The organism is Skermanella stibiiresistens SB22, from assembly GCF_000576635.1.
Classification (GTDB): Bacteria; Pseudomonadota; Alphaproteobacteria; order Azospirillales; family Azospirillaceae; genus Skermanella; species Skermanella stibiiresistens.
Map to the genome: position 1 here is coordinate 115,344 of NZ_AVFL01000012.1, position 56,050 is coordinate 171,393.

The following is a 56,050-nucleotide window of genomic DNA, read 5'->3' on the forward strand; positions in this document are numbered from 1 at the left end:
GCATTCCGGACGCCATTATCCGGGGTAGGTCGTTCCGCCGTTGGACCGACACTGTCTCGTGCGTCTGGCGCTCCGCCATTGGATCGCCGCGCCGCACGGCTTCTACCTAGCAAGCCTCGTGCCACACCTTAGCTGGTGCGGAAAAGCCAGTAGTGTCGCGGAGTCGCTGGCCCGGGAGGCAAAGTGTGATGGATCGATCAGCCTAAATCCAAATCAGGGCTGCTTCTGAAAAAGGCAATCACCGTGAATACGGTTTTTTTGCATAGGAAACGAGCACTTAGCAAATATCAATTGGATTGTTTATCAATGCCTTAGAGAAAATCGTCCTCACCCTTTGAACAGCTGCGCCAGTGACAGGATGTTCTCCGCGATCTCGGCGAGTCGCTTATTTTGGTCCATCGCGAGCTTTCTGAGGAAGCGGTATGCCTCTTCCTCGGTCACTCCCTTGTGCGCCATCAGCAGGCCCTTGGCCCGCTCGACCACCTTGCGGTCGGCCAAGGCGGTCTTGGATTTGTCCAGTTCCTCCTCGAGCTTCCGGAACTTGGCGAACTGGACGATGGCGATCTGGAGGATGGATTTGACCATCTTCGGGCTGAGCCCGTCGGTGACATAAATGCTGACGCCGGTCTCGATCGCCTCGCTGATCAGCGTGGTGTCCTCTTGGGCCACGAACATAGCGATGGGACGCGGGTTCTCGCGGTTTATGGTGATCAGGTTTTCCAGGTAGTCGCGATAGGGCGATTCCAGGTCGATGATGATCAGGTCGGGCTGATGCGTCTTGATGCCCTGGCGCAGATCGTCATCCTTGCTGATGGTCGCGACGACGTCATACCCGGCTTCCTTGAGGCCGGATAGGACGACATCGGACCTCTCGGGATTCTCATCGACGACGAGCAGGCGCAATTCCGGCTTTCCCCTTGGCTGACTTCCTTACCGCGGTGCGGGATGAGCGAAGCAAAGCCTGGGCCACGGAAATCGCTAGGCGCCGCTCAGGTAGCGCAGGATCAGGGCGCCACCGCTCGTGATCAAAAGCGTGTTGACGATCATCAGGAACCGCTCCCTGGTCAGGCCCAGGGTCAGGCGGCGACCGATATGCACGCCCGCGAACATCGCTGGCAACAGCAGCGCCGCGTAAGCCAGCATCGTCAGGTCGGCGTAGATGCCGGCGATCAGGAACAGGATGATGCGGGTCAGCGTGCTGAAGCCGATGATGGTGCTCTGGCTGGCGCGGAAGCCTTCCTTGGCCGTGATGCGGTTGCTCAGATACAGGGCATAGATGAAGCCGCCGCTGCCGAACATGGCGCTGAACACGCCACCGACCAAGCCCACCGGCACCGCCCAACCGCGGGAGATCGCCGCAGTCGGCTTGAAGCGGGACAGGGCGTAAAGGCCGTAAGCCACGGCGAACAGTCCCAGCAACAACAACAGCAGCCGCGGCATGATGGTCATGAGCAGCCAGGCGCCGACGAGGCTGCCCGCCATCATGAAGGGGATCAGCAGCCGCAATTCGCGGTATTCCGCGTGCCGCCTGTCCTTGATGACGTTGGTGACGGCGGCGATGAAGTCGAGCAGCGCCAGGATCGGTATCAGCCTGCCGATAGGCACCATATGGGCCAGCAGGGGCGCCGAGATCAGTGCGGTCCCGAAGCCGGCGATGCCGAACACCACGTAGGCAGCCACGATGACGACCTGGGAGATGACGATCGTTTCCCAGGACAACGTGAATTCCATCGTGACCTGCGGGGCGGACGGTGGCGGGACGTGGGCCCACGCTATACCCGAAGGTGTCGAAGTTGCAAAACGCCGCTTTGTCGCAAGGCTGGGCCAGTGTGTCCACTCCGTTAACAACCCGGTAAACCCGCACCTTTAAGGTCACCTTCAATGAAGCATTCATCTGATGTTTCCAGTGGTCATAAAACTGTATTACCAAGTAAATCTCAATTCCGACTGCGGGTACTGAAATGAAAATTGCACGCTTTTTAGATAATGAAAGCAAAATAAATCTCTATGCAACCAGGTTTTGCATGTATTATCGAAACTTATATTTGCTAACAATTATATATTTTCTGTGTTTTGTCTTAAGTTTTTTAGGTTTTTCTAGGTTTTTCCCTGGTTATCCTCATCCTATAGCGGCCATGACGTTCTCCATGGCTTTGACTTTTCTTTTTTCAACCTTGGTTTTGCCCCTTGCGCCAACCAGATTGGCACCGTCGAGCCGGCGCGATCTATTGGCCGCCATGCTGATCATCGCCGCCGCCGCGACGGCCCTGTATGCCGTCGTGGCCCCAGGAAGCGCCTTGCCCGGGCATGATCCCATCATCGTTCCCACGCTGGCTCAGGCGCTTCTCGCTCATGGGACGACGCTGGACGTCTATAGGCTTGGCGATCCTGGATTCACTTACCCTCCAGGATACCCGATACTGTTCTCACTGGCGGCGCTGATCGTGTCACCATTCACGACGCTTGGTGTGTTCAAGATATCGACGGTCGTCGTTCTCGTGATGATCCCAGCGGGGTGGGCGTGGATGGCCGCGCGCGTCTTCCGCATCCGATTGCCCTACACGATGCTTCTCGTGCTTGCCATGTTGGCGGTCTTCGGGCTCGAGCGAACGGTGACCTACTCTCTTCAACATGGCAAAAATTCACAGATGCTCGCTGGCGCTCTTTTTCCAGCCATCATCGCGATCCTGTTCGCTTCATCACGCCGATTCGTCGGAATGCCTCTGGCGGTGATCACGCTGACAGCTGGAATTCTGGTCCACTATTCGATCCTTTACATGGCGGCGACTTTTTTCTTCGCTTGGCACATCGTTCACTTTCCGCGTGACCGGAACGAATGGATGGCGCTCGCGCGTTTGGGCGGCAGCGGATTGTTGTCGGTCGGCTTGTTCGCCTTGATGCTGCCGGAAGCCTTCAACGACCCACGCGTCGGATCCTTCGGATTGCCCGCGATCGGTGAGGGAGCGGCTCGGCTGGCCGGCGTCTTTTTCGCCCGTCATGACGAGTTGCTATTCATCTTCAACTGGGATGTCGCTGGCAACCTCAAATCGCCTTATCGTGGGCTGGCGTTGATTGGTTGCGTCGTCGCCGCCATTGTCGTCGGCCACTCATCGCGGCATCGGCGTGATGATGCCTATCAACCGGCGCGGATGGCCGGCGTATTCGGGATCATGGTGCTCATCGGAATCGCCTTCGCGACCGGAACGTTGCCGGCGGGCATCACCCCGGACTTCGTTCGCTGGTACCTGATCTTCCCCCAGATCGGAGTCGTCTTGGCTGCGCTCTCGGCCGTCGCTCTCCATCTGGATCAATCGGGCAAAGGCGCCAAGGCCGCATTCGGTTTGCTGACCGGCATCTTGGCTGCGGGGACGATGGTCGCCGCGACCGATTTCGTCCCTCGCGTCGGCGTGGCGCTCGCCCACAGGATAGACGGCGCCGAACTCGCCAGAATGCGCGACACCTTGGCAACCCTCTCCGGAGGGAGGCCCTGCTATCTGATCACCGAAAGTGTCACGATCGCCGACGGCCTACACACTGTTCAGTCGCATCGGCCCTTCGAATACGCCGAACTCCTGACGGGCTGCCGCATCCTCAATGGCTCATTCGTGCAGCGCGGCGTTCGGGGGGGCAGGAACGTCCTGGGCAAGCCGGATCAAACCGCCCTGGCAAACCTGCCGGTGGGGGCTTCGGTGTATCTGGTGGTATCGGAGGAAGCGGAATTGGCCTATCGGCAAGTCATGCCAGAGTGGAGATTTCAACGATCACCGTTGACCTTGGGGCCATATCCAATCTGGACGCTATCGGATCCGGTAACTCCACCACCCACCTGAGGCAACTGGTGGTCTGAATGGAATCATGGCGTGGGCCCGAAAGCCCACGCCATGAGGAGTGCTTACGCCGCCGCCGAGACGTCGGCTTCGGCGCCGGTCGGGACGGAGGAGATCGTCTTCAGGATCTGCGAGGCGATCTGGTACGGGTCGCCCTGCGAGTTCGGGCGGCGGTCTTCCAGGTAGCCGCGGTAGTCGTTCTTCACGAAGCTGTGCGGAACGCGGATCGACGCGCCGCGGTCGGCGACGCCATAGCTGAAGGTGTGGATCGACTGGGTCTCGTGCTTGCCGGTCAGCCGCAGGTGGTTGTCCGGGCCGTAGACGGCGATGTGATCCTCACGATTGGCCTCGAAGGCGGCCATCAGCTTCTCGAAGTACTCCTTGCCGCCCTTCTCGCGCATGAAGGTGGTCGAGAAGTTGGCGTGCATGCCCGAGCCGTTCCAGTCGGTGTCGCCCAGCGGCTTGCAGTGATACTCGATGTCGATGCCGTACTTCTCGGTCAGGCGCTCCAGCAGGTAGCGCGCGACCCACATCTCGTCGGCGGCCTTTTTGGAGCCCTTGCCGAAGATCTGGAATTCCCACTGGCCCTTCGCCACCTCGGCGTTGATGCCCTCATGGTTGATGCCGGCGGCGAGGCAGATGTCGAGGTGCTCCTCGACGATCTTGCGCGCGATGTCACCGACCTTGCTGTAGCCGACGCCCGTGTAATAGGGGCCTTGGGGAGCGGGGTAGCCAGCCTCGGGGAAGCCCAGCGGACGGCCATTCTTGTAGAAGAAGTATTCCTGCTCGAACCCGAACCAGGCGCCTTCGTCGTCCAGGATCGTCGCCCGCTTGTTGGACGGGTGCGGCGTCTCACCATCCGGCATCATGACTTCGCACATCACGATGGCGCCGTTGACGCGCTGATTGTCTGGGAAAATGCGGACCGGCTTCAGGACGCAATCGGAGCTTCTTCCCTCCGCCTGCATGGTCGAGCTTCCGTCGAAGCCCCACAGGGGGAGTTGCTCGAGCGTCGGGAAACCGTCGTATTCCTTAATCTGCGTCTTGCCACGCAGATTAGGTACTGGAGTGTACCCGTCAAGCCATACGTACTCTAGTTTATACTTTGTCATTGCGGGTCTCTCGTAAGCTGATGAGGCAAGTGTAGAGGATCTTCGGCACGGTCCCGATTGCCAGCGGCTTGTGTGGCCGCCAACGGCTGCGAATTCCCAAGCATTTAATATGCCAATTGGTGGGATCCCCCCGAATCCGGGGAAGGGCGAAAGCGGCCTTATCGAATGACCCGTTTCGGAGAGGCCCACCGAAGGCCGCGGGCCGCGCGGCGCCGGGATCGCCGCCGATTCCCGACACTGATTGCTGGATACTCGAACGGATGAGGTGACGATTTGGGCTCTCTTGGCGGAAGATCGGCTAAAAATTAGCCAGATGATCTTTTTTGCATCAATTCGGCGCTCCAGATGCTGCGCCGCCAACAAAACCGGAGGCTCAGAAGTTTGCTGTTTAAAGATGCAAATGAAAATATGCAATTATTATAGGCATATGAGGTTTGTTTATAGCTGCCACTGCATAAAGACATGAGAAAATCGGTGTGGAGACATTATATCTGTTAAGCTAACCGGCTACATGAAGAGGAGTATCGAACAATGACTGCCAACTTCCAGAGGGCTTCCGCTAAAATCTATCAGTTTCCTGTGAAACATCGTGCGGTGACCAGCGGCTATCTTGAAGAGGCCAAATCCGACATGGATGCCTCGTCATCCCGTTTCGCCGATGCCGCCTTCGGCGGTGGTTGGTACCACGACGCGGCGGTCCAGGAGGAAGAGCGGACTCGCAAGCACTAACGCCGTGGCTGGTGCGAATGTTGCCGCACCGTGAGTTTTGGTGAACCTAGTGTCTTGTTCCGGAGGCCACTGCCTCGCACCGGAGGGATGTGATCAGAATGAGTTTCCCTGTTCCGCTTTCGATTTCCCACGATGACGTATGACCTACGTCGCGGTCCCACCACCTTCGCGTCGAACATGACGCCTGTGAGGGTGGTGGGCCGTAGGGAAGTTCGAGGGGAGCACGGATGATTAGGATATTGCCTTACGAATAAACCGGATACGGTGCATCAGCGGTCTGCTCGACCCAGTTCCTCCAAAGTGCGCAGATAAGAGATTAGCGCGTCGCGCCCCTCCCGGATTGCTTCTTCCGGTGTTTCGCCGTCAGCCACGCAGCCAGGATATTCGGGAAACTCGATCCGATACCCACCACCTTCATCGGCTGCCAGAGGCCTGATCTCAAACCTTGGCGGATTTTGGTTTTCACGCGCCATCCTCCAGATCCTCAATCCTCCGCGGTATTTTCAAGATTAGTGGGATATTGGCCGATTTGATCGGTTTGTGAAATGGAACGGTGATTGGTGGCGGACCTCGATACCGAAGGTCACATGGCTCTTTCCAATTTGTAGCCAGTCGATTTCGACGAGCCCAGCCAAGGCCATCGCCACATCTGACCTTGCTCTTGAAGAAAGGGAGCGCGGGTGGCGGTATCCATACCGCGCCGCGCTCCCACCTCCCAGATCCCCATCACACCGAGAAGTACTTCGCCCTCGGGTGATGGACGACGATGGCGCTGGTGCTTTGCTCAGGGTGGAGCTGCGACTCGTCGCTCAACTCTATGCCGATCTGCTTGGCGTCCAGCAGCTTGAGCAGCTGGTCCTGGTCCTCCAGCTTCGGGCAGGCCGGATAGCCGAAGCTGTAGCGGCTGCCGTGATATCCCTGCTGGAGCATCTTCTCCATGTCGCGGTCATCCTCGGACGAGAAGCCCAGTTCGACGCGGATGCGCTTGTGGACGTATTCCGCCATCGCCTCGGCCATCTCGACGCCCAGGCCGTGCAAGTACAGGTAGTCCTGGTACCGGTTCTCTGCGAACCACTCGCGGGCGATGTCGCTCGCTTTCTGGCCCATGGTCACGACTTGCAAACCGATCACGTCGCGGTCGGCCGGCCCGTGCGACACGTCGCGGAAGAAGTCGGCGATGCATTCGCCATCCTCTTTCCGCTGGCGGGGCAGGGTGAAGCGGGCGACCTCCGACTTGCCGTCCTCCTGGTACAGGATGACGTCGTTGCCGTCGGCGGCGCACTTCCAATAGCCATAGACCGCCTGCGGGGTCAGGATCTCCTGCTCCGCCGCCGTCGTCAGCATGCGGTTGAGGATGGGGCGAAGCTCCTTCTTCGACCACTCCTTGAACTGGTCGAGCGACTTGCCGTCCTTCCGGTAGCCCCACTGGAGCTGATACAGCATCCGCTCGTTCAGGTAGGGCACCAGGGTCTTGAGCGGCACCCGCCCGATCACCTGCGGACCCCAGAACGGCGGCGTCGGCACCGCGACGCCCTCGCCCAGCCGATCGCGCCGCGCCCGCACCGCCTCGACATCGACGACGCCGGTATCGACCTCCACCGGCTGGCCCAGCTTCCGCCGCTGGTTGGTGGCCCGGCCCTGCCGCTTGGCGTGGTTGGAGGCCAGGAAGGTGTCGAACTGGCCGTTGACCACCTTGTCCATCAGCGACAGCCCGTCGAACGCGTCGCGGGCGTAGGCGACGCGGCCGCCGGCATAGGCCTTGACGCAATCCTCCTCGACATAGCCGCGCGTCAGGGCGGCCCCACCCAGCAGGACCGGCACCTCGACGCCGCCCCGGCTCAATTCCTCCAGGTTCTCGCGCATCACCACCGTGGACTTGACCAGCAGGCCCGACATGCCGATGGCATCGGCCTTGTGCTCCTTGGCCGCGTTCAGGATGTTGGTGATCGGCTGCTTGATGCCTAGGTTGACCACGCGGTAGCCGTTGTTGGTCAGGATGATGTCGACCAGGTTCTTGCCGATGTCGTGGACGTCGCCCTTGACCGTGGCGAGAACGATGGTGCCCTTCTCCTGGCCGTCGATCTTCTCCATGTGCGGCTCGAGATAGGCCACCGCCGCCTTCATCGTCTCGGCCGACTGGAGCACGAAGGGCAGCTGCATCTTGCCCGATCCGAACAGCTCGCCGACCACCTTCATGCCGTCCAGCAGGAAGGTGTTGATGATCTCCAGCGGCGGATAGCTCTCCATCGCCTTCGCCAGATCGACGTCGAGGTCGGTCCGGTCGCCGTCGATGATGCGCTGCTTCAGCCGCTCGTCGATGTTGGCCGGGCGCTCCTTCTTGACGGCGGACGCGGCCTTCCGGCCCTCGAACAGCGCGATGAAGGCGTGCAGCGGGTCATAGCCCTCCGCCCGGCGGTCGAAGATCAGGTCCTCGGCCGCCTTGACCTCCGCCTCGGGGATCTTGTGCAGCGGCATGATCTTGGAGACGTGGACGATGGCGCCGGTCATGCCGCGCTTGACCGCGTGATCCAGGAAGACCGAGTTGAGCACGTGCCGGGCGGCGGGATTGAGACCGAACGAGATGTTCGACAGGCCCAGGATGATCTGGCAGTCCGGCATCTCGCGGCTGATCGCCTCGATGCCCTCCAGCGTCCATTGGCCCAGCTTGCGGTCGTCCTCGCTGCCGGTCGCGACGGTGAAGGTCAGCGGGTCGAACAGCAGGTCCTCGGGCCGCAGCCCGTGCTGGTTGACCGCGAAGTCGTAGAGCCGCTTGGCGATCTCCAGCTTCTTCTCCGCCGTCTTCGCCATGCCCTCCTCGTCGATCGTCAGGGCGATCACGGCGGCGCCGAACTTCTTGGCCAGCTTCAGCCGCAGGGCGGCCGGCTCCTCGCCGTCCTCGAAGTTGATCGAGTTGATGATCGGCTTGCCGCCATGACGGGCCAGCGCCTGTTCCAGCACGGTGTATTCGGTGGAGTCGATCACCAGCGGCGCCGTCACCGAACCGGTGAAGCGGGTGATCACCTCGTTCATCTCGGCGACCTCGTCACGGCCGACGAAGGCGGTGCAGACGTCGAGCGTGTGGCTGCCCTCCTTGACCTGATCGCGGGCCATCTCGACGCAGCCGTCCCAATCGTGCTTTTCCTGAAGCTCGCGCCACTTCTTGGAGCCGTTGGCGTTGCAGCGCTCGCCGATCGACAGATAGGCGTTCTCCTGGCGCAGCGAGACCTGGCTATAGAGCGACGCCACCGACGGGATCCAATGATGGGTGCGCGGCTTGACCGAGGGGCGGATCTGCCCGGCGCCCGCCAACTTCCGCAGCATGGCGTCGGTCGCCTGGATGTGCGGGATGTTGGTGCCGCAGCAGCCGCCGACCAGGTTCAGCCCGTCGTCGCGGACGAAGCGCTCCAGCCAGCCGGCCAGCTCCTCGGCCATCAGGGGATAGCGGGTGGCGCCGTTGACCAGTTCCGGCAGGCCGGCGTTCGGCTGGACCGAGATCAGGCCCGGCCAGTTCTCCGCCAGCCACTTGACGTGCTCCGACATCTCGGCCGGGCCGGTGGCGCAGTTGAGGCCGATCAGCGGCACGTCGAGCGCGTGGATGACCGTGGCCGCCGCCGCGATGTCGCTGCCGACCAGCAGGGTGCCGGTGGTCTCGACCGTGACCTGGACGAAGATCGGGGTGTCGGCGCCGGCTTCCCTCCTGGCGACCTTGACCGCGTTGACCGCCGCCTTGATCTGCAGCGGGTCCTGGCAGGTCTCGATCAGGATGGCGTCGACGCCGCCGGCGATCAGCCCGCGCGCCTGGACGGCGAGGGCGTCCTCCAGCGGCTGGTAGGCGACATGGCCGAGGCTGGGCAGCCGGGTTCCCGGACCGACCGAGCCGAGCACGAAGCGCTGACGGCCGTCCTTGAAGCTCTCCGCCGCCTCGCGCGCCAGTTCGCCCGCCCGCTGGTTGATCTCGAACGCCTTGTCCGAGATGTCGAACTCGCCCAGCGTGATCGGCGACGCGCCGAAGGTGTTGGTCTCCACCATGTCGGCGCCGGCCTCGAAGTAGCCGCGGTGGATCTCGCGCACCAGATCGGGCCGGGACAGGACCAGCACGTCGGTGCAGTTCTCCATGCCCCAGTAGTCCCGCTCGACATCCAGGTCGAGCATCTGAACCCTGCTGCCCATGCCGCCGTCGCACAGCAGCACGCGTTCTTTGAGAAGGTCGAGGAGATGGGCCATGGTTCTTCTTCTGTCTCGGTACTGGTGTGTCAGGAAGCGGTGGCGGGCGCCGGCGCGGTCGCCAGCTCCCTGGGACGGACGCCCAGCATGTGGCAGATGCCCACCGTCAGCTCGGCGCGGTTGAGGGTGTAGAAATGGAAGTTCTGGATGCCCTCGGCGTGGAGTTGGCGGCACTGCTCCACCGCGACCGTCGCGGCGACCAATTGGCGCGTCTCGGGATCGTTGTCCAGTCCCGCGAACAGATCCGCCATCCACGGCGGGATCGCGGCGCCGCAGCTTCCGGCGAACTCGATGGCGCGGGTGAAGTTGGTGATCGGCAGGATGCCCGGCACGATCGGCACCGTGATGCCGGCCGCCGCCGCCCGCTCGACGAAGCGCAGATAGGCGGTGACGTCGAAGAAGAACTGGGTGATCGCCCGCGTGGCGCCGGCGTCGATCTTGCGCTTCAGGTTGTCCAGGTCGTCGGCAGGGCTGGTCGCCTGCGGATGGCTCTCCGGATAGGCCGCGACGCTGATCTCGAAATCGGCGGCGCGCTTCAAGCCCGCGACCAGATCGGCGGCATAGGCGTAGCCGCCGGGATGCGGCTCGTAGGCGGTGCCGACGCCGGTCGGCGGATCGCCGCGCAGCGCCACGATATGGCGGATGCCGCTATCCCAGTAGGTCTTGGCGATCGTGTCGATCTCCTCCCGGGTGGCGCCGACGCAGGTCAGGTGGGCGGCCGCCTGGATGCCGGTCTCCTTCTGCAGTCGGCAGACCGTGGCGTGGGTGCGCTCGCGGGTCGTGCCGCCGGCGCCATAGGTCACCGAGACGAATTCCGGCTGGAGCGGAGCCAGCTTGTGAACGGCCTGCCACAGCGTCTGCTCCATCTTCTCGGTCTTGGGCGGGAAGAACTCGAAGCTGACCGCCAGATTGGCGGGCAGGGGGGTGTCCAGCCGCAGACCCGTGAGGGCGATGGAACCGGCATGCCTTTCAAGGCTATTGGGGGCCAGGCTCATTCAATTAACTCCGAAGGTCGAAAGGGCGGGTGCGGCGGTGCTGGGCGCGGTGAGGTGATCGCTCCCATCGCGCTTGGCGGGCCACAAATTGACGGTCAGCGGGTCGCCGGGCAAGTGGACGACGGGCTCGGGGGTCATGCCGGCGGCATGTAGCCAGCCGGTGACCTCGTCGTCGCCGAAGCCAAGCCGGCGGTGGGCGTGTTCGATCCGCAGCGATTCGAGGTCGTGGCGGGCGAAATCGACGATGACCAGCCTGCCGCCCGGGCGCAGCACGCGCGCGGCCTCGGCCAGCACGTCGGCGGGCTCCTCGGCGTAGTGGAGCACCTGGTGGACGATGACGGCATCGAACGAGGACGACGGCAGCGGCAGTTGGTACATGTCGGACTGCCGCACCTGGCAGTTCCGCAGACCGGCGCGTTCCAGGTTGGAGCGGGCGACCGCCAGCATCTCGCGCGATAGATCGACGCCCAGCGCGCGCTCGACGCGGGGTGCCAGCAATTCCAGCATGCGGCCGGTGCCGGTGCCAAGGTCCAGCAGGTCCTGGATGCCCGATGACGGCAGCAGCCGCAGCAGCGCCGCCTCCACGTCACGCTCGGGCACGTGCAGCGAGCGCATCTCGTGCCAGCGGGCGGCGTTCTCTCGAAAATAATCGGCGGCCGCCTCCGCCCGGGCGCGCTTGATCGCGGCCAAGCGTTCGACATCCAGCGCCAGCGTGGCGTCGTTGGCCGGAACGGCGTCGATCAGCGTGCGGGCGAGGTCGGCGAAGGCGCCCCGCTCGGCCAGCCGGTAGAACGCCCAGGTGCCTTCGCGGAAGCGGTCGAGCAGACCGGCATCGCACAGCAGCTTGAGATGGCGGGACACGCGGGGCTGGCTCTGGCCAAGGATCTGGGTAAGCTCGGTCACCGTCAGTTCGCCCTGGGCGCACAACGCCATCAGACGCAACCGTGTCGGTTCCGCCGCCGCCTTGAGTGCCGTGAGCAGGGAATCCATGCGCCGTGCCTGTCCTCGAATGCCGTTGGTTGGTTATCCTCGATCGATATATAAACATATCTTTATGCGAGGTAAACGTCTTTTCGCGGAAAAGCTTGGCTGGACCCGAATGAGCGCGCGTTTCGGCCCTGGGAGCGGGTGCCACCCCGCCGCGGGTGCGTGATCCGACCACCGGCCGGCTGGTCAAATACATTTCCATATGTTACGTCAGTTTAACTTGCGTCTTCCGCGACGATGGACCGTGGCGGCTGTGACCCCTGATTTTCCTGTCTGGATGAGCGACTTATCCATGAACTTCCCTGGGAACCTCCCTGGCTTCTCCCGCTTCCGCGGTCCTGTCGCCGCCGTCGCCCTGCTGGCCTTCGGCGGCTCGCTGTCCGGGTGCGTCATGCCGCCGAGCGATGATCCGGTGGCCCTGGCCGCCTACAAGGAAGCCAATGATCCGCTTGAAGGATTCAACCGCGCGATCTTCGGCTTCAACGAGGGCACGGACATCCTGCTGTTCCGGCCGGCGGCCGAGATCTATCGCGGAGTCGTGCCCAATCCGATTCGGAACGGCATCCGCAACTTCCTCCGTAACCTGCGCAGCCCGCTGACCATCGCCAACGAGCTGCTGCAGGCGGACTGGGACGGCGCCGAGGTCGCGACCAAGCGGTTCCTGATCAACACGACCGTCGGCATCGGCGGCGTGCTCGATGTCGCGGCGGACCACGACCTGCCCTACAAGGCGGAGGATTTCGGCCAGACGCTCGCCGTGTGGGGCGTGCCGGAAGGTCCGTATCTGGTGCTACCGCTGCTGGGTCCGTCCAACTTCCGCGACACCACCGGCATCGCCGCCGAGGCGTTCGGCGACCCGGTCAACCTGTGGGCCGCCAACACCGACCGCGACGCCATCCCGATCGGCCGGGCGGTCGCCGGCGCGCTCGACGCGCGCGCCAGCCTGATCGAGCCGATCGACGACATGCGCCGCAACTCGCTCGACTATTACGCGTCGCTGCGCAGCCTGTACCGTCAGAACCGGATCAGCGAGATCAACGACGGCCAAGCTGGGACCAGTGCTTCTCCGGAGTTCCCCGAATTCCCTGAATTTCCCGAGGACGACGCTCCCCCGGTTGAAAATCCCGGCGGCGTCTCCAAGTCCAGCACGCCATGATCAGACGCCGTTTCCTTATCGCCTGCGCCGCGCTGCTCGCCTTTGCGGGTACCGCCGCGCTTCCCTCCGCTGGCCACGCCGACGCGCGTTCGGAAGCCGCCGCCAAATTCATCCAGGACCTGGGCGCTCGCGCCATCGATGTGCTGGTCAAGCCCAGCCTGGGCCGCGAGGAATCCATGAAGCGGTTCCGCGTGCTGCTGAACGAGGGCTTCGACGTTCCGTATATCAGCCGCTTCGTGCTGGGCGCCAACTGGCGTACGGCCACGCCACAGCAGCAGCAGGAATACGGGACACTGTTCGAGCGCCTGATCGTCCAGGTCTACGCCGACCGGTTCTCGCAGTATTCCGGTCAGAACCTCGACGTCAACGAGACGTTGAAGATCACTGGACATCGCCCTGAAGGCGACAGCGACGCGATCGTCAACTCGCAGATCATCCGGCCCGACGCGCCTCCCGTGGCCGTCGACTGGCGTGTCCGCCAGCGCGGCGACACCATGAAGGTGATCGACGTCGCGGTCGAGGGTGTCAGCATGAGCGTCACCCAGCGGTCGGAATTCTCCTCCGTCATCCAGCGTGGCGGTGGGCAGATCGAGAGCCTGCTGCAAACACTCCGGCAGCGTGTCGGCACCGCCGGCTGACCTTTCCGAGAACCGCCAAACCCGATCCATCGGAAAAGCCGCTCAATTCGAGCGGCTTTTTTGTCGCGAGCGGCAGGACCCCGCGACGCGTGGAGCCCGCCGCGTGCATTAGGGGTAAGTTAAGAGGACGGAGATATGCTTCGGCCCGCCCACCCTATCCCGATGCCGTCTTGAGTGGTCAGAAGCGCAAAGATGACCGTACCCGAGTTGCTTGATCTCACCGAACTCGATTACCTGAGCATGGAGGAGGCCCTGTCCTCGTCGGCGCGGGGCCGCGCCTTCCTCCGGATGCGGGACCGCAGGACGCGGGTGGTTTCGGTCGATGATTGGCGCCGGCTGGCGGGCAAGCTGGAGCGTCAGGTCGATCGGCTGAGCGGGATGGAAGGCACGACCGTCGTCGCCTCCCAGCCGATGGAGATGATGGTGGACATGGGTGGGACCGGGGGCGCCGGTGCTCCCGACCGCTCGACCCACCTGCGCATCCTGCGCCAGGAACTGCAGGAGATGAGCAGCTACATCCAGCAGACCCGAAGCGAGATCGCGGCCTTGCGGCCAGCCGACGCGGGCGCCAATCGGATCATGGCGGCGACCGGCGAGCTGGACGCCATCGTCACCGCGACCGAGCGCGCGACGACCGAGATCCTGAACGCCGCCGAACGGATCCAGGAGTTCGCCAGCCAGATGCACCGGGCGCATCGTGGCGACACCAAGCTGGATATCGGCGATCTGGCGAACGATATCGAAGTCCAGATCATGGAGATCATGACGGCCTGCTCTTTCCAGGACATCACGGGCCAGCGCACCACAAAGGTGGTCAACACGCTCCGCTACATCGAGCAGCGCGTCAACACGATGATTGAGATCTGGGGTGTGGACCGCGCGGTCCTGGCTTCCGCCGACGCCTCCACCTCCCATCGCAAGATGAACGACGATCGGCCGGACGCCCATCTGCTCAACGGCCCGGCCGCCGCCGGCGACGGTGTCGATCAGGCGACGATCGACGCGCTGTTCGACAGTATCAGCTTCGACGCTCCCGCCGCCCAGCCGGCTCCGCCGCCGCCACCGGCCCCGGCTTGGCAGCCTCCTCCTCCCCCGCCACCGGCTCCGGCACCTCCGGCGCCCAGCGGTAGCACCGAGATCAATCAAAGCGATATCGACAAGCTGTTCGGATGACGCATGGCGATCGAAGAGGAACGCAAAGCCAAGATCAAGCTGACGCAAGAGCAACTCGACCGGGTTTGCGATCGGCATAAACGCTTCATGGAAGGGCGGCCCAATGGATCGCGGGCCAACATGCCCTTCTTCGACCTGTCCAGCCTCGATTTCACCAACCGCAACCTGACCGGCGCCCATTTGTCCGGCGCCATCCTGCGCGACGCTAGGATGACGGGCACGGTCCTCGATCACGCCGACCTGTTCGGCGCCGATCTGCGCGGCGCGGACCTGTCGGGCAGCCATCTATTCCGCACCGACCTGCGGGGGGCCAATCTACGGGGCGCGGTGCTGCGCGACGCCGTGATGATCGAGGTGGATCTGCGCGATGGCTCGATGGCCAACAAGGGCAGCGATGGCGAGTTGAAGGTCATCGGGTTCGAGCCGGGACCGGCGGACATGAACTCGACCATCCTGGTCCGGGCCGACATGGCGCGGGCCAAACTGTCGGGCTCGTTCGCGGCGGGCGCCGATTTTTCGCACAGCAAGCTGTCGGACGCCCGGCTGGTCCGGACCGACCTGCGGAACTCGAAATTCGTCGGCGCCAATCTCAGCGGCACCGACTTCTCCGGCGCCGACCTGCGGGGCGCCGACATGACCGACGCCACGACCACGGCCGCTACCATGCTGAAGACGGCGATCCGCTCCGACGACGAGGCGGTGGCGCAACAGCGGAACCCCGTGCCTCTGCCGATCGAGGCGAAGGAGCCGGACCCGGAACCCCCTCCCGCGCTGGATCTCGAAAACCTGCTGATAGCCCATGCCCGCTGGCTGAAGAGCGGCGGCCGGGAAGGGACACAGCTCAATCTCGTTGAAATGGATTTGGATGGCGCCGACCTGCGCAACCGCGTCCTGAGCTTGGGCATCGCGTCGCGTGTTCGGCTGCGCGGCGCCAATCTCGAGGGAGCGCAGATGCAATCGATCCAGTTGGATGGCGCTGATCTGAGATCCGCCAATCTGCGGGCCGCCGACCTGCGGGGCGCTCGCCTGGACCGCGCGATCCTGATCGACGTGTGCCTCGAACAAGCCAATCTGGCCTCACTCAAGATCGGAGCCGACCGGCTGCTTCACACCTCGCTTGTGCGGGCCAGGCTGGCCGGGGCGCGGCTGCGCAAGGCGATCCTGCACGGCTGCGACCTGACCAACGCCGACCTGACCGGCTGCGACCTGCACGAGGCTGTCGTGACCGGGACGATCCTGGACCGCTGAGGGGTGTTTCCTACTTCTTGAAGTTCTCGGCCTGCTTGCGGTCTTCCTCGACTTCCTTGGCCACCTCGTTCACGGCGGCGGAATCGATCTTCTTGGCCTGCTCGACCAGTTTCTCGCCTTGCTTGGTGTCGCCCTCGACCATCTTGTCCAGGCCTTCCTCGGCCATGTCATGGGCTTTGTCGTGGTTCTGGTTGCTCGCGGCCATGCCGTTGGTCTCCATCAAGGTTCGGGTCGAATTCGGAAATGGGAAGCTTGGTCGAAACGCTCAGGCGCGATCGGGCGCCGAGGGTTCCGATACTTGGCCAAGGGTGTCGGCGATCGATTGGGCGCGGTCCGTATCGGTCGCGATGTCGCCCAGCGATACGATGCCGATCAGCTTGTCCTGATTGTCGAGCACGGGAACGCGCCGGATCTGCATGTCGCCCATCAGGCGGGACACATCGCTGACCACGTCGTCCTCGTAGCAGAAGCGCGGATCGTCGGTCATGACCTCCGCGACCTTGCATTCCGAGGGTGATTTGCCGACGGAAGTTGCGCGAACCGTGATGTCGCGGTCGGTGACGAGTCCGACCAGCTTCGGTCCCTCGCATACGGGAAGAACGCCGACGTTCAGGTCGTCCATTAGTTTCGCCGCGCGCTGAATGGTGTCGCTCGGAGCGACCACCTCCACGTCGCGGGTCATGATCTCTCGGATAAGCATCTGCTTTCCTGCCTCTGGGGCCTGCCCCTTGGGGTTGTATCGCTCCGGCGCGCGACGATCGACTTGGCCGCGCCGTCCCCAACCCCAACAGGGCCTCGTGGAAAGTGGTTCCGCTAGCCGATGTGCCTAGACGTCGATGTCCTGGACGAACTTGGCGTTATCCTGGATGTATTGGAACCGCAGTTCCGGCTTGCGGCCCATCAGGCTTTCCACCAGAGACTTGGTCTGTTCGACCTCGCCCCGCATCTCCGGGTCATGGGTATCCGGCACCACCACGCGCAGCAGGGTTCGCTTGGTCGGGTCCATGGTGGTTTCCTTGAGCTGCGACGGCTGCATCTCGCCAAGGCCCTTGAAGCGGCTCAGTTCGACCTTCTTACCGGCGAAGACCGTCTTGAGCAGTTCCTCCTTGTGGATGTCGTCGCGGGCGTAGACCGACTTGCCGCCGTGGGAAACGCGGTAGAGCGGCGGCAGGGCCAGGTACAGGTGACCGTTCTGGATCAGGCCGGGCATCTCCCGGTAGAAGAAGGTCATCAGCAGCGAGGCGATGTGCGCGCCGTCGACATCGGCGTCGGTCATGATGATGACCCGCTCGTAGCGCAGCTTCTCCGACGAGAAGTCGCGCCCGACGCCGCAGCCCAGCGCCTGGATCAAGTCGCTCAGTTCCTGGTTGGCGCGCATCTTGTCGGCCGTGGCGCTCGCCACGTTGAGGATCTTGCCCCGCAGCGGCAGGATGGCCTGGGTTTCCCGGTTGCGCGCCTGCTTGGCCGAACCGCCCGCCGAGTCGCCCTCGACCAGGAAGACCTCGGTGCCGTCCGGCGTGTTGCGGCTGCAATCCGCCAGCTTGCCGGGCAGGCGGAGCTTGCGGGTCGCGGTCTTGCGCGACATCTCCTTGGCTTGACGCTTCCGCTGGCGCTCCTCGGCCTTCTCGATCAGGTGGTCGAGCAGGACGTTGCTGGCGGCGGGGTCGGCGGATAGCCAGTGGTCGAAGTGATCCTTGACGGCGGCCTCGACCAGCCGGGCCGCTTCGGCCGTCGCCAGCTTCTCCTTGGTCTGGCCTTGGAAGGACGGATCGCGGATGAAAACCGACAGCAGGATATTGGCGCCGCCGAACACGTCGTCCGCCGTGACCTGACCGGCCCGCTTGTTGTTGACCAGCTCGCCAAACGATTTCAGCCCGCGGATCAACGCCGCGCGCAGGCCCATCTCATGGCTGCCGCCCTGTGGCGTCGGGACGGTGTTGCAATAGGAGTGGATGAAGCCCTCCTCGTCCTCTGGCCACGCGATGGCCCATTCCGCCCGGCCGGCGTCGCCGGGGAACGGCACCTCGCCGGCGAAGGGGGCGGGGGTCAGAGCTTTGCGGTCCTTCAGCGCGGCGGTCAGGTAGTCGTTCAACCCACCGGGGAACCGCAGCGTTTCCGAGGCCGGCGTCACCGCGTCGGTGCCCAGCAGTTCGGGATCGCAGGCCCAGCGGATCTCGACGCCCTTGTAGAGATATGCCTTCGACCGCGCCATGCGGTACAGCCGCTCCGGCTTGAAGGCGGCGCCCTCGCCGAAGATCAGCGGATCGGGATGGAACTTGATGGTGGTGCCACGCCGGTTGTTGACCGGACCCAGCCCGACCAAGTCGCCAACGGCGAGGCCGCGGCTGTAGCTTTGGGTGTAGAGCTGGCGGTCTCGGGCGATCTCCACCGTCAGGCGATCCGACAGGGCGTTGACGACGGACAGGCCGACGCCATGCAGGCCGCCGGACGTGGCATAGGCCTTGCCGCTGAACTTGCCACCGGAGTGCAGCGTCGTCATGATCACTTCAAGCGCCGATTTGCCGGGGTATTTGGGGTGCTCGTCGATCGGGATGCCGCGCCCGTTGTCGCGGATCGTCACGGTGGCGTCGAGCGCCAGTTCCAAGTCGATTCGGCTGGCGTGGCCGGCGACGGCCTCGTCCATGGCGTTGTCAAGGATTTCGGCCACGAGATGATGGAGGGCGCGTTCGTCCGTGCCGCCGATATACATGCCGGGCCGGCGGCGCACAGGTTCCAGCCCCTCCAGCACCTCGATGTCCTGGGCGGAGTAGCTGTCTTCCTTGCGCACCGTGTTTTGAAATAAATCGCTCATGGCCATATTATAGGAATTAGATCACTGCCGACGCAAGGGATGCGGTGTCGCGGTATGAATCGATCACAATATTTGGTATTCGGATTTGCTCCCCAACTCAAGAGGAAGCGGCGATGTCGGAACAGGAACCGGATTTCAGCCATGGCCCGGCGTTGCGGACGATCGCGATGCCGGCCGACACCAACCCCAACGGCGACATCTTCGGCGGCTGGCTGCTGTCACAGATGGACGTCGCGGGAGGCATGGTCGCCGCCCGCCGGGCCGGGGGCAGGGTCGCCACCGTCGGCATCGAGGCGATGAAGTTCCACCAGCCCGTGCTGATCGGCGACGAGGTCAGCTGCTACTGCGCCGTGATCCGAGTCGGCCGGACCTCCTTGTCGATCAAGGTCGACACCTGGATCAGGCGGGGCTTGGCGCGGACCGCTGCCAAGGTGACCGAAGGCGTCTTCACCTATGTCGCGATCGGTGAGGATCGCCGGCCCCGCCCGGTGCCGCCGGATGTCCTCAGCGTCTGAGGCCGGGAGCGGCGCCCGATCCCTCGGGAGGAAGCCAGGCCGCGTCGGCGGCGGGTGGCGATGCCGGTTCGTGGAGCGACATCGAGTCGTCACCGCATCCAGTGACACCGCCGATCATGAGCAAAGGAATCAAGACGAGCCAAAATTTGCCGCACATCCAAACCAATTCCTTCCATTAACATAGTCGCCAACCCGGACATCCCGGGCTGTTCGGGTGAAATCCAGTGTTATGACGGTACGGACAACACGGAAGCGTCTCGACTATTCCCGGTAATCTTCGGGACATTTTTGAGGCTCGCTACAAAGTCCAATCAAGCATCGCTATATTGGTGTCGAAGGAGTAACGAGCATGTCCGAACTTGAGACGGCAAGCTGTGCTTCGCCACCCTGCCTCGCCGCCGAGATCGACCCCGCGTATTCCAAGGCGCCCATCGCCGATCCGATCGCGGACGACGAATTGGCGCGGCGGCTGAACGTCATGCTGGAGGTTGGCCGCGCCAGCGCGAAGGCGCTGACCGCGCTCGTGGCGGAGTTCGAGCCGCCCGAGGCCACGGACCTGCTGATGTCGGTCCAGCGCAATCAGGCGCGTTTCTGTGGTGTCCTGACACGCGTCGTCACCCAGTTGGGAGAGACGCCGTCCCACGCCACCAGCGGCCTCCACGACGAGGTGCTTGGGCTCGACGCCTTGGGCGAGCGGCTGGCGTTGCTCAATGGCGGGATGGCCTGGGTCGTCGGACAGTTCGACGACACCTTGCCCCGCGTCGCCAGCGACGAGCTGTGCGGCGTCCTGGCGGACCTGCGGGAAACCCATCGCGTCGACTTGAAGGATTGCGAAACCCTGCTCGACTGGTTCAGTCAGCGGGGCTGACGCGCGGTTCGGTTTCCGGACTGGGCGGCCGACTCGGCCGTGTCAGGATATAGGCGGCGACCACGGTCACGACGGTGAAGTGGATGGCTGGCAGCACCCAGTCCTGGGCCACGAACAGGATGACCAGGATCAGGCTGCCATACATGCCCACCACCGACATGACCTTGCCGACGACCGGGATGACACCGTGCCTGTTCCAGGCGGTCAACGGCGGGCCGAACCAGGGATGGTTGTAAAGCCAGCGGTGGAAACGCTCCGAACTGCGCGAGAAGGCCCAGGCGGCGACGATCAGGAAAGGCGCCGTCGGCAGCACCGGCAGGAACACCCCCAGCGTGCCCAGCCCAACCATCACGAAGCCCAGCGCCATCAGCGCGTGGCGCGTCACGGGGTTCATCGGGGCGGAGCTGTCGGTTTCCGGTAGCGCCGGAGGGGAGGGCGGTGGATCGCCATGGGTCCGCATGATCTCTCGCCGCCGCTCCCTTGGGGTCATTCCGCCGCGGTGGGCAAGCGGTAATCCTTGAATTGCTCACGCAACCTGGTCTTCAACAGCTTGCCGGTCGCGGTATGCGGCAATTCCTCGACGAACACAATGTCGTCCGGCAGCCACCATTTGGCGACCTTGCCCTCGAAGAATTCCAAAAGGCCTTCCCGGGTCAGGTCGCTGCCCGGCCGGCGGATCACGACCAGCAGGGGCCGCTCGTCCCATTTGGGATGGGCGACGCCGATCGCCGCCGCCTCCACCACGTCCGGGTGGGCGACCGCCGTGTTCTCCAGCTCGATCGAGCTGATCCACTCGCCGCCCGACTTGATGACATCCTTGCTGCGGTCGGTGATGCTCATGTAGCCATCGGCGTCGATGGTGGCGACGTCGCCGGTCGAGAACCAGCCATCCTCGTCATGGGTCGGCCCTGGCTCCTCCTTGAAGTAGCGGGCGCAGACCCAGGGGCCGGACACCTTGAGGTGGCCGAAGGCGACATCGTCGTGGGGCAGGGGCTTGTCCTCGTCGTCGACGATCTTCATGCGGATGCCGAAGATCGGGCGACCCTGCTTGGCGCGGATCGCCATCTTCGCGTCCTCGGACAAGCCATCCATGCCCGGCTTCAGCCGCGAGACGGAGCCGATCGGCGAGGTTTCCGACATGCCCCAGGCGTGGATCAGGTCGACGCCGAACTCGTCTTGGAAGGTCTCGATCATGGCGCGCGGCGCCGCCGAGCCGCCCACGACGGTCCGGGTCAGGCTGCCGAACCTCTTGCCCGTCTCCCGCATGTGGCGGAGCAGCCCGGCCCAGATCGTGGGCACGCCCGCGCTGAGGGTGACGCCTCCCAACTCCATCAGCCCATGCAGGCTCTCTCCATCCATCCGGGCGCCGGGGAACACCAGCTTGGCCCCCGCCATGGGTGCCGCGTAGGGCAGGCCCCAGGCGTTGACGTGGAACATAGGCACCACCGGCATGACCACGTCGCGGCAGGACAGGCCGAGCGCGTCGGGCAGGGCGATCGCGTAGCTGTGGAGCACCGTCGAGCGGTGGGTGTACAGCACGCCCTTGGGATTGCCGGTGGTGCCGGAGGTATAGCAGAGCGAGGAGGCCGTGCCCTCGTCGAACACCGGCCAGTCGAACCGGTCGGAATGGCCGCGCACCAGCGTCTCGTAGCACAGGACGTTGGGCAGCGATGTCTCCGGCATGTGGTCGCGGTCGGTCATCACCACGGTGCCCTTGACCGCCTTGAGGCTGTCGGCGATGCCTTCGAGCAGCGGCACGAAGGTCAGGTCGACGAACAGGTAGGAATCCTCGGCGTGGTTGATGATGTAGGAGATCTGCGGCGGAAACAGGCGCGGGTTGATGGTGTGGCAGACCGCCCCCATTCCCGAGGTCGCGTAGTAGATCTCGAAATGCCGGAAGCCGTTCCACGCCACGGTGCCAATCCTGTCGCCCGGCTCCACACCAAGCGCCACCAGGGCGTTGGCCAACTGGCGCGCCCGCTTGGCCGCCTCGGCGTAGGTGTAGGTGTGGATGGGTCCCTCGATCGTGCGGGACACGATCTCGGTGGTTCCGTGATACTCCTCCGCGTGGCCGAGCAGCGAGGAGATCAACAGCGGCTGATCCATCATGAGTCCGCGCATGGTCACCAAACCTCCCTATTTCGTTCGATCTTGCTTTTGCGCGATCATACGAAATCGGAGGCCGCGATCACAGGACTCCCGGTCACAGGGCTCCTGCCCCCACGACTCCTGGTAACGTCCCTTTGTCCATGAAGGCGTGCCACGAGCCCTCGGTCACCGTGGCGGTCGCGGCGGCGATGTCGGGCGCGAAATAACGGTCGCGGTCGTAGAACGGCACGCGGCCGCGAACGATCGCCAGCGCGTCCCGTAGGGCCGGTGATGTTTCCAGCGGCTTGTGGAAGTCGATCCCCTGGCAGGCGGCCAGCAGCTCGATCGCAACGATCGCCGCCGTGTTCGCCGCCATGTCGCCCAGCCGGCGCGCGCCGTGGGTCGCCATGCTGACATGGTCCTCCTGATTGGCGGAGGTCGGCAGGCTGTCGACGCTGGCGGGATGGGCCAGCTGCTTGTTCTCCGACGCCAATGCCGCCGCCGTCACCTGGGCGATCATGAAGCCGGAGTTGAGGCCGCCCTCCGCCACCAGGAAGGGCGGCAAGCCGCTGAGCGTGGTGTCCATCAGCAGGGCGGTGCGCCGCTCCGACAGGGCGCCGGTCTCGGCGATGGCGAGCGCCAGCACGTCCGCCGCCATGGCGACCGGTTCCGCGTGGAAGTTGCCGCCGGACAGGATATCCCCACTGTCCGGGAAGACCAGCGGGTTGTCGGTGACGGCGTTGGCTTCGCGTTCCAGCACCTGGGCCGCGAATCGCAGATGATCGAGGCAGGCGCCCATCACCTGCGGCTGGCAGCGCAGCGAATAGGGGTCCTGGACCCGTTCGTCGCCGGTCAGATGGGAGTGGCGGATGGCGCTGCCCGACAGCAGGCGGCGCAGGATGGCCGCGACGTCGATCTGGCCGGGCTGCCCTCGCAGTTCGTGGATGCGGGGATCGAACGGCACGTCGCTGCCGCGCGCGGCGTCGACCGACAGCGCGCCCGCGACCAGTCCGCCGGCGAGGCAATCCTCGGCGCCGAATAGTCCGACCAGCGCCAGCGCGGTGGAGACCTGGGTGCCGTTGAGCAGGGCCAGCCCCTCCTTGGCCTCCAGCACCAGCGGCTCGATCCCGGCCTCGGCCAAGGCTTGGGCGGCCGGGACGACCCTATCGCCGACCGACGCCTCGCCAACGCCGATCAGGACCGTCGTCATGTGGGCCAATGGCGCCAAGTCGCCGGAAGCCCCAACCGAGCCCTTGGAGGGTATGACGGGCAGGACACCGTGGTTCGCCAGGGCCAGCAGCGTCTCGACCACCACCGGCCGGACCCCCGATTGTCCGCGAGCCAGGCTGGCCGCCTTGAGCGCCAGGATCAGGCGCACGGTATCTGGCGCCAAAGGGGCCCCGGTGCCGGCGGCGTGCGACAGCACGAGGCGGGTCTGAAGCTCCCGCAGGTTCTCCGAGGGGATGCGCTTTCGCGCCAGCAGGCCGAACCCGGTGTTGATGCCATAGGCGGCGTCGCCCCGCGCCACCACCGCCGCCACCGTGGCGGCGGCCGCCTCCGTCCGCTCGCGCCATCCGTCCGCCAGCGCCAAGGGAAGGGTGGCGTCCCGCGCGACCGCGCGCAGCAGGGGCAGCGACAACCGCGCCGGTTCCATAGTGAGGGGGTCGGCCATGGTGCAACTTCCTATCAATGCCGAGGACTGCAACCCTCGGGGACGATCAGGCGCCCAGCCGCCTCACCGCCAAGTCGAGCGCCATGCGCAACTGCACGGCGGAATAGGGTTTCTGGACGAACCCCAGGGGGTAGGTCGAGGTGATCCTGCTCATGGTTTGGTGGTCGGTATAGGCGGACAGGTAGACGGACCGGATGCCGAATTCCGCGCGGAGCCGGCGGGCGGTGTCGATGCCGTCGGTCGGACCGCGTAGCCGGATGTCCATCAGCGCCAATTCCGGTTGTGTCCTGCCGGCGAGCGCCAAGGCTTCCGGTTCCGATGCCGCCACGCCGCAAACCTCGTATCCAAGCTCGTCCAGCGTGCAGCGTATGCCCAAGGCGACAAGGGCGTCATCCTCGACGATCATGATCCGCACCCGCCTGACCGTCGTCGGCTCGGCACTGTCAGTCATCGATGTCTCGCACTGGAAGAATATCTCTCATACTGATGGCGTGCCCGTGAAGTCGGTGCGGTTGTCCGAGTCTTTCGTCCCTTTGGCGAATGGCATGGCGATTCGCGATCCAGGTCGACACGCCGGAACGCGGAACACTGTCGGCCCGCAGGTCGCCATCGCGCCATCCTTCCTATTCATACTCCTGATAAGAGCGGCTTGATGGAACTTTAACCATGCGAGATTATAATGAAAAAAAAATGAGGCAAGCCGTATCCCGTCGAAGTCCGACTCGGACGCCGGCTGGAAGGCTGAAAAACACCGATCACCGAGCACTTTTCCCCTTCCCGATCTGTCAGGCATTTGAGGCAAGTCCGGGTATCCGTCCGGTTGGACGGCTTGGCCGTACTTTAACCTTCGTCATAGAGTCATGCCACAAGTAACTGAAAAGGAATGAAACAAAGTTCTTAATTTGTTAACCAATGCCAGTTAATGATTTGGGTGGCAGTGTTTTTCCAGGAACCATCATGTTTCGCCGCCTTACCGATTTGCAGTCCCGCATCACCTTCGCCGCGGCTCTCGTTTTCGCCTTGGCGTTCTCCGTTCCGGCCATGGCGGCGGCACCGCCGTATGCAGAACTCCTGATGGATCCGGCCACGGGTGCCGTGCTGGTCGCGGAGAACCCGGACCGCGAGACCCAGCCCGCCTCCTTGACCAAGATGATGACGCTGTTCCTTGCGTTCGACGCCCTGGACAAGAGCGAGTTGACGCTCGACCAATTCATCCCGGTGTCGCGGCGTGCCCAGAACATGGCGCCGTCGAAGCTGGGGCTGATCGCCGGCACCTCGATCAAGGTCGAGGACGCGATCCTGGGGCTGGTGACCCGTTCGGCGAACGACGCGGCGGTCGTGCTGGCCGAGGCGATCGGCGGCACCGAGGAGGGTTTCGCGGAGATGATGACGACGAAGGCGCGCATCCTGGGCATGCGCAACACCACCTTCGTCAACGCGTCCGGCTTGCCGAACTCTCGGCAGAAGACGACTGCGCGCGACATCGCGGCGTTGTCGCAGGCACTGATCAAGACCCACACCCGCCACTTTCCGTATTTCAGCCGCGCCAGCTTCTCCTACAACGGCGCCGTGGTTCAGTCGCACAACAGGTTGATGAGCCGCTATGACGGCATGGATGGCATCAAGACGGGTTTCGTCAACGCCTCGGGCTTCAACCTCGCCGCCACGGCGATGCGCGACGGCCGCCGCCTGATCGCGGTCGTGCTGGGCGGCCGCAGCGCCCGTGACCGCGACAACAGGGTCGCGGCCCTGCTGGATCATGGTTTTGGCGTGGCACCCCTCAAACGTCCGGTGGCGACCGTCGAGGTCGCGGCCGTGGTTCCCGCCGTCCGCGCCGCTCTCAAGGCCGACGCCGTGGATCGAACCGAGAAGGCCGCCCGCGACAAGACGAAAGTCGCCGTGCCGCCCAAGGCGGGCACCTTGAAGGCCAACGCGGTCAAGGCTGTCGGCAAGGTCAAACCAGCCGCCAAGGGTGAAAGCTGGTCGATCCAGATCGGCAGCTACAAGAGCCAGAAGGCCGGTCAGGTCGGCTTGGGCGTCGCGAGCAAGGCCATCGCCGTCCAGGTCAAGGGGGCTGACACCACCGTCATCAAGAATCGGAGCGGCATGTTCCAGGCCCGCTTCACCGGGATGACCAAGGCCGCCGCGGAGCAGGCGTGCTCCCGCCTGGAGGCCAAGGGGCAGGATTGCTTGGTGTTGGCTCCGCGCTGAGCGCCAGACCAATCACCCGATCAGGGCCGGTGAACTCCCGTCACAGGCCATGGGTGGACGGATCAAGCTTCAGGATCCTGGCGATCTCCAACGCCGCGTCCCGCTCCGGTTGCGTCAAGGCGCCGTCGCTTCCAGCTCCTCCGACGTCCAGGGCCGCGCGCAGGACCAGGGCCCGCTGATCCTCGGGCGCGTCCGAGAAATCCGCCAGCACGGCCAGCGCCCTGTCATGGCCGAATTTCGTGTCGCGGTCGTAATTGGACAGGTGCTTGGCGAGGACGCGGTGGATATCCTCCGTCCGCGTGGCGTCGCCCATGAGGCATCCCAGCGCCTCGTCGTCGATCTCGCGCAGTTCGGCCGGGTCGGTGGCGCCGTCGGCGAAGGCGACCAAGGCGCCGGCCGCGACCACCGCCGGCACCAGCAAGGGCAGGTCATCCGATCCAACGCCGTGGCGGGCGCCGTGTTGGGCCAGATGGCCGATGAGCGCGTCTATGAATGACATGGCTTGCTTTCCCCCGAAGGAACATGGCGACACCGGCGCCGCCCATCTTCACCGCATGTTCTTGTCGATCCAACCGCCATGCGTCAACACGATGATGGGAAGGTCGTCGCGGCGGCCTCGGCCGGTCCCTTCCCAACCGATCCGCCTCAGAGCGTGCAAGGTTCCATGACGGGCTTGCCGCGCCGGGGCCCGCCGGTGTGCTGGGTGATCGCCATGCCGTGTCTTTCGCGTTCGGCGCGATCCGCGTCCTGTCCGGGTTTCTCGGGATCGGCGTCGTCCGCCGTCTCGCCACGAGTCCGCAATCTCCGCTCGGCCGCCTCCCTGAACGCGTGCTTCACCGACTCGGGGCGCCTGACCCAGGCCACTCCCGTGCGATCGCTCTCCTCATAAAGTCTTTGCGCCAGTTCTTCACGCTGTCTCGTGTTGGTCCCCATGGCACCCGCCCCCTTCCAGCATCGGTCCTTCCACGCTCGGCCGCCATTCCGGCGACATCCATCATCCACGCGTGTTCCGCGCGGCGGAGCGGGCCATTCCCCCGTTCGAACCCGCGTCCGAACCAGCCGTACAGGCCTGTTGTCCTGGTGTCGCGAAGCCGTCCGGCGGGAAGGCTTCCTGATCCAGATGTAGGTCGCCGACCCCCGTTGGATCAGGGTGGCGGCCGGATTTAGCCGCCGCGTTATGGCGCATTGACCTTCCAGCGGCGGTAAGCGTTAGGTTGCCACCCGACGGTACGGGATTCCACGAGGGAGAGTTCGGCAAATGGGTATTTCACAGGTGTTCCGCCTCTCGGGAGGCGTCGCCCTGATCGTGTCGACGCTGGCCGGCGCTCCGGTCCTGGCGCGGCAGGATCACATGAGCCATGGGGCCCAACCGTCGGGCGGCGCGGTCGCCGAAGCCTTCAAGCAAGCGAACGAGCGCATGCACAAGGACATGGCGATCGAACCGACCGGCGACGCCGATGTGGACTTCGCGCGCGGGATGATCCCGCATCACCAGGGCGCCATCGACATGGCGCGCATCCAGATCGAGCACGGCAAGGACCCGGAAATGCGCCGGCTCGCCCAGGAGGTGATATCCGCGCAGGAGAGGGAGATAGCTCAGCTCAAGGATTGGCTCGCCCGCAATCCACCCAAGCCCTGACCCTATCCGTGATGTCCTTCGCGAGGGGGCGGCGGGGCCATCATGCCTTCCTCCGCTTCGTTGGCCCCGTCGTCCCGCGCGCCATCCTCGCCCATCTGGGCGAACAGCAGGGTGTTGGAGTGCGCGGGCGTCGGCTGGGTGCCGGGGGTGTCACCCTCGAGCTCCGCGAAGCGACGCTCGTCCGCCGCCATCCGGCGGGTCAGCCGGTTCAGCATGTCGGACGCCGTCAGGGCGTGGCCGGAGCGGTCGTGGAACAGGTTCTTGTTGGCGGCGGCCGCGGCGGGCAGCAGGTCGCGGGCGATGGCCTTCGGCGTCTTCTCCGCGGCGTTGATCAGCCGGGCGGCGCCACTGGGTCCCATGACATAGGCGATCCGGCTCTCGATCGGCGAGGCCGGACGCCCGAGCATTTTACCAAGCCGCTCCTTGCCCTCGCCCAAATAGCGCGCCGCCATGCCGGCGGACAGGTTGGGGTCTTCCCGGAGCGCCAGGATCCTCTTGCGCGTGGCGGCGTCGCCGACGGTCGGCGTTCCATCGACGATCTTGATCTTCTGGGCCATGTCCCCCAGCCCATAGGCCGAGCCGTGGCGCTTGACCAGATCGAGCCAAGTGCGCTCGATGAATTGGAAAGGTCCGGTGGCCGAGCTCTTGCGGTTGCGCGCCTTGGTGTCCAGGCCGCTTTCCTGCTGGGCCTGGGACATCAGCGAGACGAAGCTGTGGCCAGAAAGCCCGGCGACGGACCGGATCGCGTCCACGACGGGTTCGCCCGCGGCTGGCGTGGTTTCCTTATTGGTGGCAACGGGTTTCCGGCTAGGCACCGGAGTGGCCGCCTGCTGGACCGCCGCCGCGAAGCTGTCGCCACCCGGCTTCCGCGCGGGCGGCGGAGGCTGCCAGCCGGAGCCGGCGATCGCGGGCTTCTTGCCGGGAACCGGCGTCAGTCGCGGGTCAGCAGCCATGGGACATCGTTTCCACATCTTTTGAGCTAACCCATTCTAAGGCTCCGCAGGGCTTCTGAGAAGTACAATCGCTCACGCCCGCGCCCCGGCGCGTCGTTTGGATCCGTTCCGTTCCCCAGCAGTTAGACAACTTAAGACTGATCTGGATCAGTGCGGACGAGACCTTAAAGAGTTTATGGAGCCCGGTTCCGGCGACTAGCGCCGAGGTGACATCCACAGGCACGCGAGCGCCGCTGACGGCGCGCGACGAGACGGCGAGGCGAGGCGATGGGTTCTCTTATTTCCAGGTTCAGGATCGGTTTCCGGATCTATGCGGGATTTCTGTTGGTTTTATGCCTGCTTGCCGCCGTCGGTGGTTATGGAGTCGTCGAGTTGACCAAGGCCCGGGATAACTTCAACCGGTATGGCGAAACCTCGGCCAACACGTCGGCGATCATGATGATCAACCTGGATTTCATCGAGTTGCGCCGGAACGCCTTGCTGTTCAGTTCGTCCGGCAGTCCGGTGGCGGCCCAGAAAGTCCAGGAACTGCTCGACCACATCGCCGACAACCTCCGCGTCGTCCTGCCGGCGACCGCCGACGCCGCCAGCCGTGCGCGGCTGGGACGGATGATCGTACTGGCGGCCGACTATGGCACCAAGTTCACGAAGCTGAAGGACATCCGCTCCAAGCGGGACAATCTGGTCGAAACCAGGCTGAAGCCGCTCGGCGAGCAGGTCGTCGGCAACCTGTCATCCCTGATCAGCGAGGCCACCGCGGCCAAGCAGATGGAAACGGCGGGCATCGCCGGGGTGGCGCAGGAGCAGTTCATGTACGCCAGACTCGGCGCCACCCAGTTCCTGACGGCGCCGAGCGAGGAACTGTTCGACGGCGTCATCCGGCGGATCTCGGCCTTCACGCCGGCGGCCAGGAACCTCGCCGCCTGGTTCGACGACCCGGACCGCATGGCGCTGGCCCAGGATGTGCTGCGGCTGGCCGAGTCGTACATGAAGTCCTTCAACGACATGGCGACCTTGGCCTTCGAGGTGAACACCCTCCTCTACGAGACGATGCCAGTGGTCGCGGAGGAGTTCGGCACCTTGACGCAGGTCAATGTCGACGCGTGGACCACGACGCTGAAGGACACCGAGCGCCAAACCCTCGACGAGATCGCGCGGACCATCCAGGCCAGCGTGGCCCTGGTCGTCGCGGTGTTGGTGGTGGGCGTGGTCCTGGCTTGGCTGATCGCCCGCAGCATCGTGACCCCGGTCAAGAACATCACCGCGACGATGACCCTGCTGGCGGGCGGCGACCGGTCGGTCGAGGTCGTCGGCCTGACCTTCGCCGACGAGATCGGTGAGATGGCCAGGGCCGTCCAGGTTTTCAAGGAGAACGCGATCCGGGTCGAACGTCTCCAGGCCGAGCAGGCGGTCCACGAGCGGCGCATGCTCCAGGAGCGCCGCAAGGCCATGATGGACTTGGCCGATGACTTCGAGAACCACGTCAACGGCGTCGTCACCCATGTCACGACCTCGTCGGGCGAGATGAATGCGACGGCGGCCACCATGTCGACGGCGGCCCAGCAGGCGACCCACCAAGCGACGGCGGTCGCCAACGCCGCCGACCACGCGTCGAGCAACGTCCAGACCGTCGCCGCCGCCGCCGAGGAGCTGGCCGCCTCGATCGCCGAGATCGGCCGTCAGGTCGAGCAATCCTCCCAAACCATCCAGCACGCTGTGGAGAAGGCCCGGCGCACCAACGAGATCGTCGGCAGCCTGTCGACCGCGGCGCAGAAGATCGGCGAGGTGGTGGGATTGATCAACACGATCGCCGGCCAGACCAACCTGTTGGCGCTGAACGCCACGATCGAGGCGGCGCGCGCGGGCGACGCCGGCAAGGGCTTCGCCGTCGTGGCGTCCGAGGTCAAGAACCTCGCCAACCAGACCGCCAAGGCCACCGAGGACATCTCGGGCCAAATCAGCTCGGTCCAGGCGGCGACCGCGCAGGCGGTCGAGGCGATCCAGGACATCCTGCACACCATCGACGAGGTCAGCGGCACCTCCGCCGCGATCGCGATCTCGGTCGAGCAGCAGCAGGCGGCCACCGGCGAGATCGCGCGCAACGTCGAGCAGGCCGCCGCCGGGACCAGCGAGGTGGCCGCCAACATCTCCGGTGTCACGGCGGCGGCCGACGCCTCGCTCGCCACGGCGGAGCAGGTCCTGCGCGAGTCGTCCGAGTTGACCCGCCAGTCGATGGTGCTCCGGCACGCGGTCGACGACTTCATCGGCAAGGTGCGCGCGGCCTGATCCGGCGAACGGGCGATTCCGTGAAATCGTCGGGACGGCAAGGCTGACCTGTTCGCGGAAGCGTTGATAGGATGGTGACCATCAACAATTCCGCGGACGGGGTCCGCGCGTGGGGGAGACGGCCGTGATCGATCTTTATACCTGGACCACCCCGAACGGCCGCAAGGCCTCCATCATGCTCGAGGAAACCGGGCTGCCCTACACGGTCCATGCGATCGACATCGGCAAGGACGAGCAGTTCGCCCCCGATTTCCTGAGGATCAGCCCCAACAACAAGATCCCGGCGATCGTCGATCACGACACCAGGGCGACGCTGATGGAGTCGGGCGCCATCCTGCTCTATCTGGCGGAGAAGACCGGCATGTTCATGCCGCAGGACGGGCCGGGCCGCTGGCGGACATGGCAGTGGCTGATGTTCCAGATGGGCGGGGCCGGCCCGATGCTGGGACAGGCGCACCACTTCCTGCAATTCAACCCCGGCAAGGCGCCCTACGCCGAGGAACGCTTCGCGGCCGAGGCCCAGCGGCTCTACGGCGTCATGGACAAGCGGCTAGCCGCGGTCGAGTACCTCGCCGGCGAGGAGTACACGATCGCCGACATCGCGACCTGGCCCTGGATCTCGCGTTTCGAATGGCAGCGGATCGATCTGGCGCAATTCCCGAATGTGCGACGCTGGTATATCGCCATCGCGGAGCGCCCGGCGGTCAAGCGTGGCTATGATGTGCCAAAGAAGGTCAACGAGATCCCGCTGGCCTGACGTCACGCCCCTCCGCCACATTTCGCGGACCTCGCCCCCGGATCCCAATGCCGTTGCCGCTGCGCCTGTCGCTGTTCTACGCCGCCTATTTCCTGATCATGGGCGTGCAACTGCCGTTCTGGCCGGTTTGGCTGCAAAGCCGCGGCCTTTCATCGGAACAGATCGGGACGGTCCTCGCGGTGGCGCTGTGGGTTCGCATCATCGCGATCCCCGTGGCGGGCGTGGTGGTCGACCGCACCGGTGAACGCCGACGGGCCCTGGTCGCGCTGAGCGGCGTCGCCTTCGTGGCGTCGCTCCTCTACCTGCCGGCCGGCGAGCTGACCGTCGATGGCGCCACGGGCGGCTTCGTCGCGATCCTGCTGGTGACGATGCTGATGAACGCGGCCTTCAGCCCGGTGATGAACCTGGGCGACAACCTGACCCTGCTGATCGCGCGGGCCTACCAGCTCGATTACGGCCGGATCCGGTTGTGGGGCTCGGTCAGCTTCATCCTGGCGTCCGGACTTGGCGGCGTCGTGGTGGCGGGCAACCGGCCCGACAGCGTGCTCCACCTCCTGATCCTTGCGACGGGCTTGACGGCGCTGACCTGCTGTCTGGTGCCCAGGCCGCCTCCGCCGGTGATGCCGTCGACCGGGACGCCGCTCAAGACCGGCCGCATCATGGCCCTGATGCTGGACCCCAGCTTCCTGCTGTTCCTTGGCGCCACCGCCGCGATCCAGTCCAGCCACGCGGTCTACTACGCCTTCGGCACGCTCCATTGGCGCGAGCTTGGACATTCCGAGGCGGTGATCGGCGCGCTATGGGCGGAAGGGGTGGTGGCCGAGATCGTGCTGTTCGCCTTCGGCACCGCCGTGATCCGCCGGCTGGGGGCTGGGCGCCTGTTGATGCTGGCGGGGATCGGCGCGCTGGTCCGCTGGTCCGGCACGGCGGTGGCGGAAACCTTGCCGACGCTGGCGGCGCTGCAACTGCTGCACGGCTTGACCTTCGGCGCCGCCCATCTCGCCGCCATGCGCCACATCGCGAGCGCCGTGCCCGTCGATCGCTCGGCCACCGCCCAGGCGCTGTATGGCGCCCTGGCGACGGGGATGGGCACCGCGATCGCGATGACGCTGGCCGGGGCCGCCTATGCCCGGATCGGGGCGGCCTCCTATCATGTCATGGCGGCGATGGGCTTGGCCGGCGCGGTGCTGGCGCTGGCCCTAGCGTCGCGTGAGCGGCACCGGGGACCGGAGCCGGCGAAGGCGTGACTGGCCTAGTCGCGGTCCGGATCCCGCTCCCAGGTGGCCGGATCCTCGATCTTGCGGAGCGTCAGGATCTGCGCCGCCGCGGTGAACAGCAGGCCGGACGCCGCGAGCCGCCCATTCTCCTGGTCGGCATGGCTGAGGCAGGCGAGTTGCGCCGCCCCCAAGGCATAGGCCTGGAGCAATTCCGCCGGATCGCCTTCCGAATTACGCGACCACCATCGGCGCCCATGGCGGCGCATGGTGCGCAGCGCCGGTTCCATGACATCCCAATCGGGCAGGCGGCTCTGGAGGAAGCGGGCGGGGTCGGCCCCATCCTCGCTGTCGCCAAGCGCCGCGCGGCCCAGATGGATCGCGAATTCTATGAAGGGGTAGCGTTCCGAGACCCGCCCGCCGGCGCGGAACGCAATGCTCATCAGCAGTTCGGATACCAGCGCCGACTCGCGTGGCTCCAGCCCGTCCAGGACGTCGAGCAGACCGGGCGCCAGACCGGCTTCCGGTCTGTCGCCATCGCGGTTGGCGGTCACCGCCGCGACCAGGGTGCGCAACGCTTCGACCTGGGCTTCATGGGAAACCGGTCGGGACTCTTGTGCCATGGAGATGTGCTCTTCGCCTTCCGCAAGGACCAGCGGACGCGCCTTCCGGCGCTCCGAGCACACCTGTTACAAGGCGATGGAGCGGATTGTCCAGGAGAACGAATACGCGGGTACTCGCGCGGCGGAGCGGGAGCCGGTTCTCAGCTGTTCGGCTTCCGGGTCATCAGGAACCAGAACAACCCCACCGTCACGCCGACGGTCGCGACGAGAAAACCGAGCGCGATATAGGCCTCGATGTCGAGATTCATGGTACGGCACTCCTTCCGCGGATTGGCTGCGATCAATGAACCAGGGCGTAGCGTGCGACGATCGGCTGCCCTCGCGCATTGAAGATTCGCAATCCTCCGGTGGCGGCGGGAGAGTAGGGATGAAATAGACGCGAACAGGGTGAACCGCATGTCCGACCATCAGTCCCGCGCGGGCCAACCAAGCCCGCTCGATCGGCCGATCATCCGCCGATTGGGCGGGGCCCTGGCGGCTGGCATGGTGGGAGGAGCCCTCACCGCGGTGGGCCTGATCGCCACCGATATCGGGGGGATCGGAACCCTGACCTTGGGATCGGCGGGATTGGGACGGGAAACGGTGGGCCCCGCCGGGGGAACGGACGGTGATCTCACGGGAGCCATGCTGCTGGTTTGGGGCATGGCCGTTCTGTTCGGCTTTGTCGGACTGGCTATTTCGATCATGTCGCTGGGCGACTGGAGTGATTCTCCTCCCGACTGAAAGCGTGAGAGGGAGAAGAGTAATCCGTAATCGAAATTGCGTACCGAGCGGAGTAGCGTTCTTATCCAACAATCGGTTAGAAACAACTGAGCTGCGTTGACGTTATCATGTAGTACCAAATACCGCCTTTTATTATGGTCTGCCATGAGTAACGCGCCTCGGTCCTACATTCCCATTAAACAGCACTCGGGGTTATATCAACTTAATATTGTTTCTATTCAATATCTCCGCGCATTCGCGGCAATTCTCGTGGTCTTTCACCACGCGCGATACCAAGTCACCGAATTCCAGGTTTTCTACGATCAAGGTGTTTGGCTGTTCGGCCAAGCCGGCGTCGATATCTTTTTCGTCATCAGCGGGTTCATCATGTGGGTGACGACCAGTGGCCGGCCCATGTCGCCGGGGCGGTTCATCCAAAACAGGATCATCCGAATAGTGCCGATGTACTGGATCGTGACCTTGGCGGTGGCGATCGCGGTGTTGCTGATGCCCAGCCTGTTCCGGGCGGCCGAGGCGACGCCGGAGCATGTGGTCAAGTCCCTGCTTTTCATTCCCCATTTCGATCCAGGCGCTCCTGGAAGGATCTGGCCCCTGCTGATCCCGGGATGGACCCTGAATTACGAGATGTTCTTCTACGGGGTCTTCGCGGCGGCGATGTTCCTGCCGCGCCGCCTGATCATCCCGGCGGTGGCGGCACTCCTGGCGTCGATCAGCCTCGCCGGCCACATACTGACCTTCGAAGACCCGGTGCTGAGCTTCTTCTCGGAATCCATCATCATGGAATTCGCGGCGGGTATGCTGCTCGGCCAGATCTATCTCCAAGGGCGTCTGGCTCCGCCAGTCTGGCTCTCGGGGCTGTCGATAGCCGCGGGACTGGTGATGATGGTTGTCCTGACCCCTTGGGAAACGGCCGAGACCCGCCTGCTGGTCTGGGGCGTTCCGGCCCTCCTGACGGTCGCCGGCTTCCTGGCGCTCGAAGTCAAGGGCATGATCGGAAGGAACGCCATCTTGACGTTGCTGGGCGACGCCTCCTACTCGATCTACCTGACCCATATCCTGACATTGGGCGTCGTGCGGACTGGGTGGCGCAAGCTTGACTTGGTCCAGCAGGATCTGGCGACGGCCTGCGTCTACATGGTGTCGGCCATCGTCATTTCGGTGGCGGTCGGCATCGTCTGCCACTTTCTATGCGAGGCGCCCATCCACAGATTGGCGAAACGCTTGACGGCGGGGTCCGGCCGCTCGACCGATGTCGGACCGGTCGGCGCCATGATGGGCGGATCCCGTCAGCGGTAGTTCGAAACCTCGACCAGATTACCGTCAGGGTCGCGGAAATAGATCGACAGGATGGGGCCCGTGGCACCGGTTCGCGCGACCGGCCCCTCCTCGATCTCGATGCCCAAGCCCCGGAGCTGTTCGGCCATCGTGTCGACCGGTGTGCTGGAAATCAGACAGAAGTCGCCCGATCCCGGCGTGGGCCGCTCCGCCTTCGGATCGAACTCCCGCCCAGCCTCGTGCAGGTTGATCTTCTGCGCCCCGAAGGCCAGGGCCTTCCGCCCGCCGGCGAAGACCACCACCCGCATTCCCAGCGCCCGCGAATAGAAGTCGCAGGTGGCGTCCACCGAGCGCACCGTGAGCACGAAATGGTCGATGCGGTCGATCATGATGGTCCCCTTCGAATGCCGTGGATCAACGGCGTGGCGGTTCCCGGCTGCCGGCTCGACCCCACTCCCATCGAGATTTTCCCGTACCGGGCGTCAGCCAGGACATAGCTGAAAACCCCACGAAGATCACCTCTTTCGATATCCAGGTGGCACCGATCGGGATTTCCCCTGGGAGAGCCTCGGACGACCAAGCCTTTCGAGTGCCCAGCCGAAACAAACGTGGCTGAATATACGGGGCAGGGTGCCAAATTTGTTAAAAATACGACAAAACAGTGTCGGACATTTTGAAAATATGGCAGTCTTGGAAATCAAGAAAATCCGAAATAATTAATTTTTTATTTAATACAAATACTTCAAAAATTTACTTATTTGCGCAAACATGTTGCTTCAATGCATCAGATTCTGCCTTTCGCTGGAAGTTGGCGGAGTATTTGTTGCGGAAACATTAACGCGTCGTTCAGATAGGGGAGTTCACGGATTTACCCTTCGACCCGATCAGGGAATGGTCATGAGAAATATCCTGCTTGCCACCACCGCCATCACCGCGGTCGCCCTCAGCGCGCAGTCCGCGCAGGCGCAGATCGTCGTCAGCCTGGGCGGCTACACCGAGTTCTTCGGCGCCTATTACGACGATGACAGCTCGGCCCGCACCAGCCGCGAGTTCGCGCTCGAGACCGAGATCGTCGTCCGCGCCGACGGCAAGGCGGACAATGGCCTTCTCTACGGCGCCAAGGTCGAGTTGCAGAACAGCACCGGCGGCACCAGCCCGTCTGGCGTCGGCACCGACGAGGCATCAGTCTACTTGGGCGGCACCTGGGGCCGTATCGAACTGGGTGACTTCGACGGCGCCGCCGACACGCTGGCGATCTACGCTCCCCTGGTCGGCATCGAGCAGATCGACGGCGACGCCTACCGTTTCCTGGAAAACACCCCCGGCACCGGCCCGCGCGCCGGCTTCGCCCTCGGCGGCATTCCGAACGGCAGCCTGGTGCAGGCGCCCGACAGCGGTGACGCGACCAAGGTCATGTACCTGACGCCGCGCTTCGCCGGCATCCAGGGTGGCGTCAGCTACGCGACGCAGAGCGGCAACGAGGCCCAGAGCGTCGTCGGTTTCAAGACCGCCGGCGGCTACAAGGATTTCTGGGAGTTCGGCGCCAACTACACCGGCGAGTTCTCAGGCTTCTCGATCGCGGCCGGCGCCACCGGCAGCACGGCCACCGGGCAGGATCTCGGCACGATCGGCGGCCCGCAGCTCGAGGACTTCTTCGCTTGGCAGGCCGGCGGCCAGATCGGCTTCGGCGGCTTCAAGGTGGGCGGTGGCTACATCGACGCCGATGACTACAACGCGGTCTCCGGCGTTCCCTCGACCTCCGGCGACAGCAGCGTCTGGCACGTCGGCGTCACCTACACCGCCGGTCCGTTCGCGGTCGGCCTGACCTACGCCGACGCCGAGGGCTTCAAGAGCGGCCCCGAGTTCGACGCCACCGGCGTGGTTCCCGGTACCTACGCCACCTCCTACAAGACCTATGGCGGCGGCGTCGCCTATACCCTGGCGCCCGGCTTCACGGTCGCCGGCGACGTCATGTATGTCGACGAGGACCTGCGGAACACGGACGCCGTGACCGGCGCCACCACCAATGCCAGCAACGAGGGCATCGTGGCCGTGCTCAGCACCCGGCTGGATTTCTAATCCGCCGAACGGACCTGATCGGGTTTGAACGAGGGGGCGTGGCGCCAAAAGCGCCGCGCCCTTTTCGTGTCCGGGAGGTTCCGGAACCGACCCCACGGCCCCTGTTCGACACACGCCGCAAGATCATGCCCTGAAAACCGCGTCCCCATTCTTCCGGCATTCGCGGCAAAGCCTAAAGAATGACGCCGTCATGCGTCCGGACACCTCTTCAAGGCCGCCTTCCCTGGTATAGCGTTGCCGTGATCGATGACCGCGATGCCAGGGCAGCATGGAAACAAGCACCCTTCCCGATCGACGCGCCATGGCGGGCGACGACGAAACCGGCGCGTCCGGAGCCGAGCGCGATCTGGCTGGACTGCGCCGGATCACGCTGGCCGCCATAGCACTCGCGGCCGTCGTGTTCGCCTATTACGTCGTGGCGGACCGGACGACGCCGTTCACCAGCGGCGCGCGGGTCCAGGCCTTCATCGTCCGCATGGCGCCCGAGGTGGCCGGCCAAGTGCTGAGCGTCGATGTGATCGACAACTCGCGCGTCGCCCGGGGCGACACGCTGTTCAGGCTGGATCCCACGCCGTTCCAGATCGCGGTGGAGCAGGCGCAGGCGAAGCTCGCCCAGGTGGGGCAGAGCATCGGCGCCTCGACGGCGGCGGTGGATTCGGCGCAGGCCATGCTCGACGAGGCGCGCGCGGCGGAGGCCAACACGCGTGCCCAGACCGCGCGCACCTTCGAGTTGGTCAAGCGCGGCGTCTACGCCTCCGCGCGTCAGGATCAGGCGACCGCCGCCCTGGACGAGGCGCTCGCCCGCGTCGTCCGCGCGGAGGCGGAGCTTGCCCGGGCGCGCGAGCAGCTTGGCCCGGCGGGTGACGGCAACCCACAGGTCCAGGAGGCCATCGCCACGCTGGACAAAGCGCGGTTCGACCTGTCGAAGACCACGGTGACGGCCCCTTCCGATGGCGTCGTCACGAACCTGCAACTCGCGGGCGGTCAGGTGGTGACGGCGGGCCAGCCGGCCATGACCTTCATCAGCGTCACGGATGTCTGGCTGCTGGCGCCCATGCGCGAGAACAGCCTGGGTGTCCTGGCGTCCGGCCAACGGGCCGAGGTGGTGCTCGACGTGCTGCCGGGGCGGGTGTTCGAGGCGACGGTGTCCAGCCTGGGCTGGGGCATCGCCTCGGGTTCGGCGGATCCGGCGACGGGTTTGCCGAAATCACCCAACGAAACCGGCTGGCTGACCAGCCGGGAGCAGTTCCCGGTGCAACTCGCCTTCGATGCCGACAACCTGCCGCGAGGTGCGCGCTATGGCTCGAAAGCCGCCGTGCTGGTCTATTCCGGCGACAACGCCGTGATGAACGCGATCGGCTGGCTGCGCATGCGGCTGATCGCCATCCTGACCTATGTCTCGTGATACCCCGTCTGATGACACTGGGGCGTTGGAGCGGCGCGCCCACGCCTTGCGGCTCGCCCTCGCCGTGGCGGTCGGCTTGGTGTTCGAGATCCTGCGGGGTGCGATGGTGCCGCCGCTCGCCGCCGTGATCGCGCTGCAACTCCTGGCGCTGCCGGGACCGCGGCCCTCCGCGAAAATGGTCGTGGGTTTCTTCGTCGTCGTCGCGGCCACCTCGGTGCTGGCCTATGGCGTATCGGTGTTGACGGCGGATCACGCGCTGCCCCACGCGGTGGGAATCGGACTGATCTTCCTGTGGGGCTTCGCCCTCGCGGCCCGGCCGAAAACCACGGCGGTGGGAGCGATGACGCTGACGATGGCCATCGTGGTCACGACCATGGCGGCTGTCTCCACCGACCTTGCCGGTGTCGTGGTCGCCGGGGTGTTGACTTCGGTGGCGATCGGCATCGCCCTGGTTTTCCTGGCCCACGCCGTCTTTCCCCAGCGGACGCCGCCCAAGCCCACGGCGGCAGCGGATGGCGCCGCCGCTGGAGTGGGCGCGCGGGCGATCGTGGCGACCCTGATCCTGCTGCCGCTGCATCTGGCGCTCACCGCCGAGGGCCTCGCCGCGATGGTGGTGCCGCTCACCGTGGCGACGATGCTCCGCCAAGTCAGGGTCGAGCGGGCGGCGGACCACGCGGTGAGCTTCGCCGCCGGCAACCTGCTGGGCGGAATTGTGGCGGCGGCGGCCGTCCTGGTGGTGAGCCTGCACGACACCATTCCGGTGCTGGTCACGGTGACCGCCGCCGCGGCGCTCCTCATCGCGTGCTGGATCGAGCGCGCTCCGGCGCTCGCCGCCGTGCTGCTGCCGGGCTTCGTCGCGTTCGCCATGCTGTTCGGTCTCGCCTTCGCGCCAGCGTCGCTTTCCGCCGACGTGGAGCTTCCGAAGCGGCTTGTCCAGATCGGCGCCGCCAGTCTCTACGCGCTCTGCGCGATCAGCCTCGCCCTGCCGTTCATGCGCGGGCCGCGGCCTGGCGCCGGGCATCCCCTGGGGGCGAAGTCCCTCATCCAGCCCTGACGCCGGAGGCTCCATGGATTTCTCGGTCATCAATCTCGAACTCGTCGCGACTCTGCTTCTGCTGCTCCTGATTGGCATCGGGCCAAAGATCGCGCTGGTGCCGTTCCTGGAGAAGACCAAGAAGTTCCCACCGGAGCGGCAGGTCGCCATCGGCAAGCGCATGGTGCTCACCGCCGTGGGGGCGGCGGTGGCGGTGTTCGTCACCGGTGGTTTGCTGCTGAGACTGCTGCACATCACGACCGGCGCCGTCGCGGTGGCCGGTGGCATCATCCTGGCCCTGATCGCCGTCAAGATGGCGCTGGGCGCCGAGGAGGTGGTGGAGAACCACGAGGTGCCGGCCGACCCCGACAAGCTCGCGGTCTATCCACTGGCGATCCCGTACCTGTTCAACCCGGTCGGCATCACGGTCCTGATCATCGCGTCCGACAGCGTCGATTCGATCGCTGCGGCGGCGCTGGTGCTGGGCTTGGTGCTTCTGGTCGGCGCGTTCGACTATCTGGTCTTCAGCAACATCGACAAGATCGCCAAGCGGATCAACCCCACATCGCTGATCGTCTCGGAGATCGTGTTCGGCGTCCTCCTGACCGCCGTGGCGGTGCAACTCTTCGTCCTCGGGCTGGGGCTCCTGGGAATCATCGAACGGGCCGCGGCGCATTGATCGGGGGGTATGGGGGAGGGGGTGGGTGCCGTCCCCCTCCACAAGCGGTCAGTAGTCCCAGAAGGCCGCCACCCAGCGGAAGGCATCGCCGTCGACCGCCACCCGGCCGATGGATGGGAAGGGCAGGTGCGTGGCCACCAGCTGTTCGCGGCTCGCCGCCAACTCTCTCAGAAGCTGGACCCGGACGCGGGCCGCCTCTTCGGGGTCGTGTTCGAAACCGTTATGCCAGTCGGGTTGGTCGAACCCGACCGCGAACACGGCGTCGCCGGCGAATGTCAGCCCGTCGCCGTCGGACGCCAAGCGGACCACGCTGTGACCGGGAGTGTGGCCGCCGACCCGACGAACGACCACCCCCGGCGCCACCTCGCGCTCCGCCTCGAACGGCCGCAGATAACCGCGGTACTCGTCCATGAACCGTTTGGCGGTCGACCGGAGCGCGTCCGGGAAACCCGGCGGCATGGCGGTGTGGGAGAAGTCGGGCGCCTCCCAGAAGTCGACCTCGGCGGCCGCCACGTGGATCCGCAGGTCCGGACGCAGCCGTTCCTTCACCCCATCGACGAGCAGCCCGCCGATGTGGTCCATGTGCATGTGTGTCAGCACGACGTCGGTGACGGAGGCGAGATCGACGCCGGCCGCCTCGAGCCGCTTGATCAACTGCCCGGCTCGCGGCAGATCCAAATTCGGGTCCAGTCCCAGCCCGGCGTCGATGAGGATGGTCCGTCCGCCGCTCCGCGCCACCACGACGTTCAGGGGCCAATCGAAAGCATCGCGGTTCAGGAAATTGCCGTCCATCCAAGCCGCCCGGACGGCCGGGTCCACGTTGTGTCCCATCATCACGGTCGGCAGCGGTAGCACCCCATCGCTGATCACCAGCACGTCGATATCGCCGACCTTCAGGGCGTAGCGCGATGGAACCAACTCGTCACGCTCCGATCCACCGGGGTGTGGGGAAACGTCGAAGTTGATGTTCGTCTCCCACGTCCGCTGTGTTTCAGTATTACGGGCGAGGGGGGTCGGATGCAGTGTCATGGTCTGTCTCCTGATGCTTAAGGTTGGATAGTCAGGCGAAGGCGGCTCTCGCGGCGCGGGAGCGGCGGATCGCCCAGAGCGTGAGCGCGATGCCGATGAGGGCCGGCAGGGTGACGGCGGGAAAATCGCGCGGTATGGCGGAGGGCGCGCAGATGCCGACCGCGACTTCCCACAGGTGGAACAAGGCGTGCGCCGACAGCCACAGCGTGGCGGCGGTCCACAATCCGATGCGACGGTCCGGCCGTAGCAGGCCGACGAAGAACGCGACGCCTAGGAAAAGCTGGATGATCCCGATATCGCGGATGAAGTGCTGATTGAAGAAGCCGGTATCGGTCACGCCCGGCACGGCGTCGTACCAGACCAGCGGAGCGGCGAGCATGAAGAGCCCATTCGCGGACAGGAAGATCCCGTTCAGCGCCACCGCCGCGGTGATCGCGATCGGGGCGGATTCGAAACGCGGTCCCATGTCAGGCTCGCGCGCCCGGTGCCAGTGATTTGGCCGATGAACTGGCGAGCCAATCCTCGAACCGCGTCGGACCGATGCGTGGGTTTCCGCCCGGTGTCAGTGACTGATCGTCCAGCACCGAGCCGAAGTAGCGGGCGTGGATGTCGGCGATCGCCCGGCGGCCATCCCTCTTCGCGGCCATCACCACTCCAGCCAGCTTGTCCAGCGCGATCGGCTCGGGTCCGGCCACCTCGACGGTGCCGTTCAGCGGAGGGGCCACCGCGAGATCGGCCAACGTGGCGGCGACGTCATCCGACGCGATGGGCTGGATCAAGGCTGGCGACAGGCGGATCACATCGCCCTCGGCACCAGCCTCGATGATTCCCCCGATGAACTCGAAGAACTGCGTCGAGCGGAGGATCGTGTAAGGGATATCGGAGGCCTTGATCAGGGTCTCCTGGGCGACCTTGGCGCGGAAGTAGCCATTCTCGGGAAGCCGGTCGGTGCCGACGACTGACAGGGCCACGTGATGGCCGACACCGGCCGCGCGTTCCGCGGCGAGAAGGTTGCGGCCGGAGGTCTCGAAGAACTCCAGAACCTTCTTGTCGTCGAACGATGGCGAGTTCGCCACGTCGACGACCACTTGGGCACCGGCGACCGCCTTGGCCAGCCCTTCGCCGGTGATGGTATCGACACCGGATTTTGGAGACGCCGCCATGACCTCATGTCCACCCTGGCGAAGCCTGCCGACAAGCTTGGCCCCGATCAGGCCGCTGCCTCCAATGACGACGATCCTCATGCTTCGCTCCTCCATTTGACATCGACCACGCCGGTCGCGATCGATGAGCGGAGGATGCCTGGAAACTGGCCGGAAGACCTTGCGGCCTCCTTGAATTTCCATTGAGTCCCGCTTCAAATATCGTCCAAATGGACCGCGATCCTGGCCCTGTTCTTCCAATCCATCAGCCTGCCGAGCGCCAGAATGCGAGTCGTTTTTGGGGACCACCTGCTCGACCTCGACCGGCGGGAGCTCTCCCGGGGCGCCGAGGCGATCGCGGTCGGACCGCAAGTCTTCGACCTGCTGGTTCATCTGGTGCGTCATCGCGAGCGTGTCGTCAGCAAGGATGATCTGCTGGACGCGGTGTGGGGTGGAAGGATCGTCTCCGAATCAACCCTGACCAGTCATATCAACGCGGTGCGCAAGGCGATCGGCGACACTGGCGGGGAACAGAGGCTGATCCGAACCATCGCCCGGAAAGGCTTCCGATTCGTCGGAGACGTCACGGAGCTATCATCCCCAATCGAGCCGCCGGCACAGGTTCTGGCTCTTCCCGACAAGCCCTCCATCGCCGTCTTGCCGTTCCTGAATCTCAGCGGCGATCCGGAGCGGGAGTATTTCGCCGACGGCGTGGTCGAGGACATCATCTCGGCGCTGTCCCGCATCGGCTGGCTGTTCGTGATCTCGCGCAATTCCAGCTTCACCTACAAGGGCCGACCGGTGGATGTGAAGCAAGTGGGCCGCGAGTTGGGCGTGCGCTACGTGCTGGAGGGCAGCGTGCGCAGATCGGCGAACCGCGTGCGCATCACGGGGCAGCTGATCGACGCGACGACGGGCGCGCATCTCTGGGCGGAGCGTTTCGAAAGCGCTCTCGACGATATCTTCGAGCTGCAGGACCAAGTGGCGGAGAGTGTCGTTGGCGCGATCGCGCCGCAATTGGAGCGGGCGGAGATCGATCGCGCCAAGCGGAAGCCGACCGAAAGCCTGGACGCCTACGACTACCATCTGCGCGGAATGGCCAGTTTTCACCAGCGAACCCGGGAGGCCGTCGGCGAGGCCCTGCCGTTGTTCCACAAGGCGGTGGAGCTCGATCCGGACTTCGCCTCCGCCTATGGAATGGCGGCGTGGTGCCATTTCTGGCGCAAGATCAACGGCTGGATGACCGATCCCGCGGCGGAGGTTACCGAGGCCGCCCGACTGGCCCGCCGGGCGGTGGAGTTGGGCGTGAACGACGCGGTCGCCCTCACCCGAGGCGGTCACGCGCTCGGCCATTTCGGCGGCGATCTCGACGGCTGCATCGCCCTGCTCGACCGGGCGCTGGTGCTCAACCCCAATCTGTCGGCTGCCTGGTATCTCGGCGGCTTCCAACGGATCTCCCGCGGCGAACCCAATGACGCCATCGACCGCATCGCCCACGCCATGCGGCTCAGTCCCCTGGACCCGGAAATGGTGCGGATGCAGGCGGGAATGGCCATGGCCCATCTGTTTACCGGACGCTTCGACGCCGCGTCGTCGTGGGCGGAGAAGGCGTTCAGGGACTTGCCGGGATTCCTGCTGGTTGCCGCCATCATCGCGGCGAGCCACGCGCTCGCCGGCCGAACGGACGAGGCCCGGCGGGCCTTGGGTCATCTACGCGGGCTCGATCCGGGACTGCGCATCTCCAACATCGACGACTGGGTCCTGCTCCAGCGTCCGGAAGACCTCGCCGTGTTGACGGAGGGCTTGCGGAAGGCGGGGCTGCCGGAATGAGGGGGTGGGGGGCACTCGGGGCGTCGCGGGGATGAGGTCGATACTGGAGAAACCAACCGCCACCGCTCCGAGTGCGATTTAAGCTGGGCGGTTGGGCGAACTGATTTGGCTGCGTCTCATCAGGAGTGGAAGTCATGGGTCTCGATCTTCGCGAAGGCTTCGAACAGTCCTGCGATCTAACGATCCGCCTATTCGCTCCCCCACCGATCACGGGTGTGATGGTAGATGTCATCGAGGCGGTGCGAGGCCGCCTCCTGGATATGGACGGCGGCGATTTTGGCTCGGGTCCTGTTACGCGCGCTCCTTATCGCGTCGGATCAGATCCTCGATATACTCGCTGACGTTCTTATAGGATCCGGTTTCGCCGACATTGGCGGCCACAAAATCGCTGAGCACACCACTGAGGTGGACGGTCATCGTCGTCGTGCGAGCCATGTCAATGTCCCTCACATGATCACTGTCTTCAATATAACCAGAATCGCACACTGCAAGGTATGGCGTCGATCATGGCTTGCCAGCACGGGAGATTGTGGAGTCCCCGGCTGAATGAACCGGTGTGCGCCACCGCAGCCGGTTCCCGCGCGCGCAAGTCGGAGAAGAGCGGTGCGTTGGCGCGGCGCTGGGCGATCCGGCGCTCACGGTGCGCTCGATCGGCGGATTTGCAGCCGTGAGAGAGGGCATCCTTTACACAGCCTCTCCGCGAGTTCGGGAGGGCTTTGAAGATTCTGGCAAAGCCCCCTTTGTGATAATAGGTCACATGTAACCAGATACGGAGGTTCGCATGGCTGGAGCGTCGGGAGCCAAGTCTTCGCGCATGCAGGTGCGCAGGCATCGTGAGAGGCTGCGCGAGCAAGTTCTGCGCCCGATCCAGATCTGGGTGCCGGACGTTCGGGCGTCATCATTCAACATGGAGGCGCACCGCCAGTCGCTCGCCGTCGCCGCGAGCGACCATAAGCGCGAGGATCAGGCGTTCATCGACACCGTGTCGGTCGTCGATTTGGGGGAATGCGGCGATGAATGAGGCGCGGCGAGATTTGGACGGTATCTGGCGGCAAGGACTATGCGGGCAAGCCGCGCCCTGTCGTCATCGTCCAGGATGATGGCTTCGACGCCACCGACTCCATCACCATCTGCGTCTTCACCACGGATGAGACCGACGCGCCTCTCTTCTGCCTGCCGGTTGAACCGAGCGAACGGAATGGCTTGCGCTCTCCGTGCCGACTGATGGTGGACAAGGTCACGACCGTCCCGAAATCCAAGGTTGGATCCAAAGTTGGGCGCCTGGATGACGAGGATTTGCTGAGGCTCAACCAAGCCGTCATCGTCTTTCTAGGGCTTGCGGTTTCGCTGCGAGCGGGCCGGAAGGAATGAAGGATGTGCGGGCGGATTCCGTCGTGATCGACCTCAGACCGGCCACGGACGCCGCCGCCTCGCTGTCTTTGCCTCCGACGACGCACCGTGGCGTGGACTCTGGCCGTTCTGGTTGCCTCGCGGGTGCGCGATGACCTATGGCATGTCCCGCAGGCTTTGAAGGATCATGGGATCGAAGGGCGACTTGATTTCAATCCTCGCTGCCGCCTCGGATGTGAACGGCGTTCGTGGCTTTGTTCTGAAGTGGCGGATGAGGTGGGATTCGAACCCACGGTGAGCTTGCACCCACGGCGGTTTTCAAGACCGCTGCCTTAAACCACTCGGCCACCCATCCAGCGTCGCGTCGGGGCCATTCACCCCGCGCAAGAGCGACGGCGGATACATGCCGCGCCATCACGCTCGGGTCAACAGCGAACACGTCGCGCCAGGGAAGATCCAGCGGCCCGATCGGCATCGCGGCTCGATATGATGATCCTCACCTCCGCTGACGAAAAAGGGCCCCGCTGCGATTGCCGCGCGGGGCCCAAGTCTAGGGAGGAAACGCAACCAATTGCGCTGGACACAGTTTTAGGTTGGATCATTTAAAAATTCGTTAACCATAACTCGCCGTTTGTCGATTTTTACCTGAGACGCCCAGTTAGAGAAGCCGCGTTCTCCGCCAACTCGCCACCTCCATCCGGATTCGACAACGCTCCCTTCGGCGGCGATGTCAGGTGCCTGATTATCCGCTATGCGAATCATCCTAGGCGGTCTCTATCGAAAGGCGTATATAGATCTTGCGGCAAAATCGCCCGATTGGCGGGGTTTAAGTTTGGGGGTCGGAAGATGGTGCTTGCGCGGCGCACGATAATTTTTGAAACTCGCTGTCACGGCAGAGACCCAAGCAAAGGGCGAGGGAGCGGCGAGGCTCCGTCAGACGCGAAGGCGATCACGGCCTTCGTCATGCCGCTCGGTGCATAGAGACACCGCTCCCGACAAAACCACCCGGCCAGCCCCGATCCTGCGGGTAACAAGGATCGCGAGGGACGGCACAAGGGTAGGGGAGCGGCGCTACGGGAAGGGTTGATGAGGTGAGATTGAGCTGACCCTGCCACCAACCCGTGGCGGGATAGTCCTATCTGTCCCTGATTGGCTTTGAGGAAGGGGTTCTGCACATGGCCGGAGCGACACGCCAGAATCAGTCGAGCGTTGAACTCTTCGCTATCTATGAAGTCAGCAAGATCCTGAGTTCCTCACTAGACCTTCAGCAGACGCTGCGCGAGGTCCTGAGGCTGCTGTCGTACCATCTGCAAATGCAGCGCGGGCGGATCTGCCTGCTGACCGACGACAGCACGCTGAAGCTGATCGCGGCGCTCGGCATGTCGCATGAGGAGATGGAGCGGGGCCAGTACCGCGCGGGAGAGGGCATCGTCGGGCGGATCGTCAAGACCGGCATGCCGGCCGTCGTGCCGAACCTCGCCGACGAACCGCTCTTCCTCAACCGCACCGGCGGGCGCCACGACATCGCCGAGGTGGTGATCAGCCTGGTCGGCGTGCCGATCAAGGCGGCCGGCGAGTGCATCGGCGTCATGACCATCGACCGCATCAGCGACGATGGCTACACCGGCAACTTCGACAGCGACGTCCGTCTGCTGACCATGGTCGCCAACCTGATCGGTCAGACCGTGCGCCTGCACCGCACCGTCGCCGAGGAACGGCGCTTCATGATGCGGGAGAAGTTCCGCCTGCAGAAGGAAGTCTCCAAGGTCGACTATCAGGTCGACAACGTGGTGTGCAGCAGCAAGCGCATGCAGGAGGTGCTGGCCCAGGTCCACCGCGTCGCGCCGTTCCGCTCCACCGTGCTGATCCGCGGCGAGAGCGGAACCGGCAAGGAGCTGATCGCGCGCGCCATCCACATGCTCAGTTCACGGAAGGAACAACCGTTCATCCGCATCAACTGCGCCGCCTTGCCGGAAAGCTTGCTGGAGTCGGAGTTGTTCGGCCACGAGCGCGGCGCCTTCACCGGCGCCAACCGCGATCACAAGGGCCGGTTCGAGCTGGCGACCGGCGGCACCCTGTTCCTGGACGAGATCGGCGACATTTCCCCATCGTTCCAGGCCAAGCTGCTGCGGGTCCTGCAGGAGCAGGAGTTCGAGCGGGTTGGCGGCACCAAGACGATCAAGACGGATGTCAGGATCATCACGGCCACCAACGTCAACCTGGAGGAGGCGGTGGCACAGGGCAAGTTCCGCGCCGACTTGTATTACCGCATCAACGTGGTGACCATCTTCCTGCCGCCGCTTCGCGAGCGCAGCGACGACATCCCGCTGCTGGCCAGTCACTTCGTGCAGAAGTTCAATCGCGACAACGGACTGAACGTGGCGCTCCACGACGACGCCCTGGACATCCTCAAGAAGTGTCCGTGGCCCGGCAATGTCCGCGAGCTGGAAAACTGCATCGAGCGGGCGGCGACGCTGTGTCGGGATGGGGTGATCTGGGACCTGGATCTCTCCTGCCAGATGAACCTCTGTTACTCCTCCACCCTGTGGCACCACCGGACGATCACGCCGACGGCGGGGGCGGCGGTCCCGTCCTACGCCACGCCGCCCAACGGCGGCGCGATGCCGCCCATGGCCCAGGCGGCGCCCGCCCGTTCCAGTTGTAATACCGTCGGGGTTCCAGGCTGCTCGGCGGCCAACGGCGGGTCCTGCGCCGCCGCTCCGGCCACCATGCTGCCCAGCGCCATCCCCCAAGGCGCCCTCCCACCGATGGCCCAGCCCGGCCGCCTGCCGCCTCCCATGCCGCCCCACTCGCCGCAGTCCCCGTCGATGGGCAATCCTTCCGCCCAGACGGACGCGTTCATCTCGGCCGACGCGCTGAACGAGGCGGCTGTTGGCGAATTGCTGGGAATGCGGATTGGCAACGGGGGTCCGGACGAGCCTGAATTCACCACGCCGCGCGACCGCCTCCTTTGGGCGATGGAGCGGACCGGCTGGGTCCAGGCCAAAGCCGGACGGTTGCTGGGGCTGACGACGAGGCAGGTCAGCTACGCCCTTCGCAAGTACAACATCGAAATAAAACGATTCTAAGAAAACCGACCTTGGCGTGTACCCCCTCGCTGGTTATATAGTTAATGCGGTCGGCCCACCGCCTCCGGGCGAGGGGCCGCCGCGAGAACCAATCAGCTTGGGGAAACACCATGACTGAGAAGCAAAAGGGGCTGACAACCCCGCGGGGGCACCCGGCGACGGGTAGGAACGTTCCGCGAAACGTCGGGGAGAAGGGGACGGCGACCCAGGAAAATCGCCAATCCGCGAGGCACAATCTCATCGGCCAGGCCAGCGACGGCATCTGAAATCCGCGTCCAGACAATGGCGTCTGGCGCTGCGGCTGTTTCGACCGCTGTCCGCGCCGGGATTCGCCAATACAGCTTCACGCGTTCAGGCGAACGTTTGGACCAAACTTGGCCGGCGATAATCAGTCGGCCGATGCTCGCCTGATGGTGCCCGGGCTTAGAGGATCATCCTCGCCACCACCCGAGGTGCCGCCATGAAAAGGGAGAGAGCTTATGGACAACAACTCCAATCGGCCTGGAACGGGCGGTAACGGACCTTCGGGAACCTCCGACAAGACCCTGACCAATCGGCAGGGGCATCCGATCACCAACAACCAGTCCCAGCGCACCGTCGGCAGCCGCGGCCCGGCGACGCTGGAGAACTACCAATTTCTCGAGAAGATCACCCATTTCGACCGCGAGCGGATCCCCGAGCGCGTCGTGCATGCCCGTGGCTTCGTCTGCTATGGCGATCTCGAGGTGACGGGTAAGATCGGTGACGAGCCCGCCTCCAAGTACACCCGGGCCAAGCTGTTCCAGGAGGCCGGCAAGAAGACGCCGCTCGCGGTCCGTTTCTCCACCGTGATCGGGGGGCGCGACAGTTCGGAGACCGCCCGCGATCCCCGCGGTTTCGCCGTCAAGTTCTACACCGAGGACGGCAATTGGGACTTGGTCGGCAATAACCTGCCGGTTTTCTTCATCCGGGACGCCATCAAGTTCCCGGACGTCATCCACTCCTTGAAGCCGGACCCGGTGACCTTCCGCCAGGAGCCGAACCGGATCTTCGACTTCATGAGCCAGACGCCGGAATCAATGAACATGCTGACGCATCTGTTCAGCCCGCGCGGCATTCCGGCGAACTACCGGCATATGGAAGGGTTTGGCGTCAACACCTACAAGATGGTCAACCAGCAGGGTGACACCGTCCTGGTCAAGTACCATTTCCACCCGCAACTGGGCGTCGCCAGCCTGACGGCGGACGAGGCGGCCAAGGTCCAGGGGCAGGAATTGGGATCCGCCACGATGGACCTGTTCCAGGCGATCGAGCGGGGCGACTATCCGAAGTGGGACATGTTCGTCCAGATCATGGAGGATCACGAGCATCCCGAGTTGGATTGGGACCCGCTGGACGACACCAAGGTCTGGCCCGAGAAGGACTTCCCGCTGCGTCACGTCGGCACCATGACGCTGAACCGCAACGTCGAAGACTTCTTCAATGAGAATGAGCAGATCGCCATGGGCACCGGCGTGCTGGTGGACGGGCTCGACTTCTCCGACGACAAGATGCTGGTCGGCCGCACCTTCTCCTATTCCGACACCCAACGGTATCGGGTGGGCACGAACTACCTGCAACTGCCGGTGAATCAGCCGAAGAACGCCCGGGTGGCGACCAACCTTTCCGGTGGTCAGATGTCGTTCCATCGCGATCTGGCGCCGGGGCAGAACCCCCACATCAACTTCGAGCCGTCCATCCATGATGGGCTGCGCGAGTCGGATCGGGATCAGTCGAGCAACCCTCCGGAAATCCAAGGCCGGCTGACGCGCAGTGTGATCGAGCGGCGCAACGACTATGTCCAGCCGCGGGCGCGTTACAGCACCATCCAGGAATGGGAACGCGACGACCTGGTCCTGAACATGGGCACCCTGCTGGGCCAGTGCGAGCGGGACGTCCAGGAACGGATGATCTGGCACTTCCTGCTGGTCCATGACGACTACGGCAAGCGCGTCGGCGAGATCCTTGGAATCACCGCCGACGATGTCCGCAACCTCCAGCCGCTGCCGAAGCAGGTGCTGACGGAGGAGGACAAGCGCCGGCTCCAGAACCTCGGCGCCAATGGCGACAAGATCGATCCGAGCGTCTGGGGCCAGTGGACCAGTTCCGTCAAGGACGACCGGGCGAAGGCCGAGGATGTCCTGAGCGGCATGAAGGGCGCCCAGGCGGCCATGCGGCACGATCAAGCCGCCGAGTAAATCCGGCGGATCCAGGTTACGGGGATCCTGGTTACTGGGGTCCTGGTTGTGGGGGAGGGGCGGCGATCACATCGCCGCCCCTTTCACGTTTTCGGGGCTCGTGGGTCCGACGCGCACGCTTACTCCGTCGAAAAACCCTCCCCAATCCGTGTCGGTTATCCGACAGGATCCCGACAGACATCACGCTCCCCGTTGCCAACATGACATCGGAAAATTGTCCGGTGCTCCTTAACTGATTGAAACTGAAACGGATTTCGGTTTCAAGGAAACTGGCCCCATTCTTGCTGTCCTCCTTCCGCAGAGCCTCCGGGACGTCTTTGGCTGTACGGGAAGGATTGGACCATGAATGTAATCTCGCTGGACAGTATCTTCGCCTTAGGGGAAATGAAGTCCCAGCCAGCGCCTGAAGCATCGGGCTGCACGACATCCAGTTGCGGTTCGTCCGATGGCCCGTCGGACATGGCTCCGGAAGTGTGGGAAAAGGTCAAGAACCATCCCTGCTACAGCGAGGAGGCGCACCATTACTATGCGCGCATGCATGTGGCGGTGGCTCCGGCTTGCAACATCCAATGCAATTACTGTAACCGCAAATATGACTGCGCCAACGAGAGCCGTCCGGGCGTCGTCAGCGAGAAGCTGACCGCCGATCAGGCGGTCCGCAAGGTCCTGGCGGTCGCCGCCGAGATTCCGCAGCTGTCCGTCGTCGGCATCGCCGGTCCGGGCGACAGCTTGGCCGCCGGCGCCAAGAACACCCTGAACACATTCGACCAGCTTTCCCAACTGGCGCCAGACATCAAGCTGTGCCTGTCGACCAACGGTCTGGCGCTGCCCGACTATGTGCATCGCCTGAAGGCGACCAACATCGACCACGTCACGATCACCATCAACATGGTCGATCCCGAGGTGGGCCAGCACATCTATCCGTGGATCTTCCACAACCACAAGCGCTACACCGGGATCGAGGCGTCGCGCATCCTGCACGAACGCCAGATGCTGGGCCTGGAGATGCTCCAGGAGGCCGGCATCCTGGCCAAGATCAACTCGGTCATGATTCCCGGGATCAACGACGAGCACCTGATCGACGTCAACCGCGAGGTCAAGAAGCGCGGCGCGTTCCTGCACAACATCATGCCGCTGATCTCCGACGCAGCGCACGGCACCCATTTCGGTCTGACCGGCCAGCGCGGCCCGACCGCGCAGGAGCTGAAGGCGCTTCAGGACAAGTGCGAAGGCGACATGAAGCTGATGCGGCATTGCCGCCAGTGCCGCGCCGACGCGGTCGGCCTGCTGGGCGAGGACCGCGGCAGCGAGTTCACCGCCGAGAAGGTCATGCTGATGGATGTCGACCTGGACGGGGCCGGCTTCGAGAAGCGCGAGACCTACCGCGAGCATGTCGAGTCGGAGCGCGCGACCCGTCACGCCTCCAAGGCGGCGGCCATCGCCGAGGTCGCCCACATCGCCGGCGAGAAGCCGATCCTGGTCGCCGTCGCGACCAAGGGCGGCGAGCGGATCAACGAGCATTTCGGCCACGCCAAGGAATTCCAGATCTACGAAGTGACCGCCAAGGGCGCCAAGTTCGTCGGTCACCGCCGCGTCGACCTGTATTGCGAAGGCGGTTCGGGTGACGAGGACGGGCTCGAAACCATCATCAACGCGATCAACGACTGCGTCGCGGTGTTCGTCGCCAAGATCGGCGGCTGCCCGAGCAAGTCGCTGGAAGCGGCCGGCATCGAGCCGGTCGACAGCTATGCCTTCGAGTACATCGAGGAATCGGCCCTGGCCTATTACGCGTCCTACACGGAGCGGCTGGGCAGTGGGGCGATCCACGAGAAGATCGGCGCCGACGCGTCCATCCGGCAAGGCGCCTACACCGCCCGTCGCGCCTGACCGCGCCACCACGCCCGGACCGCGATCGGGTGCGCTGATTGACCACCTTGGCGGCAACGCCACGGCGGTTGAAAACCAAGTGACAAATTTCATAGTTCCGGCGGCGAGGCCGGATTCAATAGGAGAAGAGAAGTGGCCTACAAAATCAAAGCCAGCGATTGCACCGTCTGCGGCGCCTGCGAGGCCGAATGCCCGAACGAGGCGATCAGCTTCAAGAAGGGCACCTATGTGATCGACGCCGCCAAGTGCACCGAGTGCCAGGGCAAGTTCGACGCCCCGCAGTGCGCGGCGGTTTGCCCGGCCGACTGCTGCGTTCCCGCCTGACGCACCGGATCGGTGACGGGGGAGCGCCCAGGCAATCCCATCACCGATCCCCTCTTGGCCCCGCGTTGACGGGAGTGTTCGTGTGTCACCGTCCGACACGTCACCCTTGGACCCGATGACCCTCGACCGGACGAACTCCGGTCGATCGGAGACCCACGGCCACGATCCGGGCGACATCGAAGACGACGCGTGGCTGTCGCGTCGCTACTACGGCGGTGATCTTCCCGCCGAGGCCGAGCGGGAACTTCATCTGGCGGGCCGTCACTACTGCGACGACGCCACCGCCGAAGCCCATCTTGCGCGAGCCGCCCAGATCGCCCCTGGGCACCGAGCGGTCGATCTCGGCCACTACAAATACTTCCTCTACAAGGCCCGCCTGACCGAGGCCCTGGCCTACGCCCATCGGATGCTCGAACACGCCAGCGCCGGACTTGGTCTCAACCACTGCGACTGGCGACAGGTCACCCGGCGGCACGCGGACTTCGACTCGCTGGAACCGGGGCCGCGCGTCTACCTCTTCACGGTCAAGGCGTTGGGCTACCTGCATGTCCGGGTCGGACGTCAGGCGGAAGGCCGCGTCATCCTGGAGAAGGTGGCCGAACTGGATCCGGCCGATCGGGTCGGCACCCGTCCCCTGCTGGCCGTCCTCGACCGGCGGGAACACGACCGGGAGGATGACTGATCATGACGTTTCATGACATCGACGAGTCGCTGGACTGGCTGGGACGGCCGATCGACTGCGCCTCCTGCCGCTTCGCCGACCGGTTGGCCACGCAGCGGTGCCAGCCCCTCAAGGCCTGCGTCCACGACCGCTACGCCAAGCGCATCCAGCGCTTCTTCCAATGGAACGAGGATCTGGCGGCCGAGCATCTGGACCACCCGTATTTCGAGGTCCGCGCCATAGCGGTGCGCCACGCGCCGCTGTTCCACGTGCCGCGCCTGATGGACGACCTTGACGAGACGGTGCGCAGCAGCGTCGCCCGCCGTCTGCCGCGCCGCTTGCTCCTCAAGATGCGGGGAGACCCCGACCGGGAGGTGCGAATCTCCGTCGCCAGCCGGCTCGAGGATGGCGATCTCGCCCCGATGATGCGCGATCCCGATTATTCCGTGCGCCTGCGGGTCGCGCGCCGGGTGCCGGAAGGCATGCTGCCGGCGATGATGCGGGACGAGGACGCCGAGGTCCGGCTGGAGGTCGCCCGCAGGATCGGCCTGGAATGGCTCGCCAGCATGGCCTGGGACGAGAACCAGCGGGTGCGCCTGCATGTCGCGCAACGCCTGTGCCCGGACAAGCTGGCCGCCATGATCAACGACGCCGACTGGTGCGTCCGCTACGTCGTCGCCAGCCGCATCGCCGATGAATACCTGGATCCCCTGATCGACGATCCCGTCGAGGAGGTGCGGGAGATCGCCCGCGGCCGCCGCGCCGGGCTGGTGCTCCAGGATGACCTGCCATGACCAGCGCCAAGCCGCCCGATTCATTCCCAAGAGGAGCCGACCGCCATGGCCAACCGTAATCCCCGCGACGCCAACGAACTGGAAGGCCCGCCCGTGTTCGAGGTCGGGCAGAAGGTCCGCAGCATCCGCGACGTCCGCAACGATGGGACATATCCGGGAGCGCCGGTCGGTGATGTCCTGATCCCCGCCGGTTCGGTCGGCTACATGATCAGCGTCGGCTCGTACCTTCAGATGTATCACATCTACAGCGTCGATTTTTACGAGCAGCGCCGGGTGATCGGCATGCGCGCGAAGGAACTGGAGATGGTCGACGCCCACGCCAACGCTCCCCAGAACTTCGTTCGCCCCGACACGCCCTAGGCACCGGCTGACAGCCGCCGTTCGCGAACACCCATCCCCATACCCATCCTCGGAGCGCAGCCATGACCGATCGGAAGACCACTATCGAAACCGGCCCGGACGACATCTCCGAAATCGAGGTCATCGACGTCTCCGTCGAGGAGGAGGAGGCGGTCAACCTCGCCGGCTTCGCGCCGCCGCGCGAGCCGAAATACGAGTGGGGTATCGCCGTCAAGGCACTGGTCGATCTGCTGAACGACGGCAGCCATCCCGACACTCCGGTCGGCGGCCTGCTGGTGGTCAAGGACACGGTCGGCGAGATCGTCCGGGTCGGCTACGCGCCGGAAGCCAACAACCTGCCGGTCTATCTGGTCGAGTTTCCCGGCGGCAAGCTGATCGGCTGCCTGGAGGAGGAGATCATCCCCGTACTCGGCGTCCGCTCCGCCGCTCCCGGACGGATGGGCTGAT

At 64.7% G+C, this 56,050-nt stretch carries 53 protein-coding genes and 1 tRNA gene; 30 read left to right on the plus strand and 24 right to left on the minus strand.

Annotated elements, in window-relative coordinates; all coding sequences use genetic code 11:
• Positions 1-327 precede the first annotated feature (327 nt).
• Positions 328-903 carry an ANTAR domain-containing response regulator gene (locus N825_RS17350; RefSeq protein WP_037454534.1) on the minus strand — a complete coding sequence of 192 codons (576 nt, stop codon included), beginning with the start codon at positions 901-903 and terminating at the stop codon, positions 328-330.
• Between the two features lie 75 nt (positions 904-978).
• Positions 979-1,719: a sulfite exporter TauE/SafE family protein gene (locus N825_RS17355; protein ID WP_211098401.1), complete on the minus strand. Its 741-nt coding sequence runs from the start codon at positions 1,717-1,719 to the stop codon at positions 979-981.
• Positions 1,720-1,961: 242 nt separating this feature from the next.
• Between N825_RS17355 and N825_RS17360 the strand changes: the two genes are divergently transcribed.
• Complete coding sequence (locus tag N825_RS17360) at positions 1,962-3,830, plus strand: hypothetical protein (RefSeq protein ID WP_157619331.1); 1,869 nt, start codon at positions 1,962-1,964, stop codon at positions 3,828-3,830.
• 62 nt (positions 3,831-3,892) lie between these two features.
• Here the strand turns inward: N825_RS17360 and N825_RS17365 are convergent, their stop codons facing one another.
• Positions 3,893-4,939 carry a glutamine synthetase beta-grasp domain-containing protein gene (locus tag N825_RS17365; RefSeq protein WP_037454542.1) on the minus strand — a complete coding sequence of 349 codons (1,047 nt, stop codon included), beginning with the start codon at positions 4,937-4,939 and terminating at the stop codon, positions 3,893-3,895.
• Between the two features lie 531 nt (positions 4,940-5,470).
• Between N825_RS17365 and N825_RS17370 the strand changes: the two genes are divergently transcribed.
• On the plus strand, positions 5,471-5,668 hold the full coding sequence (locus N825_RS17370; protein ID WP_037454546.1) for a DUF2735 domain-containing protein: 198 nt from the start codon (positions 5,471-5,473) through the stop codon (positions 5,666-5,668).
• A gap of 269 nt (positions 5,669-5,937) precedes the next feature.
• Here N825_RS17370 and N825_RS38970 read toward each other — a convergent pair whose 3' ends face one another.
• The 4 genes from N825_RS38970 to N825_RS17385 all read right to left on the minus strand — a co-directional run bounded on the left by N825_RS38970 (position 5,938) and on the right by N825_RS17385 (position 11,877).
• Positions 5,938-6,141, minus strand: coding sequence for a type II toxin-antitoxin system HicB family antitoxin (locus tag N825_RS38970; protein WP_198038373.1), 204 nt, complete (start codon positions 6,139-6,141; stop codon positions 5,938-5,940).
• Between the two features lie 253 nt (positions 6,142-6,394).
• Positions 6,395-9,892: a methionine synthase gene (metH, locus tag N825_RS17375; RefSeq protein ID WP_037454549.1), complete on the minus strand. Its 3,498-nt coding sequence runs from the start codon at positions 9,890-9,892 to the stop codon at positions 6,395-6,397.
• A 29-nt stretch (positions 9,893-9,921) separates the two neighbouring features.
• Entirely contained in the window at positions 9,922-10,824 is a 903-nt protein-coding gene (gene metF, locus N825_RS17380) for a methylenetetrahydrofolate reductase (RefSeq protein WP_037454813.1), read from the minus strand.
• A gap of 63 nt (positions 10,825-10,887) precedes the next feature.
• Positions 10,888-11,877, minus strand: a complete 990-nt coding sequence (locus N825_RS17385; protein WP_037454553.1) for an ArsR/SmtB family transcription factor — start codon at positions 11,875-11,877, stop codon at positions 10,888-10,890.
• A 289-nt stretch (positions 11,878-12,166) separates the two neighbouring features.
• Here N825_RS17385 and N825_RS17390 point away from each other — a divergent pair, with 289 nt between their 5' ends.
• The 4 genes from N825_RS17390 to N825_RS17405 all read left to right on the plus strand — a co-directional run bounded on the left by N825_RS17390 (position 12,167) and on the right by N825_RS17405 (position 16,089).
• Positions 12,167-13,030: an MlaA family lipoprotein gene (locus tag N825_RS17390; RefSeq protein WP_084164821.1), complete on the plus strand. Its 864-nt coding sequence runs from the start codon at positions 12,167-12,169 to the stop codon at positions 13,028-13,030.
• A complete protein-coding gene (locus N825_RS17395) occupies positions 13,027-13,668 on the plus strand; it encodes an MlaC/ttg2D family ABC transporter substrate-binding protein (protein WP_037454555.1) in 642 nt (213 codons plus the stop codon). Before N825_RS17390 ends, N825_RS17395 begins: the two co-directional genes overlap by 4 nt.
• A 192-nt stretch (positions 13,669-13,860) precedes the next feature.
• Entirely contained in the window at positions 13,861-14,841 is a 981-nt protein-coding gene (locus N825_RS17400) for a protein phosphatase CheZ (RefSeq protein WP_051512505.1), read from the plus strand.
• A gap of 3 nt (positions 14,842-14,844) precedes the next feature.
• A complete protein-coding gene (locus tag N825_RS17405) occupies positions 14,845-16,089 on the plus strand; it encodes a pentapeptide repeat-containing protein (protein WP_037454556.1) in 1,245 nt (414 codons plus the stop codon).
• Between the two features lie 10 nt (positions 16,090-16,099).
• Here the strand turns inward: N825_RS17405 and N825_RS17410 are convergent, their stop codons facing one another.
• The 3 genes from N825_RS17410 to parE all read right to left on the minus strand — a co-directional run bounded on the left by N825_RS17410 (position 16,100) and on the right by parE (position 18,901).
• The gene (locus tag N825_RS17410; RefSeq protein WP_157619333.1) at positions 16,100-16,294 is read right to left on the minus strand and encodes a hypothetical protein; all 195 of its coding nucleotides are present in this window, start codon (positions 16,292-16,294) and stop codon (positions 16,100-16,102) included.
• A 60-nt stretch (positions 16,295-16,354) separates the two neighbouring features.
• Positions 16,355-16,789: a CBS domain-containing protein gene (locus N825_RS17415; RefSeq protein ID WP_037454558.1), complete on the minus strand. Its 435-nt coding sequence runs from the start codon at positions 16,787-16,789 to the stop codon at positions 16,355-16,357.
• A gap of 126 nt (positions 16,790-16,915) precedes the next feature.
• Entirely contained in the window at positions 16,916-18,901 is a 1,986-nt protein-coding gene (gene parE / locus N825_RS17420; RefSeq protein ID WP_037454822.1) for a DNA topoisomerase IV subunit B, read from the minus strand.
• Positions 18,902-19,014: 113 nt separating this feature from the next.
• On the opposite strand from parE, the gene N825_RS17425 reads away from it, so the two are divergent.
• Both N825_RS17425 and N825_RS17430 read left to right on the plus strand, forming a co-directional pair.
• The gene (locus tag N825_RS17425; protein WP_037454561.1) at positions 19,015-19,416 is read left to right on the plus strand and encodes an acyl-CoA thioesterase; all 402 of its coding nucleotides are present in this window, start codon (positions 19,015-19,017) and stop codon (positions 19,414-19,416) included.
• 349 nt (positions 19,417-19,765) lie between these two features.
• Positions 19,766-20,284: a DUF6306 domain-containing protein gene (locus N825_RS17430; RefSeq protein WP_037454564.1), complete on the plus strand. Its 519-nt coding sequence runs from the start codon at positions 19,766-19,768 to the stop codon at positions 20,282-20,284.
• On the opposite strand, the gene N825_RS17435 is transcribed toward N825_RS17430, so the two are convergent.
• The 4 genes from N825_RS17435 to N825_RS17450 all read right to left on the minus strand — a co-directional run bounded on the left by N825_RS17435 (position 20,268) and on the right by N825_RS17450 (position 24,495).
• Positions 20,268-20,744 (minus strand): YbaN family protein, encoded by a 477-nt coding sequence (locus N825_RS17435; RefSeq protein WP_037454567.1) that lies wholly within the window; start codon positions 20,742-20,744, stop codon positions 20,268-20,270. The two genes, N825_RS17430 and N825_RS17435, sit on opposite strands and share 17 nt — an antisense overlap.
• 26 nt (positions 20,745-20,770) lie before the next feature.
• Positions 20,771-22,405, minus strand: a complete 1,635-nt coding sequence (locus tag N825_RS17440) for a 3-(methylthio)propionyl-CoA ligase (RefSeq protein ID WP_198038374.1) — start codon at positions 22,403-22,405, stop codon at positions 20,771-20,773.
• Positions 22,406-22,487: 82 nt separating this feature from the next.
• Positions 22,488-24,044 carry a histidine ammonia-lyase gene (hutH, locus tag N825_RS17445; protein WP_037454570.1) on the minus strand — a complete coding sequence of 519 codons (1,557 nt, stop codon included), beginning with the start codon at positions 24,042-24,044 and terminating at the stop codon, positions 22,488-22,490.
• Between the two features lie 46 nt (positions 24,045-24,090).
• The gene (locus tag N825_RS17450; protein ID WP_037454573.1) at positions 24,091-24,495 is read right to left on the minus strand and encodes a response regulator; all 405 of its coding nucleotides are present in this window, start codon (positions 24,493-24,495) and stop codon (positions 24,091-24,093) included.
• Positions 24,496-25,001: 506 nt separating this feature from the next.
• Here N825_RS17450 and N825_RS39785 point away from each other — a divergent pair.
• Positions 25,002-26,255, plus strand: a complete 1,254-nt coding sequence (locus N825_RS39785) for a D-alanyl-D-alanine carboxypeptidase family protein (RefSeq protein ID WP_063833864.1) — start codon at positions 25,002-25,004, stop codon at positions 26,253-26,255.
• A 40-nt stretch (positions 26,256-26,295) separates the two neighbouring features.
• Here the strand turns inward: N825_RS39785 and N825_RS17460 are convergent, their stop codons facing one another.
• Together N825_RS17460 and N825_RS17465 are read right to left on the minus strand one after the other, a co-directional pair.
• A complete protein-coding gene (locus tag N825_RS17460) occupies positions 26,296-26,754 on the minus strand; it encodes a TerB family tellurite resistance protein (protein ID WP_037454577.1) in 459 nt (152 codons plus the stop codon).
• A 146-nt stretch (positions 26,755-26,900) separates the two neighbouring features.
• Positions 26,901-27,188 (minus strand): hypothetical protein, encoded by a 288-nt coding sequence (locus tag N825_RS17465; protein ID WP_037454580.1) that lies wholly within the window; start codon positions 27,186-27,188, stop codon positions 26,901-26,903.
• A gap of 325 nt (positions 27,189-27,513) precedes the next feature.
• On the opposite strand from N825_RS17465, the gene copM reads away from it, so the two are divergent.
• Positions 27,514-27,894 carry a CopM family metallochaperone gene (gene copM / locus N825_RS17470; RefSeq protein ID WP_051512506.1) on the plus strand — a complete coding sequence of 127 codons (381 nt, stop codon included), beginning with the start codon at positions 27,514-27,516 and terminating at the stop codon, positions 27,892-27,894.
• Between the two features lie 2 nt (positions 27,895-27,896).
• On the opposite strand, the gene N825_RS36615 is transcribed toward copM, so the two are convergent.
• Positions 27,897-28,847, minus strand: coding sequence for a lysozyme family protein (locus N825_RS36615; RefSeq protein WP_051512507.1), 951 nt, complete (start codon positions 28,845-28,847; stop codon positions 27,897-27,899).
• Between the two features lie 372 nt (positions 28,848-29,219).
• Between N825_RS36615 and N825_RS17480 the strand changes: the two genes are divergently transcribed.
• From N825_RS17480 to N825_RS17490, 3 genes are all read left to right on the plus strand, one after another.
• Positions 29,220-31,133: a methyl-accepting chemotaxis protein gene (locus N825_RS17480; protein ID WP_198038375.1), complete on the plus strand. Its 1,914-nt coding sequence runs from the start codon at positions 29,220-29,222 to the stop codon at positions 31,131-31,133.
• Positions 31,134-31,257: 124 nt separating this feature from the next.
• Positions 31,258-31,890, plus strand: coding sequence for a glutathione S-transferase N-terminal domain-containing protein (locus N825_RS17485; RefSeq protein WP_037454827.1), 633 nt, complete (start codon positions 31,258-31,260; stop codon positions 31,888-31,890).
• A gap of 47 nt (positions 31,891-31,937) precedes the next feature.
• Positions 31,938-33,137: a 3-phenylpropionate MFS transporter gene (locus N825_RS17490; RefSeq protein ID WP_051512509.1), complete on the plus strand. Its 1,200-nt coding sequence runs from the start codon at positions 31,938-31,940 to the stop codon at positions 33,135-33,137.
• 5 nt (positions 33,138-33,142) lie between these two features.
• On the opposite strand, the gene N825_RS17495 is transcribed toward N825_RS17490, so the two are convergent.
• Complete coding sequence (locus N825_RS17495; RefSeq protein WP_157619335.1) at positions 33,143-33,727, minus strand: hypothetical protein; 585 nt, start codon at positions 33,725-33,727, stop codon at positions 33,143-33,145.
• A gap of 396 nt (positions 33,728-34,123) precedes the next feature.
• Between N825_RS17495 and N825_RS17500 the strand changes: the two genes are divergently transcribed.
• On the plus strand, positions 34,124-34,450 hold the full coding sequence (locus N825_RS17500; RefSeq protein ID WP_037454593.1) for a hypothetical protein: 327 nt from the start codon (positions 34,124-34,126) through the stop codon (positions 34,448-34,450).
• A 144-nt stretch (positions 34,451-34,594) separates the two neighbouring features.
• Positions 34,595-35,746 (plus strand): acyltransferase family protein, encoded by a 1,152-nt coding sequence (locus N825_RS17505; RefSeq protein WP_084164823.1) that lies wholly within the window; start codon positions 34,595-34,597, stop codon positions 35,744-35,746.
• Here the strand turns inward: N825_RS17505 and N825_RS17510 are convergent.
• Positions 35,737-36,114, minus strand: a complete 378-nt coding sequence (locus tag N825_RS17510) for a VOC family protein (protein ID WP_198038376.1) — start codon at positions 36,112-36,114, stop codon at positions 35,737-35,739. The two genes, N825_RS17505 and N825_RS17510, sit on opposite strands and share 10 nt — an antisense overlap.
• A gap of 508 nt (positions 36,115-36,622) precedes the next feature.
• Here N825_RS17510 and N825_RS17515 point away from each other — a divergent pair.
• From N825_RS17515 to N825_RS17530, 4 genes are all read left to right on the plus strand, one after another.
• Positions 36,623-37,804, plus strand: coding sequence for a porin (locus tag N825_RS17515; protein WP_198038377.1), 1,182 nt, complete (start codon positions 36,623-36,625; stop codon positions 37,802-37,804).
• A 268-nt stretch (positions 37,805-38,072) separates the two neighbouring features.
• On the plus strand, positions 38,073-39,209 hold the full coding sequence (locus N825_RS17520) for an HlyD family secretion protein (RefSeq protein ID WP_157619337.1): 1,137 nt from the start codon (positions 38,073-38,075) through the stop codon (positions 39,207-39,209).
• Positions 39,210-39,234: 25 nt separating this feature from the next.
• Positions 39,235-40,263 carry a DUF2955 domain-containing protein gene (locus N825_RS17525; RefSeq protein WP_037454604.1) on the plus strand — a complete coding sequence of 343 codons (1,029 nt, stop codon included), beginning with the start codon at positions 39,235-39,237 and terminating at the stop codon, positions 40,261-40,263.
• A gap of 13 nt (positions 40,264-40,276) precedes the next feature.
• On the plus strand, positions 40,277-40,921 hold the full coding sequence (locus N825_RS17530; protein WP_037454607.1) for a MarC family protein: 645 nt from the start codon (positions 40,277-40,279) through the stop codon (positions 40,919-40,921).
• 48 nt (positions 40,922-40,969) lie between these two features.
• Here the strand turns inward: N825_RS17530 and N825_RS17535 are convergent, their stop codons facing one another.
• From N825_RS17535 to N825_RS17545, 3 genes are read right to left on the minus strand one after another with little or no spacing between them, the layout of a single operon-like run.
• Positions 40,970-41,950 (minus strand): MBL fold metallo-hydrolase, encoded by a 981-nt coding sequence (locus tag N825_RS17535; protein WP_084164826.1) that lies wholly within the window; start codon positions 41,948-41,950, stop codon positions 40,970-40,972.
• Between the two features lie 31 nt (positions 41,951-41,981).
• Complete coding sequence (locus N825_RS17540; RefSeq protein WP_037454609.1) at positions 41,982-42,416, minus strand: hypothetical protein; 435 nt, start codon at positions 42,414-42,416, stop codon at positions 41,982-41,984.
• Position 42,417: 1 nt separating this feature from the next.
• Entirely contained in the window at positions 42,418-43,194 is a 777-nt protein-coding gene (locus tag N825_RS17545; protein ID WP_037454839.1) for an SDR family oxidoreductase, read from the minus strand.
• A 183-nt stretch (positions 43,195-43,377) separates the two neighbouring features.
• Here N825_RS17545 and N825_RS17550 point away from each other — a divergent pair, with 183 nt between their 5' ends.
• Entirely contained in the window at positions 43,378-44,922 is a 1,545-nt protein-coding gene (locus N825_RS17550; RefSeq protein WP_037454611.1) for a winged helix-turn-helix domain-containing tetratricopeptide repeat protein, read from the plus strand.
• A gap of 291 nt (positions 44,923-45,213) precedes the next feature.
• On the opposite strand, the gene N825_RS17555 is transcribed toward N825_RS17550, so the two are convergent.
• Positions 45,214-45,357, minus strand: coding sequence for a ribbon-helix-helix domain-containing protein (locus tag N825_RS17555; RefSeq protein WP_037454842.1), 144 nt, complete (start codon positions 45,355-45,357; stop codon positions 45,214-45,216).
• 346 nt (positions 45,358-45,703) lie between these two features.
• On the opposite strand from N825_RS17555, the gene N825_RS17560 reads away from it, so the two are divergent.
• Both N825_RS17560 and N825_RS17565 read left to right on the plus strand, forming a co-directional pair.
• Positions 45,704-45,943, plus strand: coding sequence for an antitoxin MazE family protein (locus N825_RS17560; RefSeq protein WP_037454613.1), 240 nt, complete (start codon positions 45,704-45,706; stop codon positions 45,941-45,943).
• Positions 45,940-46,293: a type II toxin-antitoxin system PemK/MazF family toxin gene (locus N825_RS17565; RefSeq protein ID WP_037454615.1), complete on the plus strand. Its 354-nt coding sequence runs from the start codon at positions 45,940-45,942 to the stop codon at positions 46,291-46,293. The genes N825_RS17560 and N825_RS17565 overlap by 4 nt, the downstream gene beginning before the upstream one ends.
• Positions 46,294-46,537: 244 nt before the next feature.
• Here N825_RS17565 and N825_RS17570 read toward each other — a convergent pair.
• Positions 46,538-46,627 (minus strand) — tRNA-Ser (locus N825_RS17570).
• Between the two features lie 820 nt (positions 46,628-47,447).
• Between N825_RS17570 and nifA the strand changes: the two genes are divergently transcribed.
• The 8 genes from nifA to N825_RS17610 all read left to right on the plus strand — a co-directional run bounded on the left by nifA (position 47,448) and on the right by N825_RS17610 (position 56,049).
• Positions 47,448-49,361, plus strand: coding sequence for a nif-specific transcriptional activator NifA (gene nifA, locus N825_RS17575; RefSeq protein WP_037454618.1), 1,914 nt, complete (start codon positions 47,448-47,450; stop codon positions 49,359-49,361).
• A gap of 479 nt (positions 49,362-49,840) precedes the next feature.
• The gene (locus N825_RS17580; protein ID WP_051512511.1) at positions 49,841-51,577 is read left to right on the plus strand and encodes a catalase; all 1,737 of its coding nucleotides are present in this window, start codon (positions 49,841-49,843) and stop codon (positions 51,575-51,577) included.
• Between the two features lie 342 nt (positions 51,578-51,919).
• Positions 51,920-53,464, plus strand: coding sequence for a nitrogenase cofactor biosynthesis protein NifB (gene nifB / locus N825_RS17585; protein ID WP_037454621.1), 1,545 nt, complete (start codon positions 51,920-51,922; stop codon positions 53,462-53,464).
• A 132-nt stretch (positions 53,465-53,596) separates the two neighbouring features.
• Positions 53,597-53,788 (plus strand): 4Fe-4S dicluster domain-containing protein, encoded by a 192-nt coding sequence (locus N825_RS17590; protein WP_037454623.1) that lies wholly within the window; start codon positions 53,597-53,599, stop codon positions 53,786-53,788.
• A gap of 82 nt (positions 53,789-53,870) precedes the next feature.
• Entirely contained in the window at positions 53,871-54,470 is a 600-nt protein-coding gene (locus tag N825_RS17595) for a hypothetical protein (protein WP_245613149.1), read from the plus strand.
• Between the two features lie 2 nt (positions 54,471-54,472).
• Complete coding sequence (locus N825_RS17600; protein WP_037454625.1) at positions 54,473-55,243, plus strand: 4Fe4S-binding leucine-rich repeat protein; 771 nt, start codon at positions 54,473-54,475, stop codon at positions 55,241-55,243.
• A gap of 45 nt (positions 55,244-55,288) precedes the next feature.
• Positions 55,289-55,603 (plus strand): nitrogen fixation protein NifZ, encoded by a 315-nt coding sequence (locus tag N825_RS17605; protein ID WP_037454627.1) that lies wholly within the window; start codon positions 55,289-55,291, stop codon positions 55,601-55,603.
• Between the two features lie 62 nt (positions 55,604-55,665).
• The gene (locus N825_RS17610; protein ID WP_084164827.1) at positions 55,666-56,049 is read left to right on the plus strand and encodes a nitrogen fixation protein NifZ; all 384 of its coding nucleotides are present in this window, start codon (positions 55,666-55,668) and stop codon (positions 56,047-56,049) included.
• Position 56,050 lies beyond the last annotated feature (1 nt).

What these genes read in the sequence shown, in the direction of transcription:
- N825_RS17360 (WP_157619331.1), top strand. Translation starts at nt 1,962, where the DNA reads ATGAAAATTGCACGCTTTTTAGATAATGAAAGCAAAATAAATCTCTAT.
- N825_RS17365 (WP_037454542.1), bottom strand. Translation starts at nt 4,939, where the DNA reads ATGACAAAGTATAAACTAGAGTACGTATGGCTTGACGGGTACACTCCA.
- N825_RS17370 (WP_037454546.1), top strand. Translation starts at nt 5,471, where the DNA reads ATGACTGCCAACTTCCAGAGGGCTTCCGCTAAAATCTATCAGTTTCCT.
- N825_RS38970 (WP_198038373.1), bottom strand. Translation starts at nt 6,141, where the DNA reads ATGGCGCGTGAAAACCAAAATCCGCCAAGGTTTGAGATCAGGCCTCTG.
- metH (WP_037454549.1), bottom strand. Translation starts at nt 9,892, where the DNA reads ATGGCCCATCTCCTCGACCTTCTCAAAGAACGCGTGCTGCTGTGCGAC.
- N825_RS17385 (WP_037454553.1), bottom strand. Translation starts at nt 11,877, where the DNA reads ATGGATTCCCTGCTCACGGCACTCAAGGCGGCGGCGGAACCGACACGG.
- N825_RS17390 (WP_084164821.1), top strand. Translation starts at nt 12,167, where the DNA reads ATGAACTTCCCTGGGAACCTCCCTGGCTTCTCCCGCTTCCGCGGTCCT.
- N825_RS17395 (WP_037454555.1), top strand. Translation starts at nt 13,027, where the DNA reads ATGATCAGACGCCGTTTCCTTATCGCCTGCGCCGCGCTGCTCGCCTTT.
- N825_RS17400 (WP_051512505.1), top strand. Translation starts at nt 13,861, where the DNA reads ATGACCGTACCCGAGTTGCTTGATCTCACCGAACTCGATTACCTGAGC.
- N825_RS17405 (WP_037454556.1), top strand. Translation starts at nt 14,845, where the DNA reads ATGGCGATCGAAGAGGAACGCAAAGCCAAGATCAAGCTGACGCAAGAG.
- N825_RS17410 (WP_157619333.1), bottom strand. Translation starts at nt 16,294, where the DNA reads ATGGCCGCGAGCAACCAGAACCACGACAAAGCCCATGACATGGCCGAG.
- N825_RS17415 (WP_037454558.1), bottom strand. Translation starts at nt 16,789, where the DNA reads ATGCTTATCCGAGAGATCATGACCCGCGACGTGGAGGTGGTCGCTCCG.
- parE (WP_037454822.1), bottom strand. Translation starts at nt 18,901, where the DNA reads ATGAGCGATTTATTTCAAAACACGGTGCGCAAGGAAGACAGCTACTCC.
- N825_RS17425 (WP_037454561.1), top strand. Translation starts at nt 19,015, where the DNA reads ATGTCGGAACAGGAACCGGATTTCAGCCATGGCCCGGCGTTGCGGACG.
- N825_RS17430 (WP_037454564.1), top strand. Translation starts at nt 19,766, where the DNA reads ATGTCCGAACTTGAGACGGCAAGCTGTGCTTCGCCACCCTGCCTCGCC.
- N825_RS17435 (WP_037454567.1), bottom strand. Translation starts at nt 20,744, where the DNA reads ATGCGGACCCATGGCGATCCACCGCCCTCCCCTCCGGCGCTACCGGAA.
- N825_RS17440 (WP_198038374.1), bottom strand. Translation starts at nt 22,405, where the DNA reads ATGCGCGGACTCATGATGGATCAGCCGCTGTTGATCTCCTCGCTGCTC.
- hutH (WP_037454570.1), bottom strand. Translation starts at nt 24,044, where the DNA reads ATGGCCGACCCCCTCACTATGGAACCGGCGCGGTTGTCGCTGCCCCTG.
- N825_RS17450 (WP_037454573.1), bottom strand. Translation starts at nt 24,495, where the DNA reads ATGACTGACAGTGCCGAGCCGACGACGGTCAGGCGGGTGCGGATCATG.
- N825_RS39785 (WP_063833864.1), top strand. Translation starts at nt 25,002, where the DNA reads ATGTTTCGCCGCCTTACCGATTTGCAGTCCCGCATCACCTTCGCCGCG.
- N825_RS17460 (WP_037454577.1), bottom strand. Translation starts at nt 26,754, where the DNA reads ATGTCATTCATAGACGCGCTCATCGGCCATCTGGCCCAACACGGCGCC.
- N825_RS17465 (WP_037454580.1), bottom strand. Translation starts at nt 27,188, where the DNA reads ATGGGGACCAACACGAGACAGCGTGAAGAACTGGCGCAAAGACTTTAT.
- copM (WP_051512506.1), top strand. Translation starts at nt 27,514, where the DNA reads ATGGGTATTTCACAGGTGTTCCGCCTCTCGGGAGGCGTCGCCCTGATC.
- N825_RS36615 (WP_051512507.1), bottom strand. Translation starts at nt 28,847, where the DNA reads ATGGCTGCTGACCCGCGACTGACGCCGGTTCCCGGCAAGAAGCCCGCG.
- N825_RS17490 (WP_051512509.1), top strand. Translation starts at nt 31,938, where the DNA reads ATGCCGTTGCCGCTGCGCCTGTCGCTGTTCTACGCCGCCTATTTCCTG.
- N825_RS17495 (WP_157619335.1), bottom strand. Translation starts at nt 33,727, where the DNA reads ATGGCACAAGAGTCCCGACCGGTTTCCCATGAAGCCCAGGTCGAAGCG.
- N825_RS17500 (WP_037454593.1), top strand. Translation starts at nt 34,124, where the DNA reads ATGTCCGACCATCAGTCCCGCGCGGGCCAACCAAGCCCGCTCGATCGG.
- N825_RS17505 (WP_084164823.1), top strand. Translation starts at nt 34,595, where the DNA reads ATGAGTAACGCGCCTCGGTCCTACATTCCCATTAAACAGCACTCGGGG.
- N825_RS17510 (WP_198038376.1), bottom strand. Translation starts at nt 36,114, where the DNA reads ATGATCGACCGCATCGACCATTTCGTGCTCACGGTGCGCTCGGTGGAC.
- N825_RS17515 (WP_198038377.1), top strand. Translation starts at nt 36,623, where the DNA reads ATGAGAAATATCCTGCTTGCCACCACCGCCATCACCGCGGTCGCCCTC.
- N825_RS17520 (WP_157619337.1), top strand. Translation starts at nt 38,073, where the DNA reads ATGGAAACAAGCACCCTTCCCGATCGACGCGCCATGGCGGGCGACGAC.
- N825_RS17530 (WP_037454607.1), top strand. Translation starts at nt 40,277, where the DNA reads ATGGATTTCTCGGTCATCAATCTCGAACTCGTCGCGACTCTGCTTCTG.
- N825_RS17535 (WP_084164826.1), bottom strand. Translation starts at nt 41,950, where the DNA reads ATGACACTGCATCCGACCCCCCTCGCCCGTAATACTGAAACACAGCGG.
- N825_RS17540 (WP_037454609.1), bottom strand. Translation starts at nt 42,416, where the DNA reads ATGGGACCGCGTTTCGAATCCGCCCCGATCGCGATCACCGCGGCGGTG.
- N825_RS17545 (WP_037454839.1), bottom strand. Translation starts at nt 43,194, where the DNA reads ATGAGGATCGTCGTCATTGGAGGCAGCGGCCTGATCGGGGCCAAGCTT.
- N825_RS17550 (WP_037454611.1), top strand. Translation starts at nt 43,378, where the DNA reads ATGCGAGTCGTTTTTGGGGACCACCTGCTCGACCTCGACCGGCGGGAG.
- N825_RS17555 (WP_037454842.1), bottom strand. Translation starts at nt 45,357, where the DNA reads ATGGCTCGCACGACGACGATGACCGTCCACCTCAGTGGTGTGCTCAGC.
- N825_RS17560 (WP_037454613.1), top strand. Translation starts at nt 45,704, where the DNA reads ATGGCTGGAGCGTCGGGAGCCAAGTCTTCGCGCATGCAGGTGCGCAGG.
- N825_RS17565 (WP_037454615.1), top strand. Translation starts at nt 45,940, where the DNA reads ATGAGGCGCGGCGAGATTTGGACGGTATCTGGCGGCAAGGACTATGCG.
- nifA (WP_037454618.1), top strand. Translation starts at nt 47,448, where the DNA reads ATGGCCGGAGCGACACGCCAGAATCAGTCGAGCGTTGAACTCTTCGCT.
- N825_RS17580 (WP_051512511.1), top strand. Translation starts at nt 49,841, where the DNA reads ATGGACAACAACTCCAATCGGCCTGGAACGGGCGGTAACGGACCTTCG.
- nifB (WP_037454621.1), top strand. Translation starts at nt 51,920, where the DNA reads ATGAATGTAATCTCGCTGGACAGTATCTTCGCCTTAGGGGAAATGAAG.
- N825_RS17600 (WP_037454625.1), top strand. Translation starts at nt 54,473, where the DNA reads ATGACGTTTCATGACATCGACGAGTCGCTGGACTGGCTGGGACGGCCG.
- N825_RS17605 (WP_037454627.1), top strand. Translation starts at nt 55,289, where the DNA reads ATGGCCAACCGTAATCCCCGCGACGCCAACGAACTGGAAGGCCCGCCC.
- N825_RS17610 (WP_084164827.1), top strand. Translation starts at nt 55,666, where the DNA reads ATGACCGATCGGAAGACCACTATCGAAACCGGCCCGGACGACATCTCC.